Raw genomic sequence first — 56,210 nt, forward strand, 5'->3', positions numbered from 1 at the left:
CGCCACCGGTACCCGGGCGGGCATTCCACAGGCCGCGGCCTACAGCGCGGCCAAGGCGGCCATGGTCGGCATGAACATGAGCCTGGCGCTGGAGGTGGCCGGGCAGGGCATCACGGTCAACGCCGTGGCGCCCGGCTGGATCGAGACCGCCTCCAGCCTGCCGGAAGAATTGCAGGCCGCGACCCGGGTGCCCGTGGGCCGCGCCGGTCGTCCCGCCGAGGTCGCCGCGGCGGTGGCCTTCCTGGCTTCGCCCGGGGCCAGCTACATCACCGGGGAATACCTGGTGGTGGACGGTGGCAACAGCCGCATCGAAAACAAGGGGGCCTGACATGCAGCCGGTCGTACTGATCAGCGGGGTACTGGGGGGCATCGGCCAGGCGGTGCGCGCGCATTTTCTGCAGGCCGGCTGGCGGGTCTTCGGCACCGATCTGGATGGCGCGGCCCTGGCGGCGCTCGAGGCCGATGGGGGCCTCGCCGGCCAGCACGCCGCCGACCTGCGCCAGGCCAGCGCCAGCCGGGAGGTGGTCGCCAGCGCCCTGGACCGCCTTGGTCGGCTCGATGCCCTGGTCAATTGCGCCGGTGTCTGGCGCGAAGGCCCGGCCGAGACCTTCAGCGAGGAAGACTTCGACCTGGTGCTGGACGTCAATCTCAAGGCCAGCTTCTTTCTCTGCGCCGCGGCCATTCCCGCACTGCGAGACACCCGGGGCGCCATCGTCAACCTGAGCAGCGATGCCGGTCGCCAGGGCAATCGCAATGCCGCCGTCTACTGCGCCAGCAAGGGCGCGGTGACGCTGATGACCAAGGCCCTGGCCCTGGATCTGGCGCCCAGCGGGGTGCGCTGCAACAGCATCTCGCCCGGCGATGTGGCGACGCCCATGCTGAGCTTTCAGGCCGAGCGCTATGGCGACGGCGATCCCGCCGCCTATCTGCAGGACCTGTTGGCCAAGTATCCGCAAGGTGAAGCGGCGCGCTTCATCCAGCCCGAGGAGGTCGCCGAGCTGGCCTTTTTCCTGTGCCAACCCGCCGCCCGCTCCATCACCGGCGCGGACCTGGCCATCGATTGCGGCGTCTCGGCCGGGCACTGAGCCCGGGCCGATCCGCCCTCCACCCAAGAGGAATCCGACATGACCACCAGTGGTATCAGCGAAGCCGCCGTGCAGACCTTCGTCGCGGCCGAACGCGAGCGCTTCCTGGCGCGCAATTCCAAGTCCCTCGCCCTGGCCGAGCGGGCCCGGCACTCGCTGTTTGGCGGGGTGCCCATGCACTGGATGAACGACTGGTCGATGCCCAGCGCGCTGTTCGTCAGCCATGCCCAGGGCTCGCGCTTCCATGACGTCGACGGCCATGAATACATCGACTTCTGCCTGGGCGACACCGGCAGCATGTTCGGCCATTCGCCGGCGCCCATCGCCCGGGCCCTGGCCGAGCAGGGCGCGCGCGGACTCACCACCATGCTGCCCGGCGAGGATGCCGTGGTCGCCGGGGAATTGCTCGCCGAGCGCTTCGGCCTGCCGTTCTGGCAGGTGGCGACCACCGCCACCGATGCCAACCGCTATGTCATCCGCTGGGCGCGCGCCATCACCAATCGCAAGATGCTGCTGGTGTTCGACGGCTGCTACCACGGCACCGTCGACGACGTCATGGTGCGCCATCAGGAGGGCCGTACCGTGCACCGCGGCGGCCTGATCGGCCAGGCGCACAACCTGGCCGAGACCAGTCGGGCGGTGCCCTTCAACGACCTCGCGGCGCTGGAGGCGGCGCTGGCGAAAGGCGACGTCGCCGCACTGATCTGCGAACCGGCCATGACCAACATCGGCATGGTGCTGCCCGCCCCGGGATTCATGGAGCAGGTCCGCGCCCTGACCCGGCAGTACGGCACCCTGCTGATCATCGACGAGACCCATACCCTGTCCACCGGCCCTGGCGGCTGCACCCGCGCCTGGAATCTCCAGCCGGACTTCATCACCTTCGGCAAGCCCATCGCCGGGGGCGTGCCCTGTTCGGCCTATGGCTGCAGCCACGAGATGGCCCAGGCCATGCGCCTGGCGCAGCAGCACGCCAGCGAGACCAGCCACGGCCATGGGCACAGCGGCATGGGCACCACGCTGTCGGCCAATGCCCTGGCCATGCGCTGCCTGCGCGTCAGCCTGGAAGAAGTCATGACCCCGGCCGCCTATGCGCGGATGCTGCCGCTGGCGGCGCGACTGGCCGCCGGCCTGCGCGAGGTGATCGCCCGCCATGGCCTGGCCTGGTCGGTGACCGAACTGGGCGCCCGCTGCGAATTCCAGTTCTGCGCCACGCCGCCCACCACCGGCGCCGAGGCGGAAGCCGCCTTCCACGACAGCCTGCAGCAGGCGCTGCACCTGTACCTGATCAACCGGGGCATCCTCATCACCCCCTTCCACAACATGACCCTGTGCTGCCCGGATCTCGAAGCGGCGGACGTCGACCGCCTGCTGGCCACCCTCGACCAGGGCCTCGGCGAACTCCTGGCGCTGCCCGGCGCCCGGGAGTGCCAGCCATGAACTTCGCCGACGCCCAGGAAGCCCGCGACTTCCTCGCCGCCCACCCCGAGGTGCGCAGCATCGAACTCATGCTGATCGATGCCAATGGCGTGCCGCGCGGCAAGCTGCTGCACCGTGACGAACTGCTGGCCATCTACGAGGAGGGCCGGCCGCTGCCCAGCTCCATCCTGGCGCTGACCCTGCAGGGGGAAGACGTCGAAGCCACCGGCCTGGTCTGGGAGGTCGCCGATGTCGACTGCTGGACCTATCCGCTGCCCGGCAGCCTGACCCTGCAACCCTGGCGCAGCACCCCGACCGGTCAGGTGCAGGTGAGCATGCACCCGACCCAGGGGCTGCCGGCCGCCCCCGCCGATCCCCGGCATGCCCTGGTGCGGGTGATCGAGCGGCTGCAGGCCGACGGCTTCCAGCCGGTGATGGCGGTGGAGCTGGAGTTCTATCTGCTCGACCGCACCCGTGACGCCCAGGGCCGGCCGCAACCGGCGCTGCAGATGAATGGCGTGCGACCCGGCTCGCCGCAGGTCTATGGGGTCTACGAACTGGAGCAGCTGCAGCCCTTTCTCGATGACCTCTACGCCGCCTGCGAGGTACAGGGCCTGCCGGTGCGCACGGCCATCTCCGAATACGCCCCCGGCCAGCTCGAACTGACCCTGCTGCACCGCGGCGATGCTCTCCAGGCCATCGACGAGGGCATTCGCTACAAGCGCCTGGTCAAGGGCGTGGCCAACCGTCATGGCCTGCAGGCCTGCTTCATGGCCAAACCGTTCGGCGACCAGGCCGGCAGCGGCCTGCACCTGCACGTCAGCCTCGCCGACGCCGCGGGCAACAACCTCTATGCCAGCGAGGATCCGCAGGGCACGCCGCTGCTACGCCACTCCATCGGCGGCATGCAGCACCGGATGCTGGATGCCCTGGCGATCTTTTGTCCCAACGCCAACTCCTACCGCCGCTTCCAAGCCAACAGCTATGCGCCGCTGGCCAAGAGCTGGGGGGTCAACAACCGCAGCGTGTCCCTGCGCGTACCTGGCGGTCCGGCCAGCAGTCGCCACATCGAGCACCGCATCTGCGGCGCCGATGCCAATCCCTATCTGGCGGCCGCGGCCATCCTCGCCGCCATCCATGAAGGCATCCGTGACGAGCGCGACCCGGGGCCGGCCACTGTCGGCAACGGCTACGAGCAGGCCACCGACTTCCTGCCCACCGACTGGCTGACCGCGCTGCAGGCGCTGGAGCGCTCCAGCTGGATCCGGGAGGCATTGGGGGAGCGCTTCGTCGAGGTGTACCTGGCCATCAAGCGCGCGGAATACCGGCAATTCATGGCCGAGGTGGGTGAGCAGGACTGGCGCTGGTACCTGACTCACGCCTGACCCCGCGCTTCAGGGCGCCAGGCTGGCCTGCCAGCGCCTATCCCGGGTCGAGGGCCGCCGGTGCAGCCGCTCGTCCAGCAGCGCCGCGGCCCTGGCCTGTTCACCCCCGCGCAGCAGGGCGACCAGCAGGGTGTCTTCGATGACCTCGCGCTGGGCGCCACTGCCGCCAATACGAGCGACGTCCCCGCGTAGCGGCTCCAGCAGCCGGGCACAACCCGGGTAGTCTTCTTCGGTAAAAGCCAGCAGGGCGCGGCAGAGCAGGGGGACCACCGGCCCGGCGGCCAGGGCGCCGTCGCGCAGACGACTTTCCAGCCCCGCAATACGGGCTTCCAGCGCCAGCCGATCCCCAGTCGCCGCAGCGATCAGCGCCATATGGACGTCGGCGAAGGCCAGCCCCGGTTGCTGGAACAGCCCCTCCGCACTGGCGGCGGTAGCCTGCCAGAGCTCGGCGGGCACCTCATGGCCATAGAGTCCCAGGCGCCAGAGAAAGGAGGCGTTGTCGCTGACCCGATTGAGCGGGCCGGCGGTGGACGCCGCCGGCGCCACGAAGCGCTGATAGAGGTCCAGCGCGCCCTGGCTGTCACCCTGTTCCAGGGCCACCAGGGCGCCGTGCCAGGCGATATGACCGTACAGGGTGCCGTGGCGCGGATACTCGGGCAGCCAGCCGGCGATCAGGGCCTGCGCGGTCTGGCTGTCGCCGGATTCGTGCAGGACATGGGTCAGGGCATGGGCCGCATTGACGTTGTGGCGGCGCAGCTCGAGCGCCCGCTCGGTGAGCACTCGGCCACGGGCCACGTCGCCATTCTCGCCGTGGGACCAGCCACGGTAGGTGAGGAACCACCAGTCGTCCGCGGCGAAATGGCGGGCATGGCGCTCGCAGAGGTCGACTCGCGCCTGGTCATGATCGGCGCGCCCGGAAAACGCCAGCAAGCCAAAGGCCCCCAGCGGCAGGCCGAGGATCAGGATGTCGCGTGGCCAGCGCTCGGCATGCTCCAGCGCGCCCTGCAGCGCCTGGGCAGCTTCCCCGGCGATCAGCCGCCGCAGGACCTCTACATGGCTGCGCTCGCGCTCCGTGCCATGCCGCTCGACCAGCCGCTGCGCCCGCGCGATGGTCTCCCGGGCCGCACCGGCCTGGTTATCGATCAGCTGCAGCCGCGCCCGCGCTGCCAGTGCCAGGGCGAAGTCGGGATCGGCCGCGATCGCCTCGTCCAGCGCCTCGGCCGCCCCGGGCCAGAGCGACAGCAGCAGGTCCACGCCGGCTCGATAGCGCTCGGCGGCGTGGGCGGAAGGGGTGGACAGGGGAAGGTCGTAGCGGTCGGTGTAGAGGCCAGACATTGGGGTCGTTTTCTATCATCCAGGTGGAGAGTACTGCCTCGGCTCACCCGCAAAGGGTGTGCTGTCGAGGCTAGGCACCCTAGATAGCAGCCAGGGCCCAGGACGCATAGCGCCCATTGTTCAGGCCAGCATGAACAGGCCTCATGGACGGCCGCGCGCAAGGGGTGTCATGAGGGCAGCGGCGGTTCGGATTGATGCCGCCACATTAGGACGGACGGGCGCCTCGAAACAGTGGATTGTGTTTCGCCTCCAGCGCAAAACGACACAACTGCAGAATCCCGCACGCGGATACTGAGAGCACTTCACATCGCTCAGCGCAGGAGATTCGTCCATGTCCTTCCGCCCCTTCAAAGCCATGACCTTCGATGTCGTCGGCACGCTCATCGATTTCGAAGCCGGCATCCTCAACCACGTGCGCAAGGTCAGTGGCGAGGCCGGCAAGGCGCACAGCGACGACGATATCCTCCAGGCGTACCGCTGTGCCCGCGCCCGCAAGGAGGCAGGCTGGTTTCCGGACGACCTCGAACGCTGCTACCACCTCATGGCCGCGCAGCTCGGGCTGCCGGACAGCGAGGCGCACGCCAAGGGTCTGGCCCAGTCGGTGAGGGAGTGGCCGGCCTTTGCGGATTCGGTAGAGGCGCTCAAGCGCCTGCGCAAGCACTTCAAGCTGGTAGCCATGACCAATGCCCAGCGCTGGGCGCTGGACTTCATGGCCAAGACCCTGGATAGCCCCTTCGATTACGAGTTCACCATCGACGACTCGCGCTACGAGAAACCCGATCCCCAGTACTTTGCCTTCGTCCGGGGCGCCCTGTCTGCCGACGGTATTCTGTTCGAGGACATCATCCACACCGCCCAGAGTCAGTATCACGATATTGGCGTCGCCATGCGCCTGGGTTACCCGACCTGCTGGATCGAGCGGCGCTTCGACAAGCAGGGCTCCGGCGGCACTCTTGAATCCGAGCGCACCGAGCCGACCCATCACTTCCGCTCGCTGGCGCAACTGGCGGACGCCGTTGACGCAGAGCTGTCGAGCCGCTCGGCCTGATCTGCTCTCCCGCATGGCCGGCGCTGACGGCCATGCAGGCACGATGTCCCTTTCTCTCCTGACAGAGGCTGCGATGATTCCCGACTCCCTCTGGAACGCCACGGCGGTACCCGCGCCGAACCTTTCGTCGCTGCAAGGCGATCACCGCTGCGATGTCGCTATCGTGGGGGGTGGCTTCACCGGCCTGGCAGCGGCGCACCACCTCGTGCAGGCCGGTCAGGCGCCGGTGGTGCTGGAGGCGAACAGCCTGGCCTGGGGCGCCAGTGGTCGCAATGGCGGCGTGGTATCGCCCAAGTTTCGCGCCAGCTTCGCCGGGATGATGGCTCGGCACGGTCGTGACGCGGCCCTGCAGATGTACCGACTGGGTTATGCCGCCATCGATGCCCTGACGGAAAATATCGAACGCCTGAGCCTGCACGAGGCCCAGTTGCAGCTGGGTGGACATATCGCCGCCGCCCATACCGAGCATGCCCTGGCAGGGCTGCGGAGCACCGCCGACTGGATCAGCCGCGAAACCGGCGGTGCGTCCTCGGTGATGATCTCCCGGGAGCAGGTCCATGAACTGACCGGCTCGACGCTCTATCACGGCGGGCTGTTGACGCCGAAAGCCGGTGGTCTCCATCCGCTCAACTATGCCCGAGGTCTGGCGCGGACGCTGCTCGAGCGCGAAGGCCGGCTGTTCGATCACAGCCCGGTCACCCGGGTACAGCGAGAGGGCGGCGCATTTCGCCTGAGCACTCCAGCCGGCAGTCTGCTGGCCCGACAGGTCATCTACGCCACCAACGGCTACTCCAGTCAGACGCCGGCGACCGCCAGCCTGCACCGCCGGCTGATTCCCTTTCGCAGCGCCATCATCGCCACCGAACCGCTGGCGCCTGAGGTACTCGCCCAGGTCCTGCCGGGCGGCCAGGTTTGCGGTGATACCAAGCGGATGCTGCGCTGGTTTCGCCGGGCGGGTGACCGCGTGATCTTTGGCGGGCGTGGTGCCTTCGGCAACAACGACTCGGCAGCCGCCTTCCGCGACCTGGAGCGCAGTCTGGGAACGGTGTTTCCATCGCTCGCCAATATCCGCATCGACCATCGCTGGTCCGGTCTGGTCGCCATGACCCTGGACTACCTACCCCATGCCGGCCGCCTGGACGACGGTCAGTTCTATGCCGTTGGCTACAACGGCGGAGGGGTTGCGCTCTCGACCTATCTGGGCCAGCAGGTCGCCGCACTGAGCCTGGGGGAAAAGCCCGAATTCGGCCTGATGGTGGCCGAGGGTTTTCGCGCAATTCCCCTGCACACCTTTCGCGCGCCGGGCGTCCGCCTGGCAGCCGGGTGGCAGCAATTTCTCGACGTGATCGGACGCTGATCGCCCGTCGCTGCGGGTAGCACAGAATCTGTGCATGACCCGCTGCAGAACAGCATGAAGCGATGTGGTCAGGATGCAAAAGAGCATTTCCGCGAGCAGGCCCTATGGTCAGATGACAGCGTCACCGGCTCACGGCCCCTAGGCCGCAGGAGGAATCATGCAGGGCTTCAACGAAGGCTTCGAGTCCGTCACCATCGAGCGGGTATGCAAGCACTACGGCACCCTTAGGGCACTGGACAACGTCGACCTCAAGGTCGAGGCGGGCGAATTCATGTCATTGCTCGGCCCATCCGGTTCCGGCAAGACCACCTTGCTCAGCATCCTCGGCGGCTTTAATCGCGTGAGTTCCGGCCGAATCCTCTTCGGTGACCGCGACGTGACCCTGATGCCGCCGCACCGCCGTGACATCGGCGTGGTGTTCCAGAACTACGCGCTGTTCCCGCACATGAACGTGCTGGAAAACGTCGCCTTTCCGCTCAAGGCGCGTGGCGAGAAGGCGGCCAGTGCCCGCGAGCGGTCGCTACGCGCCCTGGCCACGGTCGAATTGAAAGGCTACGAAGACCGCGATATCGCCGCGCTATCCGGTGGTCAGCGCCAGCGGGTGGCACTGGCCCGAGCCATCGTCTTCGAGCCCAGGCTGATCCTCATGGACGAACCCTTGTCCGCGCTGGACAAGCAGCTGCGGGACGTCATGCAGATCGAATTGCGGGCCCTGCACAAGCGCCTGGGTGCCACCATGGTCTATGTCACCCACGACCAGCGTGAAGCCCTGACCATGAGCGATCGCATCGCCGTGATGAAGGGCGGCCGGCTAATTCAGGTGGACACTCCACGACGCCTGCACGATCATCCGGGCGACGATTTCGTCGCCAGCTTCATCGGCGAAAGCACCCTGGTGCCGCTGGCCCGGGGTAACGGCGGCGAATTGCTGTTGGGTCAGACGCCCCTGCGTACTGCACGTCCCGTTCCGCCCTCCGGAGATCTCTTCCTGGCCGTCCAGGCCGAGAAACTGCTGCTGGACAGCGAGACGGCGGGTGGCGACTGGAACCGACTGCATGGTCAAGTGACCGACATCGTCTTCCAGGGCGAGAGCCTGAAGATCTTCGTCGAACTCGAAGGCAAGCAGCGCATCAGCTTCCGCCAGTCCAGCCACCACGAAGGCAATCTGCGCCTGCCGCAGATCGGCGCTCCGCTGTCGCTGCGCCTGCATCCGGAAGACACCATCGTGGTACCCCGGGCAGCCTGAACCCGTCGTGGCCCGCCGCTATCCAGGCCCAGACCCTCCGTTTGGGCCTGTTCTTTGCTGGGCGGATGCGGCTTTAAGGTTTGGTCTGCCGGACAGGGTCAGGCGGGAGATGGAAACCAAGTAAGTGGACGTGGAGGCCAAAGGTGGAGCGCGGCTACCGAGGCCCTGTTGAATAGCCCGTTAGACCCGCAGCGTAGACGGTCGCAGCACGCGGCCTCCCGTCGGTTTGGAGGCCGCGTCTCTTGGCTACGCCCGTTCCTTGCCGCCACGCCCGGCGATCAGCACCATTAGCAGGGTAATGGCGATCAGCAGGGTACTGATCGCGGCGATGGTCGGATCGATCTCGTCGCGCAGTGCGGTGAACATCCGCTTGGTGAGAGTCTCGTTGCTGCCACCGGAGATGAATAGCGCCACTACGGTTTCATCGAGCGAGGTGATGAAGGCGAACAGCGCTGCCGATACCACGCTGGGCTTGATCTGCGGCAGCGTCACCGCCATGAAGGCGCGGAATCGGTTCATGCCCAGGCTGCGCGCGACCAGTTCCTGGGTCATATCGAAATTGCGCAGCCCGGCCAGTACGGCAATGATTACATAGGGCAACGCCAGCATGATGTGCGCCAGGACCAGCCCGGACAGCGTGCTGATGATGCCCACTCGCGCATAGACGAAGAACACCCCCGCGGCGATCAGGATGATGGGCACCATCATGGGCAGCAGCAGGATCAGCTGCAGTGTCCGCATGATCCGCAGCGACGAATTGTTGATGGCGTAGGCGGCGGCGATGCCGATCGGCAGGCTGATGAGCGTGGTGGCCAGGGCGGTGATAAAGCTCACTTTGGCCGCCGACATCCATTCCAGGCTATCGAAGAAGGCCTGGTACCAGGTCAGCGAATAGGCCTTGGGTGGAAACTGCAGAAAGCGCGCCTCGGAAAACGACATCGGCACGACGATCAGGATCGGTAGCACCAGATAAAGCAGGATCAGCGCTACCAGCAGGGTGAACAGCAGGCGCGAGGGCTTGAGCGCTTGGCGAATGTTCATTAGCGCACCCCCAGCACACGTTCGATGGGAATCACCTTGTTCACCGCCCAGAAGATCAGGAACACCACGGCCAGCAGCGTGAGGCCGACGGCGCTGGCGGCGCCCCAGGCGTGATAGAGCTCGACGTTGCGCTGGACCAGCATGGACACCAGGACGGTGCGTCCGCCGCCGAGCAGTTCCGGAGTGATGAAGAAGCCGAGGCAGATGACGAAGACCAGGATCGAGCCAGCCATCACCCCCGGGGCGGCCATGGGCAGGAATACCCGGCGGAAGGTGTAGAAGGGCCGAGCGCCCAGGCTGTCGGACGCCAGCAGCAGGTCGTTGGGGATTTTCTTCATCACCGAGTACAGCGGCAGCACCATGAAGGGCAGCATGACGTGCAGGGTGCCGACCACGGTGCCGGTCGCATTGTGCACCAGCTCCAGGGGCCGGCTGATGAAGCCCAGGTCGATGAGCGTCTGATTGACCACGCCGCGACGCTGCAGGAGCACCAGCCAGGCATAGGAGCGGACCAGCACGCTGGTCCAGAACGGCAGGATCACGCACAGCAGAATCACACTCGACAGCAGGCCGCGGGTACGGGCTGCGGCATAGGCGATGGGAAAGCCCAGCAGGATGGACAGGACGGTCACGACGACGCTGATCTGCAGTGTCGTGCCAAAGGTGTCCCAGTAAATGGCTTCGGTGAAGATGCGGGTGTAGTTGGCCAGGGACAGGCCGTCTTCACCCTGTACGGATTGCAGGCCCAGCCAGAGCAGCGGCAGGACCAGCAACACGACCACCATCAGCAGGGCGGGCATCAGCAGCAGCACCATCGTCAGATGCTCGCGGCGCTCCTCCCGGGTTATCGCCGGGCTGGTGAACAGCGCCTGCGGCGGTGCTGGCACGGCGTTGCCAGGCAGCGGCTGGATCGTCGTCAATTGGGTCATGGCGTGGCCCTCCGCTCACTTGGCCTGGACGAAGGACAGCCAGCGTTCTTCGGCCTTCACGCCCTCCGCCGAAGCCCACCATTTCGCCGAGAGCACCGCCTGCTTGGCCAGGTTTTCCGGCGAGGAGGGCAGCACGGCCTGCCGGGCTGCCGGGATGGTGCCGGTCGTGAACGCCTCCGGATTGAGTGGGCCGTAGTCGATGATCATCGGCAAGGCCGCCTGCAGCTTGGCGCTGATGGCCTCATTGACGAACTTCATCGCTGCGTCCCGGTGCCTGGTGCCTTTCAGGACGCAGAGGGAGTTGGTCTCCAGGATGCCGTCGTTGTAGGTGAAGGCGACCGGCGCTCCGGCGGCTTGCACGGCCGAGGCACGACCGTTCCAGATCTGCACCATGTCCACCTCGCCATCGCTGATGAGCTGCGCCGACTGGCCACCCGAGGTCCACCAGGTGGTGATGTGCGGCTTGATCTCTTCCAGCTTTTTAAAGGCGCGATCGACATCGAGCGGATAGAGCTTGTCGGCCGGTACGCCATCGGCGCGCAGGGCGATCTCCAGGGTGGGGCGCGGTAGATTGCGCAAAGCGCGGGCGCCGGGAAAATCCTTGGTGTTCCAGAAATCCGCCCAGGTCTTGGGCGCGCTTTTCTCGTCGAAGGCATCGGTCCGGTAGGCCAGCACCGTGGAATAGCTGATATAGCCGGCCATGTAGTCGTCTTTCAGCTCGGCGGGCAGTTTGGCGAGATTCGGGATGAGCTGGGGATCCAGCTTCTCGAACAGGCCTTCGGCCTGACCGCGGACGCAGTCGCCGGTAGGCAGATCGACCACGTCCCAGCTGACGCGCCCGCTTTCGACCTGGGTCTTGATGATCGGATAGGCCTTGGGCGAGCTGTCCTGCTTCAACGTCAGGCCCAGATTGCGCGCGGCCGGCTCCAGAATGGCCTTGGCCTGGGCGTCCTGATAGGCCCCGCCCTGGGAAACGAAGGTGATCTCTTCCGCGCCGCTTGCGGTCGCAAGACTTGCCAGCCCGAGGGCGACAGCCAGCGCGGTGACCTGTGTGCTGAGGTGAGACATGGTCCATCTCCCATAGAGGCAGAGCTTGAGAATGGCGGAACCTTTGTTATCCCCTGACCGCACTGCGGGCGTTCTCGCCTCAGGTCACTGTAATGATTCTGTTAAATACGAATGCGCTGAAATCCCGGGCGCGGGAACGCAATCTCCCGTTTTGCGGGAGGCAGGCGACATGTATTGCTAGGAGAGCAACACCACCTCTGTTAATTGCGGAAGCGACCTGGCAGCTAGGAGACTGGAACAGCAGATGTCGCTAACCACTCCGGCTGGACGGTTCCTCTCTTGCTGCGGCGCTAAGGACCCAGCGCCCCGATCAGCGCGTGGCGGAAGGCATTGACCGCCGGCGGCAATTCACGGCCCGCCATGCTCTGCAACTCGATCCGGCGCGCCGCCAGGCCGTCATCTCGCAGCGGCAAGGCCAGCAGTTGCCCTTCGCGTAGCCGGCTGCGCAGGCTCAGTTCGCTGGACAGCGCCACGCCGCCGCCCAGGGCGGCGAAGCGATAGAGCGCCTGCATGTTGTTGCTTACCAGCACCGGCTCGAAGGAGAGTCCCTGGACGCCGCAGCAGATGTCGAACAGCTGGCGCACCGTGGTATCGGGCATCGGTAGCGCCAACGGATAGGGCTGCAGATCGGCCAAACTCAGGCCGGTACGGCCGGCCAACGGGTGGTCGGGCGCCACCACGGCTTCGATGGCGCCACTCAGGTTGGCGTCGACGCGGATATCCGGCTCGGGCCTCAGGCTGAAGGTCAGCCCCAGGTCGGCATCGCCTTCCTGGACGCGGCGGGTCACCACGGCGGGGGCGCAGACCTCCAGGGAAAAGTGGATGCCGGCGTAGCCTTGGCGAAAGGCGGCGATCACCTCGGGCAGAAAGTCCAGCGAAAAGCCTTCGGTGGTGGCCAGGCGCACCTGGCCGCGGCGCAGGTCGGCCAGGCCGCGCAGTTCGGCGGCCACCTGCTCGCTGGCCAGCTGCGCCTTGCGCGCATGCACCGCCAGGCGTTCGCCGGCGGCGCTGGGCACCACCCCGCGAGCACGGCGTTCGAGCAGCGGCGTCTCCAGTTCGCGTTCCAGCTTGGCGATCTGGCGACTGACGGCACTGGCCGCGACATTGAGCCGTTGGGAGGCTTCGCTGATGGAGCCGCAACGCACCACCTCGAGGAAATAGCGCAGGGCGGTGGACTGGATTCCGTAGGGCTGCATGGAGCCTCCTTTGCCGAAAAGGCATGGCTTGCATCTAAATATTCTGCTTGTGGCATGGGATGGCAAGACCTAGAGTCGGGTCAAGAGACCAATAACAGGCTTCAGCAAGAACTCCTTCCCCGCGCTTCGCGGACCTGCCTTTGACCAACCACCGCCCCGGAGACAGACGGCATGGGACTCAAAGGTTTCGCTTGTGGCATCGCGTTTTCCCTCTTCCTGGCCCAGGGCCAGGCCTTCGCCGGCAAGGCCAACGACACCCTGGTCTACGCCTCCGACACCGAACCCGAAAACGTCAGCCCCTATCACAACGATGCCCGTGAAGGCGTGATCCTCGCCCACCTGGCCTGGGACACCCTGATCTACCGCGACCCCCAGACCGGCGAATACAAGCCGATGCTGGCCACCCACTGGCAGCAGGTCGATCCGCTGACCCTCGACTTCGATCTGCGTCAGGGCGTGACCTTCCACAACGGCGATCCCTTCACCGCCGATGACGTGGTCTTCACCTTCAACTACGTGGCCTCGCCCGAGGGCAAGGTGGTCACCCAGCAGAACGTCAACTGGATCAAGAGCGCCGAGAAGCTGGGCGAATACAAGGTCCGCCTGCACCTCAAGCAGCCATTCCCGGCAGCGCTGGAATACCTGGCCAATCCCTTGCCCATCTATCCCGGCAAGTATTTCCAGCAGGTGGGCCTGGCGGGCTTCGCGCAGAAGCCGGTGGGTACCGGGCCCTATCGCATCGTCGCGGTCACCAGCGGCCAGGGCGTCACGCTGGAACGCAATCCGGACTATTTCAAGGACAGCCCCCAGGGGCAGCCACGCATCGGCCATATCCAGTTCCGCGTCATCCCCGACGCCGAGACCCGACTCGCCGAACTCATGACCGGCGGCATCGACTGGGCCTGGCGCGTGGCGCCGGACCAAGCCGAGCAACTCAAGGCCGCGCCCAATCTCACCGTGGAGAGCGGGGCCAGCATGAGGATCGGCTTCCTCAGCATGGATGCCCAGGGCGCCTCCAGCCCGGATTCGCCCTTTGCCAAGGCCGAGGTGCGCCAGGCGGTCAACTACGCGATCAACCGCAAAGCCATCGCCAGTCAGCTCATGGGGGGCGGCAGCCAGCCGCTACAGGTGGCCTGCTATCCGGAGCAATTCGGTTGCGACGCCAAGGCGGTGCTGGGCTATCCCTACGACCCGGCCAAGGCCAAGGCGCTGCTCAAGGCCGCCGGCTACCCCAACGGCTTCAGCACCGAGATCTTCGCCTACCGCGACCGCGACGTGGTCGAGGCGCTGATCGGCGACCTGCGCGCGGTGGGCATCGACGCCAAGCTGCGCTATCTGAAATACGCCGCGCTGCGTGACCAGCAGCGTGCCGGCAAGGTGCCCATGGCCTTTCTCGCCTGGGGCTCCTTCTCCATCGCCGATGCCTCGGCGGCCACCGGCGTCTATTTCAAGGGCAATGCCGACGACGTGGCCAAGGATCCCCAGGTGATCGACTGGCTCAAGGTGGCCGACACCGCCATGGACCCGGCCGTGCGCAAGGAGAACTACCGCAAGGCGCTGCAGCGGATCGCCGAGCAGGCCTACTGGGCGCCGGTGTTCAACTATTCCATCAACTATGCCTTCACCTCGGACCTGGCCTTCCAGCCCTATCCGGACGAATTGCCGCGATTCGCCCTGGCCCACTGGAACTGATCCGTCCCGGCGCCCCGCACGGGGGCGTCTCTCGCCGAGGAGCCGAGCATGTCCGCATACCTCCTGCGCCGCCTGGGTATCGCCCTGGCCGTGGCCTTTACCGTTTCCCTCATCAGCTTCTTCCTGCTGCACCTGTCCGGCGACCTGGCCACCGCCATCGCCGGCCCCGAAGCCACCGCCGAACAGATCGAGGTGGTGCGTCATCAACACGGACTCGATAAACCCCTGGCGACGCAGTACGTCGAGTGGGTCGGGCAGTTGCTGCGGCTGGACCTGGGGCAGTCGTTCTTCTTCCAGGAGTCGGTGCGGGATCTCATCGCCAGCCGCCTGCCCATCACCCTGACCCTGGGCGCCATCGCGTTGCTGGTGGCACTGCTCATCGCCATCCCGCTCGGGGTGCTGGCCGCGGTCAAGCGCGACACCTGGATCGACCGCCTGGCGCTGACCCTGGCGACCTTTGGCCAGGCGATGCCCAGCTTCTGGTTCGCCCTGGTGCTGATCGTCGTCTTCGCCGTGACCCTCAAGTGGCTGCCGGTGTCCGGCAATACCAGCTGGCAGCACTTCATCCTGCCGGCGATCGCCCTGGGCTACTACGCCACCCCCTCGCTGATGCGCCTGACCCGCGCCGGGATGCTCGACGTGCTGGGCGCCGACTACATCCGCACCGCCCGGGCCAAGGGCCTGAGTCCGGCACGGGTGCTGTTCAAGCACGCCCTGCGCAATGCGCTGATCCCGGTGGTGGCCCTGGCCGCGGTGGAGTTCGGCTTCATGCTGGGCGGCTCGGTGGTGATCGAGGCGGTGTTCTCCCTGCAGGGCATTGGCCAGCTGGCCTGGGACGCCATCGCCCGCAACGACTTCCCGGTGGTGCAGGCCATCGTTCTCTTGATCGCGTTGATCTACATCGTGCTGACGCTGCTGGCCGATCTGCTCAACGCCTTGCTCGACCCGCGCATTCGCGTGCGCTAGGAGGCCCCATGACCGTCGCCAATCCCTTCGTGCTCGACGACTATCTGCCCCCGCGTCCGACCCTGGGTCGCCAGCTGCGCCGCTGGTTCGGCCACCGCGGCTTCGCCCTCGGCGCCGTGCTGCTCGTCATCATCGTGTTCGCCGCCCTGGCCGCGCCCTGGCTGGCGCCCCACGACCCCTATGCCCAGGACGTGATGCAGCGGATGAAGCCACCGGTATGGATGGCCAAGGGCACCTGGGCCCATCCGCTGGGCACCGATAAGCTCGGCCGCGACTACCTGTCCCGCCTGCTCTATGGCGCACGCATCTCGCTGTTCATCGGCCTGGCCGCGGCGCTCATTTCCGGCGCCATCGGCACCCTGCTCGGGGTATTGGCCGGCTACTACGGCGGCAAGGTCGATGCCCTGGTGAGCTACCTGGTGACCACTCGCCTGGCCCTGCCGGTGGTGATGGTGGCCCTGGCCGCCGCCTCCCTGGTGGGCGGCTCGCTGAAGGTGGTGGTGATCCTGCTCGGCTGCCTGCTGTGGGATCGCTTCGCCGTGGTGGTGCGCGCCGCGGTGCAGCAGATCCGCGACGCCGAATACGTCGCCGCTGCCCAGGCCCTGGGCTGTTCGCCCTGGCGGGTCATCGTCGGCGAGATCCTGCCCAACCTGCTGGGGGCGCTGATCGTAGTGATCACCCTGGAGATGGCCCACGCCATCCTGCTGGAGGCGACCCTGTCCTTTCTCGGCGTGGGCGTGCAGCCGCCGTTGCCGTCCTGGGGCCTGATGATCGCCGAAGGCAAGCCCTACATGTTCTTTTCGCCCTGGGTGATCGCCATCCCCGGCGTCGCCCTGATGCTGCTGGTGCTGGCCATCAACCTGGTCGGCGACGGCATCCGGGATCTGGCCGCGCCCAGCGGGCGCAACTAAGCGGAGGACTGACCATGGCACTGCTCGACGTTAAAGACCTGCGCATCGACATTCCCCTGGGGGACGACACCCTGCACGCCGTGCGCGGCCTGGACCTGCAGGTGGAGCGGGGCGAGATGCTCTGCCTGGTGGGCGAATCCGGCTGCGGCAAGTCGCTCACCTCCCTGGCGCTGATGGACCTCCTGCCGCGCCAGGCCCGGCGCCAGGCGGCGCGCCTGACGCTGGGCGAGCACGACCTGCTGACCCTGGGTGAAAGGGGCATGCGCGACCTGCGCGGCAATCGCCTGGCGATGATCTTCCAGGAGCCCATGACCGCCCTCAATCCGGCCTACAGCATTGGCGACCAGCTCGCCGAGGTGCTGCGCCGCCACCGCAAGCTGGACCGCAAGGCCGCCTGGGCCCGGGCCGAGGCGATGCTGGAGAAGGTCGGCATCAGCAACGCCGGCGAGCGCCTGCGGCAGTATCCGCACCAGCTCAGCGGCGGCTTGCGCCAGCGGGTGGTCATCGCCATGGCGCTGCTCTGCGAGCCGGACCTCATCATCGCCGACGAACCCACCACGGCGCTGGACGTCACCATCCAGGCGCAGATCCTGCACCTGCTGCGCGACCTGCAGCGGGAATTCGGTACGGCCATTGTCTTCATCACCCACGACCTGGGCCTGGTAGCGCGCATCGCCGACCGGGTGGCCGTGATGTATGCCGGCCAGATCGTCGAGCAGGCACCGGCCGCCGAACTCTTCGCCGCGCCGCGACACCCCTATACCCGTGGCCTGCTGGCGAGCATCCCGGTACCGGGCCGGACCCGTCCCGGGCAGCCGCTGGGCGCCATTCCCGGCCTGGTACCCAGCCTGGTCGGCGAGCAGCACGGCTGCGCCTTTCGCAACAGATGCCCGCAGGCGGTGGCGGCCTGCGCCGACAGCGTGCCCTTGCTGGAGGAGGGCGCGCACCTGGCGCGTTGTCATTTCGCCCTGCCCAGCGAACCCCTGCGCCGGGTCGGAGGTGTGCGATGAGCCGCGAGATCGCCCTGGAGCTGTGCGACATCCGCCGCGAATTCACCCTGGGTCGCGGCCTGTTCCGCCCGCCCGCCACCCTCAAGGCGGTGGATGGCATCTCGCTGCGACTCTATCGCGGCGAGACCCTGGGGCTGGTGGGGGAGTCGGGGTGCGGCAAGAGTACCCTGGCCAAACTGCTGCTGGGGCTGCTGGCGCCCACCAGCGGCGACATCCTGGTCGGCGGCGAGCACCTGCGCGGGGTGGACCGCAAGCGCATGGCCCGGCACATCCAGCCGATCTTCCAGGACCCTTATTCGTCGCTCAATCCGCGCAAGACGGTGCGCCAGATCGTGGCGCAGCCGCTCCAGGTGCATGGCCTGGGCACGCCCGCCGAGCAGCAACGCCGGGTCGCGGAGATGCTCGACGTGGTGGGCTTGCCGCGCCGCGCGGCCGACAGCCATCCCGGTCAGCTCAGTGGCGGCCAGCGCCAGCGGGTGGCCATCGCCCGCGCCCTGGTGATGCGCCCGGACGTGCTGATCTGCGACGAACCCACTTCGGCGCTGGACGTCTCGGTGCAGGCGCAGATCCTCAATCTGCTGCTGGAACTCAAGCGTGAATTCGGCCTGACCTATCTGCTCATCAGCCACAACCTGGCGGTGGTGGAACACCTGGCCGACCGGGTGGCGGTGATGTACCTCGGCAAGATCGTCGAGGAGCGGGAGCGGGCGGCGCTGTTCGCCCAGCCGGCGCATCCCTATACCCGAGCGCTGCTGGACGCGGTGCTCACCCCCGATCCGGCGCTGGGGCTCCCGGCGCTGGGCCTGGGCGGCAGCTTTCCCAATCCCATCTCGCCGCCCAGCGGCTGCGCCTTCCATCCCCGCTGCCCGCGCTGCTTCGGCCCCTGCGCCGAGCGCTATCCGGAACGCGAAACCATCCCCGGCGGCAGCAAGCGCTGCCACCTGCCCGAACCCGCCTGACCCCGGAGTCCGCCATGACCAGCCGTACCCATGCCCTTGAGCTTGCCGCCGCGCACTTCGACAGCGGCGCCTTCCGTGCCCGGCTCGCCACCGCCGTGGCCCATCCCACCGAAAGCCAGGAACCCGAGCGCCAGGCGGAGCTGGGCCGCTACCTGGATGACTTCATCGCCCCCTACGTGGCCAGTCTCGGCTTCACCAGTCGCCGGCTGGACAACCCGGTCGCCGGCAAGGGGCCCTTGCTGATCGCCGAGCGGATCGAGGACCCGACGCTGCCGACCCTGCTCAGCTATGGCCACGGCGACGTGGTGCGCGGCGATGCCAGCCGCTGGCGCGAAGGCATCGCGCCCTGGACGCTGGTGGAGCAGGGCGAGCGCTGGTACGGCCGCGGTACCGCCGACAACAAGGGCCAGCACCTGCTCAACCTGGCGGCGCTGGAGCAGGTGATCGCCGCGCGCGGCGGACGCCTGGGCTACAACGTCAAGTTGCTGCTGGAAATGGGCGAGGAGATCGGCTCGGTCGGCCTGCGCACCTTCTGCCAGGAGCAGCGCCAGGCCCTGGCCGCTGACCTGTTCATCGCCTCCGACGGTCCGCGGGTCTCGGCATCCAGGCCCACGCTATTCCTGGGTGCCCGGGGCACCTTCAACTTCGACCTGCATCTGGACCTGCGCGAAGGCGGCCATCACTCCGGCAACTGGGGCGGGCTGCTGGCCAATCCCGGGATCATCCTCGCCCATGCCCTGGCCAGCCTGGTGGATGCCCAGGGCCAGATCCAGGTCGCGGGGCTCAAGCCCACCGAGCTGCCCGCACCGGTGCGCCGTGCCCTGGCCGACATCGAGGTGGGCGGCGCGCCGGGCGATCCGGCCATCGATCCCCACTGGGGCGAGCCCGGGCTGACCCCGGCCGAACGTGTCTACGGCTGGAACACCTTCGAACTGCTGGCCTTCACCACCGGCAATCCCGAGGCACCGGTCAATGCCATTCCTGGTACTGCCCGTGCCCACTGCCAGATCCGCTTCGTCGCCGGCTGCGACTGTACGACCTTCATTCCGCTGATCGAGGCGCACCTGGCCAAGCGGGGTTTCGCCGCCGTGCGGGTCACCCGGGCCAAGGACGAGATCCTCCACGCCTCGCGGCTGGACCCGGAGAATCCCTGGGTGGACTGGGCCCTGACGTCCCTGACCCACACCCTGGGCGAAAAGCCCGCCTTGCTGCCCAATTTCGGCGGTGGCTTGCCCAATGACATCTTTGCCGACATCCTCGAACTGCCCACCCTCTGGGTACCCCATTCCTATCCCGCCTGCTCCCAGCACGCGCCCAACGAGCATCTCCTGGCCCCGGTCGTGCGGCAGGGGCTGCAACTCATGGCCGGGCTGTTCTGGGACCTGGGCGATCGCTGGAGCCGCAGCTGATGTCCCTTGCCAAGACCACCGCCCTGGAGTGGCTCGCCACCCAGCGCGAGCCGATGACCCGCCTGCTGCAACGCCTGGTCGATACCGATTCCAACAGCTACGACAAGGCCGGCGTGGATGCCGTCGGTGCCGTGCTGACCGCCGCCCTGGCCGAGGATGGCATCGAGGTCGCCCGGACGCCGGTGACCGACTTCGGTGACATCCTCGCCGCCCAGGTGGGGCCTGCCACGGGCGCCGCGGTGCTGCTGCTGGGCCATCGCGACACCGTCTTTCCGCCGGGCACCGTGGCCAGCCGCGGCTTCACCCAGGATGCCCGCCAGGCCTACGGCCCCGGTGTCGCGGACATGAAGGGTGGCCTGGTGGCGAGTTGCTTCGCCTTGCGCGCGCTCAAGCGTGCCGGCGAGCTGCCATTCCCGGTACGGGTGCTCTACACCGGTGACGAAGAGATCGGCTCCGGCACGGCGCGCCCTCATCTGGAAGCCGCGGCGCGCGCGGCCCGGGCGGTACTGAACTGCGAGCCCGGACGGGTCAGCGGCAACGTGGTCAAGGCGCGCAAGGGGGGCGCCAGCCTCACCATTAAGGTCAGCGGGCGGGCGGCTCATTCCGGGGTCAACCACGCCGAAGGCGCCAGCGCTATCCAGGCCCTGGCGCTCAAGGTTATCAAGTTGCATGCCCTGACCGACTACGGGCGCGGCATCACCACCAACGTCGGCCTCATCGAGGGCGGCACGTCCAGCAACACTGTCGCGCCCAGCGCCACCGCGCGGCTGGACGTGCGCTTCGTGGCCCTGGCCGACTGGCCCGAACTGCAGGCGCGCATCGAGGCCATCGTCGCCGAAGAAGAGCTGCCGGGAACCCGGGCCAGCGTCACCATCACCGGCCTGTTCCTGCCCATGGAACAGCACCTGAGCCGTGACCTGCTGGCGCTCTACCAGCGCGAGGCGCAGGCAATCGGCTTCAGCGTGGAGGGGGAGTTCACCGGTGGTTGCGCCGATTCCGGCTTTACCGCAAGCCTGGGTGTGCCCACCCTCTGTGGCCTGGGCCCGGTCGGTGGCAAGGTGCATACCGATGCCGAATTCCTGGTGCTCGACACCCTGGTTCCGCGCACCCAGGCGCTGGTCGCCACCATCCTCGCCCTCGCCGTAAAGGTCTGATGACAAGCCGCTTCAGTTCTTGGCAATGTTTAGGGCTGCTCGGATCAGTTGAAGGGAGAAAGAGCTGGGGAAAGATCAATGCTGCTGCTTGGGCATAAATGAAAAGGTCGTAGCATTCCAAAGCGGAGCCAATCCAACCACTCGCGGTGGCCTTCCTGGCCTGTTTGGAAGGGTGCTGTTCTGTCTCGGTTGCCGTGGTCAACTGAATGCTCCAGTTATTGTTTTTATAGATGGGGCAGGGCGGCGAAAACAGCCGTGGTATCCGTAAGGCAGCTCATGACTAGACGCCATGCCAAAGACTTAGATAGGGCCGATTTCCATGATCGAGCCGCTCTTCGCGGCTGCTGAGATAGCCTCGGTGATGATGAGATTTCGCAGGCCGTCGCGCACAGAAACCAGTGGCGATTCCGTGCCTCGTATGACGTTGCAGAAGTGCTCAAGCTGGATCTCAAGCGGGTCGTGGCGCTCAACACCAGCAATGCCTGTTTGGAAGGGCTTCCACCAGGATCGGTCTTCGATCCTTGCGTAGTATTTGAGACGCATAGTGGGCACTGACAACGAGCCGTTTTTCCCGCTGATGACGTAGCAGTCCTCATCTTCGTAGGATGGATAGCTCGCGTTTTCCTGCGACGTTTGTTCCCAGCTGCGAGCGCATCCAGAACTGTCGGAAAGCAGGAAGGAACCGAGCGCTCCACTCTCAAAGCGCAGGCCGATACACACGGTATCTTCGACGGGAAACCCGCGCGCTGCGCTGGACTGCATCGCCTGAACGGCAACAATCTCGCCGCACAGCGAACGCAAGTTGCCTATTTCATGGATCATATTGATCAGAATGGGGCCGCCGCCTTCCTGGCGCCGCCAGATGGCTGCGTCGAAATAGTCATCTGGTTTGTAGAATAAAGCGCTACCTTGGACAGCAACGATGTCTCCCAGGATGTCGTCGCGTATGACCTCTCGCGCCTTGGCAAGGATGGGGCTATGCGCCCGATGATGACCTACTAGCAGCCTGGCACCCGTTGCGTCGGCGACCGCGAGTAACCGCTTACCTTCCGCAACGCTATGCGCCACCGGCTTCTCGATCAGCGCGGCAACACCCGCTTCAATGCATTGCAGGGTCTGTTCGACGTGTAGAGCGTTAGGTGTTGCAAGAATCACGCCGTCAGGCTTGTCTTCGGCGAGGCAGGCAGAAAGATCTGCATAGTGCGTGACGCCTAGTGAATCCAGGTATTGGGCATCGATTTCAAGCGGATCGACAACCGCTGCCAGTTCACAAGAAGGACTCGCCTTGATGAGTTCGATATGGCGGCGACCGATGAGGCCGGCACCGGCTACCGCAATTCTGATCTTGGACATGCTTTGATCTTCGCGAGCGTTATTGTTGTAAATCGCGACGCAATTGGGGGCGCGATTCGATCTGCTAGGATCAAGGCTACTATCAACTCCAAATGCTATAATTGTCCGTCATGGAAAATCAGAATTCTCCACTAGTGAACAATGATCCCTTCCTGAGGGATCTGCTCCTGTTCTCCGTGATCGCCAAACGCGGCAGTTTTAGCGCCGCAGGCACAGAGCTTGGGATCTCTCCCGCTCACGTCAGCAAGCGTGTTCTGGCGCTGGAGGAGACGCTGAGCTGCAAGCTTTTCAACCGGACAACCAGGCGGGTTTCGATCACCAGGGATGGCGAGACGATGCTTGTCTGGGCACAGACGATCATGGAAAACGTCAATGGAATGCTTGAAACGTCGCTGGGTGACCGCGTCGAACCCAGAGGCACGCTGCGTATCAGCACGAGCCAACGGATGGGGCGCTTTCACATCGCACCTGTTCTGGCCTTGCTCAGGAAACGCTACCCCAAGTTGGAGGTTTGGCTTGAGCTGGTTGACCGTCGAACTGACTTGGTTGCAGAGCAATTCGACATCGATATCCGAGTGGGTGAAATCAACGAGCAGAACCTGATTGTTCACAAGATTGCAGACAGCCAACGGATTCTCTGTGCAGCTCCGAGCTATCTGGAAGAACGAGGCTGCCCAACCGCGCTAAGCGACCTTCAACGCCACGATTGTCTATTGTTTCGTGGCAGGGATCAGAGTTTCGGTGTATGGCGGCTGGAGGGGCCAAATGGCCTTGAGTCGGTAAAGGTGACAGGGCCAATGGCATCCAATCACAGTGATGTCGTTCGGGAGTGGGCCCATGAAGGATTCGGCATCATCATGGCATCGACCTGGGACGTGGCGCCGAGCATTAGAAATGGCACGCTTGTCCGTGTCCTACCTGAACATTACCAGCCGGCTGACGTATCCGCCGTCACCACGATTCGGGCTTCCGGGTCGATGAAGATCAGAGTCTGCCTGGAGTTCTTGAGTGATCACCTGAGTTCCGGCCCGTACGCACTCTTGGCTGAGACCACGGCCAACGGGTTGTCAGGGCCCGGCACTGATACCAACAGCACGCAGGCAACTGTGTACTGAACGGGCGCCGCTCGGTACCCGTCCCTCCCTAGGCGCCACCCGCCTAATCAGATGGGCAACAATCCATCGGTCTTGATCTCGTTCAGCACGAAAAAGGTGCGCACCTGGCGCACGCCGGGCAGGGCGATCAGCCGCTCGCTGTGCAGGCGATTGAAAGCCGCAATGTCCTTGACCCTGAGCTTGATGAAGTAGTCCACGTCGCCGGCCACCAGGTAGCACTCCAGCACCGGGGGCAGGGCGCGGGCGGCCGCCTCGAAGGCCTGGAAGGATTCGGGGGTCGACCTGTCCAGCACCACGCCCACCAGCACTGCGGTCTCCCGTTGCACCGCCTTGGGGTCCACATGGGCCCTGACACCGGTGATGACTCCGCTCTCGAACAGCTTGCGCGTGTGGTTCCAGCAGGCGCTCGGGCTCAGGGAAACCTGGCGCGCCAGCTCGGCATTGCTGAGCCGTCCGTCCTGTTGCAGAGCGCGCAGGATCTTGCGTTCGACCGAGGTGAGTTCCGCAGCTTCGCTCATCGAAAGATTCTCCTTGAAAAGTGGTCTCTGGAAGAACGTCTATGGGAGGAAATCGAGGTAGCCAAAAGGAAAGCAGATTTCGTACCGCTCATTCGAAAGCACCTTTTTCAACGTTTTCCCTAGCATTGAAAGCGTTCTCTCACCACTGGAGTCGCTGCTATGTCCCTGGATCTCGAAAAGCGTTTTCCCCGCGTCAAGCTCGGTTATTTCCCGTCGCCCCTGCACAAGCTGGAGCGCATGTCGAAGGACCTCGGTATCGAACTCTGGGCCAAGCGTGACGACGTCTCCTCCGGTCTCGCCTATGGCGGCAACAAGGTGCGCAAGCTGGAATGGCTGGCCGCCGATGCCCTGGCGCAGGGCTGCGATACCCTGGTGTCCATCGGCAACATCCAGTCCAACCACACGCGCCAGGTCGCCGCCGTCGCCGCGGTGCTGGGCATGAAGTGCCGGCTGGTCCAGGAGGAATGGACCAAGTGGGAAGACCCGGTCTACGACAAGGTCGGCAACATCCTGCTGTCGCGGCTGATGGGCGCCCAGACGCTGTTGGAAGGCGAGGGCTATTCCACCGCGGTGAAAGCCACCTGGGAACGCGCCCTGGACGAGGTGAGGCGTGAAGGCGGCAAGCCCTACGCCATTCCCGCCGGCGCCTCGGACCATCCCCTGGGGGGCCTCGGCTATGCCCATTTCGCCGACGAGCTGGCGGCGCAGGAGCGCGACCAGGGCCTCTTCTTCGATACCGTAGTCACGGCCACCTGTACCGGTTCGACCCAGGGCGGCATGGTGGTGGGCTTTCGCGCCCAGGAGCGCGAGCGTCGCCTCATCGGTATCGACACGGCGGCGGACGCCGGGATGACCCGCGCCGCGGTGACCAAGATCGCGCGCAACACCGCGGAGATGATTGGCCTGGACAAGGAGATTCGCGACGAGGACGTCATCATCGAGCCGCGTTTCTGCGGCCCCGACTACGGCTTGCCGGATGGCCCCACCGTCGAGGCCATCCGCTACACCGCGCAGATGGAGGGGATGCTCACCGACCCGGTCTACGAGGGTAAATCCATGGCCGGTCTGATCGCCATGGCGCGCAGTGGCGAGATCGCCAAGGGCAGCCGGGTGCTCTATGTTCACCTCGGGGGCGCACCGGCGCTCAACGCCTATCACAACGCCTTCGCCTGAGCCCAGGCCACGACCGGCTACGAGGAGGTCCAGCATGACGAGCCAACCCTGGACAGCGGTAGACGACCTCCGACCGGCCGTGGCGCTGGTCATCCTGCATGGCGATCTCGACCCCGCCGTGACGGCTGAATTGCGCAGCGGCTTGCCCGGTTGCAGCGACCTCCCGGTGCTGCAACTGGAGGACGCCGTCGGGTTGCACGAGGAGTGGCTGGCGAAGGGTCCACGCAGCCGGATCGTGGGGTTGTTGTCCCGGCTGGGCGGTGACTGCCTGCTGCTGGCGGTCGAGCCGGAAGGCTTTAACGAGCTGGAATGGCTGGGATCGGTCGCCGGGCAACGCCTGCAACGGTTCACCAGCGGCACCCCCACGCGCGAGCTGGTCGCCCGCCTACAGCAGCTCAGACGCGAGCGCCTGCTGGCGGTGTTGCCGCTTTAAGGGTGGCCGTCAGGCCAGCCGCTCGACCTGTTCGGCGATCAGCGCCCTGATCGCCCGCAGGCAGCGCAACTCGCCGGCGAACACTGCCCGCAACTCCGGTCGCGTGGCGGCCAGAACCTGATTCTCCCGCTCGGTCTGTTCCAGCAACTGCTGAGCCTGGGAGGGCAGGCGCTGGCGCAGGCGTTGCAACTGGGCCGCAGCCGGCGAGCGCTTGATACCCAGCACCTCGGCGGCATCCAGCAATCGCTCGCGGTCGATGGCCGCCAGCCGGTTTTCACCCAGGATTGGCCAGGCGAGGGTGATTGCGTCCGGCCAGCGCTGCTGGTCGAAGGCGCGACTCTCGTATACGGCCGTACAGAGCAGGTCATAGCAGGGCGCCAGGGCGAGTCCCCGCGGTGAGACCAGAAAGCCCAGATTCTTCAGATGGGTATCGGTATTGCCCACCAGCACGTTGAACGCCAGCCAATTGAACAGCCGCGTCCGGGTCACGGCGGGCGCCTCGCACAGCCGTGCCAGCTCGGCCAACCGCTCCACGCTGCCCGCCTGGTACTTGAAATGACGATCCAGCCCCAGCACCTGGCAGGCGTCGATGCCATGGCGTCGCTGCCAGCCGCCCGGGGTGCGGACGCGGTCGAAGCGCTCGATCAGATAGACCGGCTCGGGCACGTAGCGGCGCTCGACGGCAGGAACGATCAGCCCGGCCATACCCGCCAGGCGCATGGTGAACCACTCGTTGATCACCGAATGGGCGAAGGCTTCGTGGGGATGGTCCGGCTTGAGGATATGGGTCGAGGGCAGGGCGCCCACGGGTTCCTGCAGCCCCTGCTCATCAAGGATCACCGCCAGCTTGTGCTGGGCGCCGGCCAGCGACATGCGCTTGTGCGCCTCGTGGGTCAGTGGCAGCTGCGGCATGGCCTTGATCCGTCGGGAGAGGTCGGCGTCGCTCAGGGGGCGGCGATCCCCCGGTGGCAGGCGCTGGCCTTCGGCGAGCAGGGTAAGGGAGCCGGCGGACTCGGCGCCGTACCAGCTGAGCAGGGCGAAGGCATCGGCGGCCTCCAGACGCGCATCCTGGGCGAGCAGTTGCCGCTGGCCTTCCTCGGGTAGCAGGTTGTCGAAGTACCACTGCACCGGTCGCTGCGAACTGCCATCGATCAGCGGCTCTGGCTGCAAGGGCAATTGCGGACAGAGTCCGAAGGCCTGCCAACCGGATTCGTACTGGAATGACCAGATACCGTTCTCGTCAGCCAGCCGACCCACCAGCTGGTCGTCGATCCAGGCCAGGAGTTCACGCCTCATGGTGTCCGGGTATCCGGCTGGGCTTCCACCTCGGGGGGCAGATCCACGATCAGGCGCACGCCCAGGCCTTCCAGTACCTGAAACAGCTTGCCCCACTGGACGGTTTCGCCGCCGCGCTCGACCTTGCCGAGAAAGTTTTCACTGACGCCGAGGCTACCGGCGGCGTCGTCCTGGCGCAGGGCCTGGGCCTTGCGCGCCTGGCGGACGAGGGCACCGAGGTCGGCGGCATTTTTGAGTAGCACCTGCATGATTTATCCTCACGAGTGTGAGGATCAGGCTAACGCCAAAGGGATAGCCGGTACAATCCTCAAGGTCGTGAGGATTTTAGCTATTCAGACGGTTATACGGATCGAATCCTTTCGCTCGTGAGGATTTATCCCTGCAATCATCGCCGCGCACCCAGCTGCTGGGGCGCCAGGAAGGCGCTGTGGAAGTAGCTGCGAAAGGCCTGCATGGCCGGCGTCAGCGGATGCTCCCTATGCCAGGCCAGCCCCACGCTCATGGGCGTAATGGGCTCCACCAGGGTGCGGGTCTCCAGCCGCTTGCCCTCCAGCGACCAGGGCCGATAGACCAGATCGGAAAGAATGGCGACACCGCTGCCGTTGGCCACCATGCTGCGCACGGCCTCCACCGAGCTGGTACGCAACCGCACCTGGGGCTCATGACCGGCCTGGCGCCAATAGCGCATGGCGCTCTGTTCGGCCTCGTCGACGGTGAGCAGGACATAGGGCTCGCGGGCGACATCCGCCAGGCTGACGTTGGGTCGATCGCGCAAGGGATGGCCACTGGGCAGCCAGAGCCGGCGTTCGGAATTGAAGAGCGTCTCGGAGACGATGTCCTCGTGGGTCAGGTTGGCGGTCAGCACCACCGCCATGTCGATGCGCTTGTCCAGCAGCGCCTCTTCGATGGCCTGGCGCTCCTGCTCGTGTACCGCCACCGTCACCTCGGGATAGAGCTGTGCCAGGCGTTGCAGGTGGTGGGGGAGGAAGTAGCCGATCACCGTATAGCTGGCGGCAATGCGCAACTCGCCGCTGGCGCGGTGATCGGGCAGGGCGCTGCTGAGGGCGTCGTCGACGCCGCGAAGAATGCCATAGGCATGGTTGAGGAAATGCCGACCGGCATCGGTCAGCGCCATCCCTTGCGCCGAACGGACGAACAGACTGGTGCTCAGCAGGCCCTCCAGTTCCTGGATGGCGCTGGTCACCGCCGACTGGGAAATGTTCAGGTGGATGGCCGCCTGGGAGATCTGCCCCAGTTCTGCCGTCGCGGTGAAATAACGGAGTTGGCGCAGGGTGAGGGCCATGGCGACTGTCCTGAGGTATCGATTTTTCCGAACACTGGGCTTTGGATAATAAATCTTCCCAAGGGGGCAGGGCAGTCCTAAGGTCGAGGACAACGCACCGCTGCCAGGGAATACCGCAATGATCGAGGTGGATTTCAATTCCGACATGGGCGAGGGCTTTGGCGCCTGGACGCTGGGCGACGGCGTGGACGACCAGCTGCTCGACCTGGTCAGCTCGGCCAATATCGCCACCGGCTTCCATGCCGGCGATCCCGGCCTCATGCAGCGCACCGTGCAGCAGGCCAAGGCCCGCAACGTGGCCATCGGCGCCCATCCGGGCTATCGCGACCTGGTGGGGTTCGGCCGTCGGCCCCTGCAGATGCCCGCCGACGAACTGGTGGCCGATATCGTCTATCAGCTGGGCGCCCTGCGTGAATTCGCCCGGCTGCATGGCCTGCGGCTGCAGCACCTCAAGCCCCATGGTGCGCTGTTCATGCACCTGGCCCGGGACGAGGCGGCGGCCCGGCTGTTGGTGGAGACGCTGCAACGCCTCGAACCCGGGCTGCTGCTCTATTGCCTGCCCGATTCCGCCACGTGGCGAATCGGTCGCGAGCTGGGCCAGCCCCTGGTGCGTGAGTTCTATGCCGACCGGGACTACGACGCCAGCGGCTCCATCGTCCTGGTCCGGCGCATGGGCGCGCTGGATCCCCAGGCGGTGGCCGAACGGGTGCTCAAAGCCTGCCAGCAGGGACGGGTCGCCACGGTGGAGGGGGGCGAGGTCGAGGTGGCTTTCGAATCCATCTGCCTGCACAGCGACACCCCCGGGGCGCTGGGCCTGGCCCAGGCCATCCGCCAGCGCCTGGAGGCCGCCGGCATCGCCATCCGCGCCCCGGGCGCCGGCTAGTTTTCCATGCGGACACCGGCGCCAAGACGCCGGGTCCTCCTGCCCTTAGCTACGCCTGCCTTTCCGACAACATTGCCTAGAAGAGGAATCGTCATGGCCGAACATTCGGTGCTCTCGCCCCTGCCCGGAACGTTCTATCGCAAACCCACGCCCGATGCGGCGCCCTATGTGGATGTCGGGGAAACCGTCACCGCCGGCACCGTGATCGGCCTGATCGAGGTGATGAAGCAATTCTCCGAGGTTCACGCCGAGGTCGCCGGGACCCTGACGGCCTTCGCCGTCGAGGACGGGGATCCGGTCGAGCCGGGTCAGTTGCTGGCCACCCTGAACGGAGCCGCCTCGTGAATACGACAGGGGGCGGCATCCGCCGTCTGCTGGTGGCCAATCGCGGCGAGATCGCCGTCCGGATCCTGCGCGCCGCCAAGGCGCTGGACATCGAGACGGTACTGGCCTGCAGCGAGGCTGACCGGGATTCGCTGGCGGCGCGCCAGGCCGATGCCGTGGTGGTGATCGGCCCGGCGCGGGCGGATCGCAGCTACCTCAATATAGAGGCTCTGCTCACGGCCTTGCGAGACAGCGGCGCCGATGCGGTGCATCCCGGCTATGGCTTCCTGGCCGAGAACGCCGCCTTTGCCGATGCGGTGGAGGAGGCCGGTACCATCTTTGTCGGCCCTTCGGGTGACATCATCCGCCGCATGGGCGACAAGGCCGAGGCGCGGCGCACTGCGCTGGCGGCCGGCGTCCCGGTGGTACCGGGCTCTGCCGGCGAACCGGCCGATATAGAGGCCGCCATAGCGGCAGCCGCGACGGTGGGCTATCCGCTGCTGATCAAGGCATCGGCCGGAGGAGGAGGCCGGGGCATCCGCCTGGCGCGCGACGCCGCCGAGCTGGCGCGGGAGTTTCCCATCGCCCAGCGTGAAGCCCAGACCGCCTTTGGCAGCGGCGCCCTCTATCTGGAGCGCTTCATTGAGCGCGCTCGGCATATAGAGGTGCAGATCCTTGGCGATGGCCAGCGCGCCGTGCATCTGTTCGAGCGCGAATGCTCGCTGCAGCGGCGCCGGCAGAAGCTCCTGGAAGAGGCGCCATCGCCGGTCCTGAGCGCCGCCCAGCGCGAGACCCTCTGCGCCAGCGCGGTACGCCTGGCCGAAAGCCTCGGCTATCGTGGCGCCGGCACCCTGGAATACCTGTTCGACGAAGCCCGCGGCGAGTTCTTCTTCATCGAGATGAACACCCGCATCCAGGTGGAGCATCCGGTCTCCGAGATGGTCACCGGCATCGATCTGGTCCAGGCCATGTTGCGCATCGCCGGAGGTAAACCCCTGGGGCTGCGCCAGGAAGACATCCATCTGCAGGGCGCCGCCATCGAGCTGAGACTCAACGCCGAAGATCCGGCGCGCAATTTCTTTCCCAGCCCCGGGACCGTCGAGCAGCTCGCCTGGCCGCAGGGTCCGGGCATCCGCGTCGACAGTCATCTCTATGCGGGCTACCGAGTGCCGCCTTATTACGACTCGCTGCTGGCCAAGCTCATCGCCCATGGCGCCGATCGCGGCGAGGCCCTGGCCCGTGCTCGCCAGGCGCTGGACCAGTTGCGTCTGACCGGCATGGCTACTACCGCCAGTCTGCATCGCCGCCTGCTGGACGAACCTTGGGTGATCGAAGCCCGCTTCGACACCGGTACCCTGGAACACTGGTTGGCCGAGGAGATTCCCGCATGACGACTGCGATCCGCTATAGCTTCGGCGGCGACGAGCACCTGTTCGTCGAATTGTCCGAAAGCATGTCCCTGGAGGCGTTTTTCCGTGGCCTGGCCATGACCCGCGCGGTGCAGGTGCTGCAATTGCCCGGCATCCACGACATCTGCCTGGCCAATGCCTCCTTCCAGATCCGCTTCGATCCCGATGTCCTGCCGCCCGACCGGCTGCTGGCCGCCGTCCAGGGCGTGGAAGACCAGGCGGTGGCCGAGCGCCAACTGGCCACGCGGCTGATCGAGATCCCGGTGCTCTACAACGACCCCTGGACCCACGAGACGCTGATGCGCTTTCGCGATCGCCACCAGGATCCGACCGCTACCGATCTGGAATACGCCGCGCGCATCAACGGCCTGGCCGATGTCGAGGCCTTCATCGAGGCCCACAGCGGCGCGCCCTGGTTCGTCTCCATGGTGGGCTTCGTCGCCGGATTGCCGTTCATGTTCCAGATGGTCGAGGCCGAGCGGCAGCTGCAGGTACCCAAGTACCTACGACCCCGCACCGACACGCCCAAGCAGACCCTCGGCCACGGCGGCTGCTTCGGCTGCATCTACTCGGTACGAGGCGCCGGCGGCTACCAGATGTTCGGCGTGACGCCGGCGCCCATCTACGAGCCGGCCCAGCGCCTCGATTACCTGCAGGACCACATGGTGTTCTTCCGGCCCGGCGACATCGTCCGTTTCCGCGCCATCGACCGCGCCGAATACGACCGGATGCTGGCCGAGGTAGAGGAGGGTAGCTTCACCCTGAATATCCGTCCGGTGGACTTTTCCCTGGACGCCTTTCTCGATGATCCCCGTGGCTATCCGCGCACCCTGATGGAGGAGCCGGCATGATCAAGGTACTCAAACCCGGCCTGGCCACCTCGATCCAGGATCTTGGTCGCGAAGGCTACTACCACCTGGGCATCCCGCCGTCCGGGGCCATGGACAGCTATGCCTTGCGCGCGGCCAATCTGCTGGTGGGCAACGCACCCGGCGCCGCCGCCCTGGAATGCACCTTGCTCGGCCCGGAGCTGCACTTTACCGAAGACGCCCTGGTTGCCCTGAGCGGCGCGCGCATGACGCCACGCCTGGACGGCGCCGAAATGCCACTGGACGAAGCCTTCAGCGTGCGCGCCGGCCAGGTGCTCAAGTTCGATTACCTCAAGGCCGGCGCCCGTGGCTATCTGGCCGTGGCGGGCGGTTTCGCCGTGCCCGAGGTGCTGGGCAGTCGCTCGACGTACACCCTGGGCGGCCTCGGTGGCTTCCAGGGCCGAAGGCTCGCCGCGGGTGACGAACTGACTGTCGGAACCCCGGCGACAGGCGCCAAGCCTGGCGTCCGGTTGCCAGTCGACCTGGTGTCGGCTTGCGGTGGCGAGGTGACCCTGCGGGTCGTGCCGGGTCTCTATCATCACCGCCTGACTGCGGACGCCGCCGAGGCGTTCTTCGCCGATACCTGGACGGTGGGCTTCGAAGCCGATCGAATCGGCTACAGATTCAAGGGCGGCCGGCCGTTGCAATTCACGCCGCGCGAACAACCCTTTGGCGCCGGCTCGGATCCGTCCAATATCGTCGACAGCTGTTATCCCATCGGCTCGATCCAGGTACCGGCCGGCCTCGAACCCATCGTCCTGCACCGAGACGCCGTGTCGGGTGGCGGCTACGCCATGATCGGCACGGTCATCAGCAGCGACCTGGATCTGATCGGCCAGCTGCAGCCCAACCAGAAGGCGCGATTCGTGGCGGTAACCCTGGAGGACGCGTTGGCCGCACGGCGTGTGTACAAGGAGCGTCTGCAGCGACTGGAGCAGCTGTTGGCGAGCTAGGGACTCGTTGGCAGCCAGTGATCATTCGAGAGATCCTGAAGGCGTCGTTCGTAACGGACGCGTTTTCAGGATCGTCATGCAAGAAGATCCTGATCGCTGATCAACAGGGCCAGGGTAGGGAAGTCAGAGTCTAAGCAGGTGGCCGGATCAGGGATAAGGTCAAAGACTGGAGGGGATGGCAAAGGGCAGTTGTCAGTCTAGGTCCATATCCAATTTAACATAATATACATTATGCGAAGTTATGGTTATGGAGCGCTGCACCGAGTGTCTGCCTTTTCACGCTGGCGGCTTTTTGAAATCCGCTACCGCCTTGCCAGTTTGCCAGACATGACGGCTTCAGGAATTCAGATCGCCGCTTACCGCACACCTGCACCGCAAAATCCCCAACGGCCGTTTGTACAAGCTGGCGCCGGCAGCTTTAATCGGATGGCGTCCGTTCCCGGAGCTCTTTCCCGGTGGTCGCGCCGCCGCCTGTGTCATCACGTGCGAATGTCCTGGGTTTCCAACAAGTATTCCATCCCGAGGAGTTTTGAATGGCTTATCAAGCCGCTTCCGATCGCTATGACCGTATTCCTTACCGCCGCGTGGGTCGCAGCGGTCTTGTGCTGCCGGCGTTGTCGCTGGGCCTCTGGCACAACTTCGGCGATACCACGCCGCTGGATCGTCAGCGCGCCTTGCTGCGCACCGCCTTCGATCTGGGCATCAATCACTTCGACCTGGCCAACAATTACGGGCCGCCCTATGGCAGCGCCGAGATCAATTTCGGTCGATTGCTGCGTGAAGACTTTGCCGCCTATCGCGACGAACTCATCATCTCCAGCAAGGCCGGCTGGGACATGTGGCCCGGACCCTATGGCCAAGGTGGCGGCTCGCGCAAATACGTGCTGGCCAGCCTGGACCAGAGCCTCAAGCGCCTGGGCCTGGATTACGTCGACATCTTCTATTCGCACCGTTTCGACGAACACACGCCACTGGAAGAAACCGCCAGCGCCTTGGCCACCGCGGTCCAGCAAGGCAAGGCACTCTATATCGGCATCAGCTCCTATTCGGGGACCAAGACCCGGGAAATGGCCAAGTTGCTGGCCGACTGGAAGATCCCGCTGCTGATCCACCAGCCGGCCTACAACCTGCTCAATCGCTGGATCGAAAAGGATCTGCTGGATGCGACCGAGGAAATCGGCAGTGGCGTGATCGCCTTTACGCCACTGGCCCAGGGGTTGCTGACAGACAAATACCTCAATGGCGTTCCGGCCGAAGCCCGGGTCAATCAGCCCGGTGGCCAGTCCCTGCAGCAAGGCCATCTGTCCGCCGAGAACCTGGCCCGGGTCCGCGCCCTGGATGCCATCGCCAAGCGCCGCGGCCAGAGCCTGGCGCAGCTGGCCCTGGCCTGGACCTTGCGCGATCCGCGCATCACCAGTGCCCTGATCGGTGCCAGTCGGCCCGAACAGATCGTGGAAAACGTGGCGGCCCTGGACAACCTGAGCTTTACCGCCGAGGAACTGGCCGAGATCGACACTCACGCGGTCGAAGGTGACATCAACCTCTGGGCCAAGCCGTCCAGCGCGGAATAAGGCTGTGTTCGGCGTATCTGGCGCTCCGGGGCCAGGTACGCCTCTCTCTATAAAAGCCCGACCGGTCCAGGGCACAACCACCCTCGCCCGCCCTCACCCATTCGGCTGTTGACGCCGGATTCCGATCTGCTCCTGGCGATACTGACTGGGCGTCTGTCCGGTCTCGTTGCGGAAATGCCGGTTGAAATTGGACAGATTGGAATAGCCGACCTCGAAACAGATGGCGGCGATGGACAATTCCGCCTGCAGCAGCAGCCGACAGGCCCGCTGGATGCGCAGCTTGCGCGCCAGTTCGATGAAACCGTGGCCGGTGACCTTCTTGAAGAAACGCGAAAAACCCGCCTCGCTCATGCCGACGCGCCTGGCGATCACCGGCAGCCGGATATCCTCGGTCAGTTCGCTCAGCAGATAGTCGAAGGCCTGATGCACTCGGGCGGAACTGCGGGCATCCAGCGCCGGCGCATAACAGGCACTGGCCAGGACGAGCCTTTCGGTTTCCGGCGCCCGGGACAGCAAGCCCAGCAAGGCGAACAGCCTGAGCAGCCGCTCGGCGCCCCGGGCCTGGCCCATCGCCTCGATCAAGGCCGCCGCCTGCCGGGCCGTGTCGCCGCTGAACTCCAGCCCGCGGCGGGCCTGCTCCAACAACGGCAGATAATCGCCCAGCTCCGGCGCCACGGCGCTCAGCGAGCGCAACAGTTCGCCATTGAACTGGATGACCACGTCACGGCCGGCGATCACCTCGCCGGGCGGTAGATCGCCGATCCAATCGTGCGGCAGATCCGGCCCGATCATGGCCACATGACCTGCGGCAAAGGGTCCGACATAGTCGCCGGCCAGTAGCCGGCCGCTGCCTTGGCGGATCAGGTGGATCTCGTATTCGGGGTGATGATTCCAGCGGGCCAAGGCGTAGGGATAGTCGTGCTCGTACCAGCGAAAGCTCTGGTCGGGCGCGGCAAGGATCACTTCCAGCTCTGCCGGTCGCGCCTCGAGGAAGGCGGTCGCCTTCATGATGTACCTCTGCTTGTTCTTGTAGGTCCGCACCGGCTGCCCTGGCTATCGATGCTTTTTTGACCTTGGTGCGCTCGGCGATCCAGGTCAAAAATGTATCGGCAACTGGTCAATGCCAGGTTAGCCAGCGGCTTGGCCCTGCTGTTGTAATGCTCTCCAGCTGCGCTGTCGAGATCAGATTTATATCGGCGGCTAGCCATCCATAACAACAACAAGCTGCCCATCATGGCAGTCGCGGAGAGAAGAAGATGAAGCGCCCTATCGCCTTGCTGCTGTTGGCCGGTCTCGGGTTGACCGGTGTTGCCCAGGCCGTCGAATCGGTCACCGTTGCCACCGTCAACAACAGCGACATGGTGCGCATGCAGCGGCTGTCCCAGGTGTTCGAAAAACAGCATCCCGATATCAAGCTCAACTGGGTGGTGCTCGAAGAAAACGTGCTGCGGCAGCGGCTGACCACCGACATCACCACCGGGGGTGGCCAATTCGACGTCCTGACCATCGGCACCTACGAAACCCCGCTCTGGGGGGCCAAGAACTGGCTGGAGCCGCTCGACAACCTGCCTGCCAGCTACGACGTCGAAGACATCTTTCCAGCGGTCCGCCAGGGGCTGTCGGTCAACAACCATCTCTATGCCCTGCCGTTCTATGGCGAAAGCACCGTCACCTACTACCGCAAGGACCTGTTCAAGGCCGCCGGCCTGCAGATGCCCGACAAGCCGACCTGGTCGCAACTCGCAGCGTTCGCCAGCCAGCTCAACCAACCGGACAAGGAGCAATACGGTCTCTGCCTGAGAGGCAAGGCCGGCTGGGGGGAAAACGTCGCGCTGCTCAGCCTGATGGGCAACGCCTTCGGCGCGCGCTGGTTCGACGAGCAATGGCACCCCGAACTGACCAGTCCCGAGTGGACGGCAGCGGCCAACTTCTACGTCGACAACATGAAGAAGTACGGCCCGCCCGGGGCTTCCAGCAACGGCTTCAACGAAAACCTGGCGCTGTTCAACAGCGGCAAGTGCGCGCTCTGGGTAGATGCCAGCGTCGCCGGCTCCTTCACCACCGACAAGACCCAGAGCAAGGTGACCGATGAGGTCGGCTTCGCCGCCTCGCCCCACGAGGTCACCGACAAGGGCTCGTCCTGGCTGTATGCCTGGTCGCTGGCGATCCCGGCGAGCGCCAAGCACAAGGAGGCGGCCAAGACCTTCATCACCTGGGCGACTTCCAAGGAATACATCCAGCTGGTGGCCGACCAGGACGGCATCTCCAACGTCCCGCCGGGCACTCGCCAGTCCACCTACAGCCAGGCCTACCTGAGCGCTGCGCCCTTCGCCAAGATCACCCTGGAGATGATGCAGCACGCCGACCCGGCCCATCCCTCGGCCAAGCCGGTGCCCTATGTCGGCATCCAGTACGTGACCATTCCCGAGTTCCAGGCCATCGGCACCTCGGTCGGCAAGCTGTTCTCCGCCGCCCTCACCGGCCAGATGAGCGTCGAACAGGCGCTCAACGCGGCCCAGACCTCGACGACCCGCGAGATGAAACGCGCGGGCTATCTCAAGTAACGTCCCTTTATCCAGGACATGACCGCGCACTGCACCGCGCGGTCAGTCTCTCGATCGGAGCCAAGACCATGAACAGACTGGAAGGAAAGAGCGCCCTGATCACCGGCGCCGCACGCGGTATCGGCAAGGCCTTCGCCCAGGCCTACCTCAGGGAAGGCGCGACGGTGGCCATTGCCGACATCAATATCGAAAGAGCCCGCGAAACGGCCGAGGAACTGGGCGAGCGCGCCTACGCCCTGGCCATGGACGTCACCGACCAGGCCTCCATCGACACGGCCATCGCTCAGGTGGTCGCTACCGCCGGCAAGCTCGACATCCTGGTCAACAACGCCGCCCTGTTCGACCTGGCACCCATCGTCGAGATCTCGCGGGAAAGCTATGACCGGCTGTTCGCCATCAACGTGGCCGGTCCCCTGTTCACCCTGCAGGCCGCTGCCCGGCAGATGATCGCCCAGGGTCATGGCGGCAAGATCATCAACATGGCCAGTCAGGCCGGGCGCCGAGGCGAAGCCCTGGTTGCGGTCTATTGCGCGACCAAGGCGGCGGTGATCAGCCTGACCCAGTCGGCCGGCCTCGACCTCATCAAGCACCGCATCAACGTCAACGCCATCGCCCCGGGCGTGGTCGATGGCGAGCATTGGGAAGGCGTGGACGCCCTCTTCGCCCATTACGAGCAACGACCGCTGGGCGAGAAAAAGCGCCTGGTCGGCGAAGCCGTGCCCTACGGCCGGATGGGAACCGCCGAGGACCTGGTCGGCATGGCGCTGTTCCTGGCGTCCAGTGACAGCGACTTCGTGGTGGCCCAGACCTACAACGTCGACGGCGGCAACTGGATGAGCTGATCGCCGCGCGGTCAGCTCAGGTCGTGCAGTTCCTTGACGATCGCCGGCCCGATCTGCAGGTCGGCAAAGCTGACCTCCAGGCCCTCGCGCTGCGGCGAACAGCAATAGGGCCCGACTTGCAGGGCCGCGCCCTCTTCGCTCGCGAAGCGGCACAGCCGCAACAGCGGCCAGGTCTGGCCATCCAGGGAATACTGGAGGCGCAGCACCTCGGCATGCAGTGTCATGCGCAGCCAGAATCCCCTGACCGCATCCGGCATCGGCCCGAGGGCCCAGTCGGAATGCCCCAGGGTGAGGACGCTGCCTAGGTGGGCGATGCCATCGTTGATCTCGAGCCCGGTCTTGCACCAGCGCTCGCTGCCCTGCCGCACCATCAGGCCGGCCTGGTCGTACAGCTCGGTAAAGGTCCCGGTGATCCGCACCTGCACGGTGAAATCCGTGCCGGCTGCATAACCCCGGAAATGTCCGCTGTCACGTTCGAAGCCGTACTGGGTCTTCTGCCAGAAGTCGGTCTCGCGATCGGTGCTGATGTGCAGCAGGCCGTCCGTATCGGACCAGCGCGTCGGTTCGTTCAGCCAATGGGCAGGCAGGGTCTTCGCAAGGGTCATGACAGGTATCCGCGGCGGCTGGGCTGCGCTCACGATAGATCACGGACGCCAGATGCGCCAAAGCCAGACGGTAAATCGCGCTGCGAGGGTCGCGAACAGAGCGCTGAGCGCTGTGCCAGGCGCCATTCCCTGCCCTCCAGCGACTTTTTTGCAGGCATGAAAAAAGGGAGCCCTGAGGCTCCCCTGTTCAAGTACGTCTGCTGTCCTCTTGTTTTTGTTGTCGGACGTCGACGTCATCGATCTTTAGTACGCCCCACCAACGAGGTGGGAAGTGAACAGATTACTTTGGTTGCTCTGGAGCGTTCCAAAATGATCGGTTCGCGAGCCTTGGCCGTCTTGTTCTTGTTGTGGGCGGTTAGCGGCGCATCTTGTTGTTCTTGTGCCAGTTATAAAGCACTCGCCGTGCCAACATTCATAAGTCTTTGAAAATGCTAGTTTTCATTGATTAGAGGCTGGCGTGCGGGCAACTGTTGCGGAGGATTTCGTTACCTTTTCACTCGGCCATGAAGGATCTGGTTACGACATCCACCCGCTCGGTAACGTCATCCAGGCTCAGCGACTGTAGGTCGAGCGCTTGAGCGTCGCCTCGTTGTTGCGCTGGGCGGCGGGCCGTTCCGGGTTGTCGGTGGGCAGGTACAGCAACCGCGTGGCCAGCACCTCGCGCCGCGGCTTGATGTCGGGTCGCAGTGCCCCGCGCTGAGTCCGGTCGAAATCGCGCAGGTCGACGACCTGCATGCCGTCCTGCGCCGGTACCACGAACACCGGCAGGTTGGCGTGGATCATGGCGTCATAGCGACTCTCCTCGCCGAACCAGAGCATCGCCCGCGGATGCGGCGCGATCTTCTTGTGGCGAACCAGGATGTCATCGTCCGCCATCCGGTTGAGTGCCTGGTGTTCCTGCCATTCCGGGGTGCGATCCAGGGCTATCCGCTCCCGGTCGGCACGGGCCATGGCCAGGGTCTTGAGTTGCTCGCGCACCTTGCCCACCTTGACCCGCTCTCCTCCCGCGGTATGCCCGGCCCAGGTAAAGGTCAGCTGCCGGACCGGATCGGGAAAGCCATGCACCTTGCGGATCAGCTGCTTGGTATTGAAGGCGCCACCCAGGGCCTTGCGCATGATGCGGGGTCGCGCCTCGGGTGCCAGCTCCAGCTCCAGGCGTGTCTGCTCGATCGCTGCGCTGAAGGCGGCCTTGCAGGTATTGATGGCCAGGATCTCCTCCATCAGCGGCTCGGCCAGGGCGATGTAACCGGGCAATCGACTGACCGTACCCGGTGCCTGGCCGGGTTGTAGGTGGAAGGCCAGCAACGCATCGCGGGTGAGTTCCACCGCAGCGCTGCCCTCCAAGGACTCCGCCGCGATGTGGTCGGGCACCCGCTGCTGGGCCAGCAAAGGCAGCCGCCAGACCCGGGCGGCTATCACCTTGCTGGGCCAGCGCTCATTGAAGATGGCAATGCTCCGCTTGAGGTCTTCGAACGCGCTCTTGATGTCTTCGTGCATGGCCAACTCCAACCTGATAACTACCAGATTGTAGCATTTACAAGAACTTGGGCCTCTTCTTGATAGCTGTGCAGAGGATCATCATTAAATGTATCTACGCTATAGGGGTGGTATTGTTATTCAAAGGTTGCAGCCTCTGGGTAAATTGCGGACGGCCGTCCTGGTCCCTGAGCGTGACCTGCAATTCGGCGGTCTTGCCGTCGATCTCCATCTCCCCGAAGAATTGGAAGTTGCTCAGCGGTGAGGTGTTGGCCTGGGGCGGCGCCTTCTGGAACACTACTTCTGGCCCGAAGGTGGCATCCAGCGGGTTGGGACCGAAGCTGCCGGCGTTCAGCGGCCCCGCCACGAATTCCCAGAAGGGTTCGAAATCCTGGAAGGCCGCCCTGTCCGGGTGATAGTGATGGGCGGCGCAGTAGTGCACGTCCGCGGTAAGCCAGACGGTGTTGCGGATCCCCTGCCGGGCGATGAAGCGCAGCAGGTCGGCCGTTTCCAGCTCGCGCCCCTTGGGGGCTCCGGGATCGCCGTTGGCGATCGCCTCCCAGCGCGCCTGGCCCTGCGCGTCCTTGCCGTCCGGCACCTGCAGCCCGATGGGCATATCGGCCGCGACCACCTTCCAGGTCGCCCTGGACGCCTGCAGCTCCTTCTTCAGCCAATCGAGTTGCTCCTGCCCCAGAAAGGCGCCCTGGCCGCCCTCCTCGCTACCCAGGTTGCTGTCGTTGCCGGCGCGATAGCTGCGCATGTCCAGCACGAAGACATCCAGCAGGGGGCCATAGGCGATCCGTCGATAGATGCGCCCTGCCCCGTCGGCCGAGACACCCCGCATGGGCGCGTATTCCAGGAACGCCTGGCGCGCCCGACCGCTCAGGACATTTATGTCCTTGACCTGATAGCGATCGTCCAGCGTCTTGCTCGGCGACCAGTTGTTGGTAATGTCCTGTAGGATGACACCCCTACCCCTTCCTTCCAGTGATCACCATGCCTCAAGCCTTCTCCTACGTCCGTTTCAGCAATGCCCAGCAGGCCCAAGGCGATAGCCTACGCAGGCAGACAGACAAGGCCAGACGGTACGCTGAGGCTCATGGACTCACTCTTGCCACAGCCGCAGAACATCAGTTCTTCGATCAGGGAAAGTCAGCGTACAAGGCAAAGCATCTGGACGACGAAGGTCAGTTAAGACGGTTCTTGTCCCTGGTGGAGAGTGGCGCTATCCCCGCTGGTAGCTTCTTGCTGATCGAAAGCTTAGACCGCCTCTCACGAGAAAGGGTAAGGGATGCCCTGCCAAGATTCTTGGATTTGCTCAATCGTGGGATCAGAATAGTAACGCTCTCAGACAATAGATTGTATGACCAAGATTATGATGATCTTGATTTGATTGTCAGCATCATTTCAATGTCCAGAGCACATGAAGAGAGTGCAATGAAGTCGCAGCGTCTCAAAGCTGCTTGGAACACAAAGAAAAGTGATGCATTAAACGAGAGAAAGCCAATAGGTGGTAACTGCCCTGCTTGGCTTGAGTACGATGGAAGACAATATCAAATCATCGAAGAAAAGGCAGAGATTGTAAGACGTATCTATTCTCTCTGCATTCAAGGGTACGGGTACACCAACATCATCAAGCTGTTGAATTCCGAAGGCATCCCTCTCCTCGACAGCAGTAACAGGAATAAAGCAGGTTCTTGGGCGGTTAGCTCAATCTGGAGAATTCTGAGTAACAAGGCAACGATAGGAACGTTTCTATTCAAGGGAGATGAAATCCCTAACTACTTTCCGACCGTAATTGACGAACAGACGTTCTACGAAGCCAGAGCAGCGATTGAGCAACGTAAGCGTACAGCCTCAAGTAATCCAGGCAAGAATATGAACATCTGGCAGAAAGTCGCCTACTGCGCTCTCTGCAAGGCTCCAATGCACTACGTTAAGAAGCGGGAGAATAACGAGTACCTTCGTTGCAGTGCGTATGCCAAAGGTAATTGTACCCAGCAGCCTATCTCTACAAAATCAACAGAAGTGGTGTTCAAGGAACTACTCCCTAAGCTGGACTCTCTGTCCCTAGTGCAAACCAACACCAATGCCCTCACCAAAGAACTCACTATTAATCGTGGTAAGCAAGGTGAGATTAAAGCCCGTATAGAGGCCATACAAGCGCAGATGTTGGATATCAGCACTACCCTACCTCCTACAGTGTTAAAGATGCTCACAGCGCTTGATACGGAGCTACAGACCTATATTCAAAGGGAAGGTGAGATAGTGAATAGTCTGTCAATGGAAAAGCTCATTGATAAGGATGAATTCTTCAAACGTCTTGATTTGGTTTCCTTTGCAGGTAGATCAAAAGCTAACAGTCTGCTCAAGAGCCTAAACATAAAAGTGTTTATGTCTAAGAATAAGATGTTCGTACAGTACGACGTGGAGCGAGACGCCTCCCCTATCCTCTCAGTCTTTGAACACAAGGGAGAGCTTATCTGGTGGGGTAAGGAGGAAATTACTAAGGGAGTGGCAGAAGCTCAGGGTGATGGTGCTACTGAATCCCTGGTACGGACGATGGTGAAGATGACGGGATTGGATGAGGAGAAGATAGTGGAAATGACCCAACAATTTATTGATCAAAAATTAACCAATAACCGTTAAATAACGTAATAATATAACACTAAGATTGCATTACTAATCACTGCCTAGGCAGCAATCATGCACCTCTCAGGACGGTTAAGGTGGGAAATGTGGTCCTCTCCCCCAATATAGTTATTATTGTTAAGCATTGAGAGCCCTCGAACTCAAATAGTTTTACATCAGATAAATCAAATATTAATAAAATCTATCATTTTTAGCATTATCATTGCCAATATCTATAATAGGTAGTTATCCACAGGTTGCCGTCACCCATAACATTTCTTGTACGGTCGTACGTAGTTTGTTAAAATGGATGCATGACAAATCTGGAGGATGAAAAATGAAGGTGATTGGCTACATTCGAGTGTCGACGAAAAGTCAGGGTGAGTCCGGCCTAGGTCTTAAAGCTCAGACTGAATACCTTGAACGTGCTGCTCAGCAGAACGGATGGGAGCTGGTCACTACCTACATCGATAGCGGGGTGAGTGGCTCTATCGCCCTGGAAGATCGTCCTGAAGGTGGTAAAGCTTTCCAGCATGCAAAGGTTGAAGGCCTTGAGATTGTTGTTGCCAAGCTTGATCGTCTGAGCCGGGACGTTGAGCACATTGCTGGCCTGATGAAGAGAGTGAAGTTTCGTGTCTGCACCATGCCCCACGCCACTCCCTTTGAACTGCACCTGTTTGCGGCACTCGCTGAACAAGAACGTGCGTTCATTCGTGCCCGTACAAAGGAAGCCCTGGCAAGTCTACAAAGCAATGCTGACGGTGGTGATGAGGAAGCTCTACAGAAGGTTGCCAATCGTGCCGAGTACCTATCCTATGGCCGTACAGCAGCCAATCGTGAGAAGGCTCAGGCAGCTATCAGTCAACGTGTCTCTAGCTTCCATGCCAGCATCGAGCCACACCTACAAGCATGCCTATACAAAGGTGTCAGTACACTTGCGGGAGTCGCTGATTGTCTGAATGCCAAGCGTGTGACCACCAGCCGTGGCGGTGAGTGGAGTCCGATTCAGGTTAGTCGAGCAATGAAGGCATTGAACCTGTCTTTCTGACATGCAATCTATAACGAGCTATAAGGGGCTCTAAGGCCCCTTTGTTGTATCTGGCTACTCGTCTACACCCTACCCCTCAGCGTTGCACTGAGAGGCTTGTAGGTGCCCTATACGCCATATTTGTCGAATATCCTGCTTTCTACTGCTCAGGCCACGCTTCTGACTTAACGCTAGGACTATCGATCAGAAGAATTCTGAGATTCCAATTCCTTGACACGCGCATTCAGTCTCTTCACTTCTGATTCCAACCACTGCTTGTAAGATTCTGGCGGTAGTGAGGAAATGAATTGTTGATGTAGGTCGTTGCTGTCGGACGAGGCTTGTACGGGCCTAGGTTTATCATTACCAGATTTATCACCTCCCAGGTATCCAGCAGCAGTTAGAATCCTATGGAGCGTAGGCCTTGAGAATGGCTTCGTGTCTGCGTATTTGGTGTATGGCGGTTTCCCTGCATCCAACCAACCTTGGAGAATCTCATCATCTTCTTCGGGGCTGTACCGGTGACCTTTCTCTTTAGCCATAAAATATTTCTCCAATGTTGTGACTTTCAGTGTGTCGAGAATCGTCCTACCTACAGTAGCAGGGAGTTTAGTGGTTAGGTGTGCAGGATTGAGAGTAGATAAGATATTTCTATTTGTTTCTAATATCCACTCCCCTCCTATACCGTCTGTCGGGAATATAGCAGGTGTTGTGCAACAGTTTCAAGCTCTAACCCGCATGAATACTGAATTGTTGTATAAAGGGGTGTTTGGGTATATGTATAAAGTTCTTGATAGATTTCAATAACTAATGATACAATAATTTAAGGATGGTAGAAAAGTTTGCCCCGCCCGGCTGGTTTGGGTGTGCAATATTTTAATTGACAAATTAGACTTCTACACGTATACTATAGCTTATGAAGACGGCATTGGTTAAATATTTAATCTTGTCGCATTTGTATAATGTAATGTCTCATATCTGGCTGCGTATATAGCACCTCATTGATATAATTAAAGAATCAAGCACGAATAGAACACGATTAAGTTTCGTGTTTTGTCGTGTCTGCTACAAAAGTTTCCAGGGCTAACCATTCCCTTAAAAGTGGTTCGTGGGAGTAATCACTCTCCCCGCCAGAAACAACTTACATGCTCTAGCATTCAGAAATAGCGGCGGGTTCTTTCATTCCTTGCCGTGGGCGTCTCTTGCTGCCCAACCTCCCTGTTTGCAATCAGATATTGTTGTTTAGAAGCGTCTGGCAGGTGATGACAGTTTTTAGCATACTGGACATCACCATCTAATACTCCAGCCTCCTCTCCAGGCACTCGGCAATCCAGTGTAATGTCCTGATTGCCCTTTTTATTGAATACGCCCTTGCTGGTTTACATCAACAGCGAGGGCTTCTATTGCCTAACGATCCTTATTCTTACAATTCCAAAATAGGAAACAAAATGAAAATTATCAAACAATGCTGCTGGTGTCAGGCTGATATGGAGACCACCAGGGCAAGCAAGAAACTCTGTTCTTCACGGTGTCATGTTCAGTTCCATAGATGGCGTCAAAAAGTAGCACCGGGAGCAGGTCCATCAGAAGGATTTGAATTACTTAAATTAAAGCAAGAGGAAAAACAAAATGGCAAATGAAACTAGCTACAGTGATCACATGCGCAACCAAGGATTGATGCGTAAGAACTTCTGGATGGCACCACAGGATTGGCAACTGCTGGATGAGCTACTACGCCAGCATCCACACTACTCACACCCAGGTGATCTGGTATCAGACCTACTGAATGATAAGAAGAAGAAAGGGAGTAAACGATGAAGACCTTGCCACGTAAACAGAACAAGCAATCCCAGCTACAGATGAATGCTTCACTTACCAAGGGGCATGTGGACTACGTCCTGACCTTAGCACAAGAAAAGAAGATTTCATTTAGTCAGGCGCTGAACCTGATTATTGATGAGAGGCTAAATGCGGAGCTTATGAGTCTGCTGAGCCGGAGTGGTTAGAGCCAAGGGTCTCAGGAACCCCAGCGAAGGGTTTTCAAAACCCCTGGCCAAGGGTCTCAGGAACCCCATAATAATACTGATAATAATAATACTGATATATAAACATTAAAGCATAAAGGAGATTAGAAACCCATGACTTAAAGAGAAAAGAACTCATTCCTTCTTAGTTCGGCTAAAGCCTCACACGCAGGCCTGATATTAAGAGCTGGTGCAATCTTGTTCGTCTTCGACTCACGCTTAGCGCCATAACAACACAAGAGCAAGAACATATATTCTTTTTATATTTCATTCTGTTTGGTGTTAGGGACAGCGTCCCTGTAGCTCTGGTGCTGATTGAGTGTTAGGCGTTCTTGGACTTTATACATTGTTGTTGTGCTGAGATCGAAGATCTATAGGAATATAAATAGCCACGGGTTTTCAAAACCCCTGGGTCTTATCATCTGCAGAGGATTATGAATGTGGATAACGGTATTCGTGTCAGGCTGAATGATTTAGCCACGAGAGAATTACTGAAGCTGATGGAAGTGTTTGAGCTGGAATCCCCTACTCACACTGTTAATTTTCTAATTACCAAAATGTATCATCAAACTCTAAATAGTCGTGCCCAGGAGGCTCAATTTAATGCAAACTCAAATCTTCGCCAAAACTGAATCTGAACTTCTTCCATACCTACCCGCTTACAAAGCTATCCTATCTGCTACCGGATACATCGGTGTTAATGTGGATAAGGAATCTGGCGCAATCGAAGAAGGTATCGTCAAGCCTTTCTCTGCTGAACAAAAGCTAGTTTGGCTATACGCACTCGATCGTTATCGTTTCTTCTCCAAGGAAGGTAAGGAATGGTTTGATAATCAGTCAGAGATTGCAGAGGCTTGCAACGTGAGTGAGTCCTGCGTCAAAAAGTTCTTTCGTTCTCTACGTGAAGCTAATGTTATCAAAAGCAAAGGAACTCGTATCGGTGGGCATAATAGCAACAGCTATATCATCCTGAGAGACCTAGTGTTGGTACAGCCTGATAAGGCGGCTTCTAAGCCCTCTGTAAGCATGCAGGTTGAACGATCAGAACAAGTTGATAGTCAGGTAGCTCCTACACCTAAACAGCCTGTAAAGGACGTAGAGAAGGTTGTAGAAGAGAATGATAGCTTTGAGTCTTTGATGGAGTCTGTCAATGACAACTATAGTAGCTATCAAGCACCAGTAGAACAGAGACCTGTTTACCCATTTGCTACTGCTCCGGCAGTCGCTTTCAACGTTCGAGGCGAAGCTACAGAAGAGATGATAGCTTGGTGTGATAAGAACGGTGTATCTATTCGAGGATTGGATGGAAGGACTGTCTTTAAACTCAAAGGCAAAAACTATACTAAGAGCAACGAAGGGTATAAAGAATATACCCCTGCTCCATACGTATCTACCGCCGCTAAGACACTCGCTGAGGCCTCTGGAATGGAATACATGTTAAACCAGTTCTGCAACGACGAAATCGACGTCCCGTTTTAGCCTGTAGCTTCACCTTCTCGCTATAGATACAAGGCGTTTCACTCTCTAACCTGCTAACGCCTTTTTCACCTATCAAAACATTGAAGAATTAGCACCATTCTAACGGTGTTATGGACCTAGGCGTCCTATTGCCTAACAAAACTAAACTTAACTATATCGGAGTACAAATATGCACGTTCAACACGACAACTTCAAAAAAGACTTTTCCTTCCGCTTCAACACTGAGAGCTTCAAATTCGATCACTCTGAGTGCCAGCGACTAATCGAAGAAGCCCAGTCGCTCTACAACAATGACGCCATTCACTACAAAAAAGTCTTGGTATCAGCTCCTACTCTGGCTTCTTTCTCCAAAGCTGCTGCCACCCTGGCCGCTGATGGGTTTACGGTGCTGGAAAATGAAAAGGCTCACTCAGCTTCCTTTGGGCACTACGCAATTCGTTTCGTCAAATCTCATTCCTTGCAGAACGAAGACCGGGAATGGATCAAGAATCAGGTACAGGAACTTTATCTCGCCAAGGTTGAAGATAATTTCAAGGCTGAAAAATACCGCCTGGTTCAAGAAGCTGTAAACGAGGCCCGCCAAAAGGATGCGGAAGAGATTGCCAAGAAGGAACGCACGCGTCTGGAGAAGATTGAGAAAGAAGCCGTTGCCACTTTGGAAAAGCAACTACAGGAGGCTAACTAATGAGCAATCCACAGGTACATATGCGTGGTATTGAGCGGGCTTTCGCCAAGACTCCAGAACAACGGTTAGAAACTTTAATGGCAAGCCCCTATTGGGAGCTTAATCAAAAATACGCTGCTCGCACTGAGATCCGAAATGCTAAACGTCATCTTAAATACTTGGAAGAGAAAATTGCCACCAGGGATAAATTAATCGCTGAGACGCAAGCGCAGACAAAGGCTGCTAAAGATGAGATAGCTCGCATTGACGCTGAGACTAAAGCAATTCAATCAGAGATTAAAAAGCTTGAACATGAAAAGCTGATGAAGACCCTTCGCGCTAACGCGGCTATCAAAGAGTTCACTGCCTCTCTCAAAGGTTCTCCCACTGCCCCTGTTGCCGCCCCTGTAGCTCCTGCTCCTACGCGGAGTGCAGCCGACGCCCTACAAGAGCTAATCAATAAGCGCTATCGACTCAAGTAGCACTATACGGCCAGGGAAGGCTATCCAAGGAAAACAATAAATGGCATTTTATCAATGGCTGGTGCTATCTGTTCCAAGCAACACACGAATCAACGAAATCTTATCATCGACATTCTCAAGCTTCGTCATAGACGACTGGGGAGCTGACAGCGATGTTAATGGCAGCAGGGTCTATTCGATTCAAGCAATCTTAGAGTCTCAATCCCCGCTATTAAACAACTTCCAAAAGTCTTTCAGTTGGTACAAATGGTGTTGGTGTAATTCAGCAGTGGCAGTCGGCAGCGGCTACAGTGGAAGTCATTCAACATTAGAGTCTTTCAATAAATTTAAAACATCTTACGGCTTGCAATTCAGTAGAGGCCGTACTATTTCGCAATTACAAGGATAATAAATATGAGCGCCACTGAAATAAGCAGCTTCTACTCTTCCATCGGATTTCGCCTTAACAAAACTCAGTTCCGCCAGGCTGAGCAAGCGATGGCAAAGATGGAAGCGATGATGCTAAAGCTCAAAAGTCAATTTGATAAGAGCTTTCAGTTTTCTCCCAAGATCAAATTCAATTCTCTCGCCTTCCAACGCGACATTCAGAAGAGCTTGAATCAAGTGGCTAAGCTCACTGAATTCAAGATGGAACGGTTCAACATCGACAATGTGAAGCTAAATCGAAGCCTTGCCTCTGCTATCAGGCGTGCTGAATGGTCAGCCCAGTCATTGAAGATAAAGACGGTGGTAGAGCGTTCCCCCGTCAGTCAGGCAGCCCGCCAAGTGGCTCGTATCCCTGGTGTTCACGCTGGGGGGATACAACCTGTAGAAGCTAACAGCGCCGCTGGTGGTGCTGTGTTGGCCGCTGTACCTCGATGGCTAGCACCTGCTGCTGTGGGATATGCAGGCGTCAGGGCAACATCGGCCTTGTTCAATGCTAATGCTCAGCAGCTCAGTAACCGCAACCTGATCGCTAACGTGGTCGGCACCAGCCCTAACCCCAAGATCAATGCCGAGCGCTCAGAAGCCGCAAATCAGTACGTCTGGAATGAGAGCAATCGCCTAGGTCTACGTGCTACGGATCAGGTGAATGGCTACGCCTCGATGCTCGCTGGTGGTCACGCTGCTGGCCTGAAGTACGCCCAATCTCAGGACGCCTGGACACAGCTCAACGAGCACGCCGTCACGATGCACCTCAGTAACGAACGCATGAAGGGCCTTCAGACCTCAATTATTCAGATGATCTCCAAGGGGCGCGTCCAGTCGGAAGAACTTTTTGGCCAAGCAGCGGAACACGATCCAACGATGCCCGCACTATTCGCCCAGGCAAATGCGGAGCTGAAGAAATCCGGCAAGACAGGCCAAGCAGCAATGGTCCAGCTTCGAGCCGATATGGAGAAAGGTCTAGTAGGCACTGACGTGGTGCTCAAGGCGCTACAGATCGGCAGCAACCAAGCGAAGGATGCCCTGGCTCGTAGTACGCAAACGTCTCAAGCTGAGCTTAACCGGGTGCAGAACACGATAGACAGCACGATCAATGATGCAAGCCTTCAGGGGTTGGAAGACAATTTCCAGGCAGCTTTGAACGCCGTCAACACATTCGCTAAAGACCTACAGCCAGCAGCGCTAAGCCTGGTTAAAAGCTTCGGTGAGGCCTACAAGTCGACGTCTGACTTTGCACTGTGGATGCGTGGCATCGCTAAAGGCAACATCACACCGGAGAAGGCTTTAGCGACGGTGAAGGAGAAGCTACCTGACGCTGCCCAAAACTACGCTGATCATCACCCAGGGCTTCAAGGGATTAACTGGCTTTGGGAGAACCACCCTGTTCTAAAGCGAGTAAAGGATGGTGCAGCCAGCTTGTACGATCAAATTATGGGACCCGAGCAAGGCACTCCTGGCAACAGGTGGGTTCCAGACTTCAAAGCGTACCAGCCACCCAAGCTAAGTTACCAGACTCCCTTCAATGAGTTTCAGATGCCAGCGGCATTGCCTTGGACACCTCCTGTTCAATTCGGCGAGAACCCGATTGTGAATACTCCGAGTACTGCCGATTTAATGCAGAGCATGCAGCAGAATTACCAGTCTCATAACACTACCAACGTAGACAATCATCTTGTTATTGAGAACGGTGCCATCCAAATTAACGGCACCAATCTTTCCGTCGATGAGCTTGGCAGTGAACTGGAGATTCGGATGGGTGATATTGCACGCAGGATGCAAGAAAACGCCTGGTCCGACACGATGATTCAGTACCCCCATATCGGACGTTAACCGTTCACCAATACTCCCTAACCACAACAACAATACGGCCCCTTGATTGGGGCTTTTTTATGAGAAATATAATGCAGTATTTCATTTTAAATAAAAATAGTAATCTTATCCAAGGTTTTATCTCTTCAAGCTTTCCTCCTGCAAAAAATGAACAATATAAGTTTATTCTTGCAAGCGATAAAACTCTTGATCTGTATTTCAAATGGGTAAAGAAGAATCCAGAGTCTTATCCTGACATCTGCGATCTTGCATCCAAATCTAAATATCTTTCAGAAGAGTTTAATCCCAATGGCAGGAAGACATTCCCAACCTTCCCAAAAGAGGATTGGGAGCCTTCTCCTCCAGCAGCTAACGCACGTGAAGCAGCAATTGCTTCCTGGCTGGACCTTCACCCTAAGGCTGATGAGCACGATCTAAGCGAGCAGTTCAACACGGGTCTGGTAGCAGCTAAGGCTTATATCCAGAAGTATCGTATAGCGTCGTAGAGCCTTCCGTGAGGGCTAAAACATGCGGCCCCTGGCATAGGTATAGGGCCGCTACTTTTCGTGCTCTACAGGCCCTGTAAACACTGTATTTAAAACACTAAATTAACGTTATCCGAGGTATCAAATGCGAGTTTTCGTAAACTACGTTTTTAAAGATAAGCGCACCAGTATTGAACTGCCCACCAAGCTCGTTCAACTCTTCAATCAGAAGTATCCAAACCAAAGTATAGGCCCATTTCTTACTCAACTGCTAAAGGCTGAGAAAGCTAACCGTATCGGCTCAAGTCTTGTCATTAGTCGTCTTGTGGAGGAGCTACTATGAAGATCACCTTCCAGCACGTCACCACTTTCACTAACGTCGCCTTGATCGGTGCTATCTGCTGGTCAATGAGTCAGAGCACGACATGGCAACGAGAGTTCAAAGAAAGCATCAACCAGCTAACCCTTGAGACGCAGCGTAACCTTACCGCTATGCAAAGCAGGCTGGAGAACAAGATTAACAATCTGAATGAGAGTTTAGACCAGTACCAGATCAATACTGGTAGAAGTTTGCGGAATCTTGAACAGCGTGTTGAAAGTCTTGAACGCAAGCCAACTGTAATTTTCAACGGCCAGCAGGGCTTCCGCACTCAGCAGCAATCACAACAAAACACTAATCAGTAGCACGCCCGCTTATATATTTTATAGAACAGTATCATGCTCAAACGTAGATATACCAAGGGTTCCAGCAGTTTTGCCTTAATAAAATTAAAGGAAATTAGAAATGTTAGACGACTTAAAGAATCAACTCGCTGTCACTATCAAGGCTTATCAATCTGAAGGCAAACCAGTACCAGACCAATTGTGGGAACAAGGCATTTATATCTTTGAGATTGAGAATGCTCTTAGAGAGAATGACGAAGTTAAGTTTGAATACTATATGGAGCAGCTATTAGGTGGTGGTACGCTAATCGCCTAAGCAGCAAGGGGTGTACTATTCCATGACTCTGTGGTCTCGTGGTCGTCCCACTGCCACACCTGGGGCACCTCGGCGTTGAATCTCTTGAGGTGGGTGTCCATCAGGTTGTAGCGATAGTTGCCGCGGAATTCGTCCAGGGTTTCCGCCACCTTGCTCTTGGCTTCGGTGGTGATATTGCGCCAGATGCGTCCCTCTTCCACCGTCAGCTGGGCCGGGACCGGGCCGTCGGCATAGATGGTGTCGCCACTGTGCAGGAAGAAGTCCGGCCGCCGCTCGCGCATGGCGTTGTAGATGCGCATGCCGCCGATGTCGGGATTGATGCCAAAGCCCTGCCCCACGGTGTCCCCGCCCCAGACGAAGCGAATATCGCCGCGCTGGCTGGGCGCCGAACGCAGGTGGCCGATGACGGGTTCGCTGAGCGCGCCGCTGTCCACGTCTTCGAAGCGCACGCGGTAGAAGATGTGCTGATCGGCCGGCAGCCCGGCCAGGTCGATGCGGGCCGTGTAGTCCTGGGCCGCCATGGTGACGGGGCCTGCCGCCTTGCGCAGGGAGCGAAAGCTTTCCTGGGTATCCCACTCCACCAGCAGCCGCGCCGGACGATCCGTCCGACTCCAGATCAGCGCCTGCCCGCCGGTGACATCCCCCGCCTGGACCCCATCGGGTATTCCCGGGCGCCCTGCCGGTGCGGCCCAGGTTCGCTGGCCCAGGGCGGGCAACAGTAGCGTGGCACCCAGGCCTTGCAGAACGCGACGACGATCGGGACGGATAAGGGACATGGCAAGGGCCTCTGGCGAAAAAGGCTAGGACTACCCCGCCTTGATGACCCGTTCGTGACAATAGGGGTATCAGGTGAAAGGCATCGCCCCTATAGGGGTGGTATTAAAGAACGGGCGCTTTGGCCTGGGCGGCCTGAAATGGCATCATGGCGCCCCCATTACGATCCGCCGTTGTGGCCGTCGCGAAGTTGCTTGGAGCCCCCATGTCCGCCAGACCCTACATCACCGTCACCCCGCCCAACGTCGCGCTGCATGGACGGGTCGCCCCACCCGGTTCCAAGTCCATCACCAACCGCGCCCTGCTGCTGGCAGCGCTGGCCAAGGGCACCAGCCGCCTGACCGGCGCCCTCAAGAGCGATGACACCCGGCACATGTCCGAGGCGCTGCGGCAGATGGGTGTCACCGTCGACGAACCCGACGCCACCACCTTCGTAGTGACCAGCTCCGGGCGCCTGCAGCAACCGGAAGCACCGCTGTTTCTCGGCAATGCCGGCACGGCGGTGCGCTTCCTGACCGCGGCGGTGGCCACCGTCGACGGCGCCGTCACCCTGACCGGTGACACCTATATGCAGAAGCGGCCGATCGGTCCCCTGCTGGAGACCCTGAGCGCCAATGGCATCCAGGTAGAGGCGCCGAGCGGCTGTCCGCCGGTGACCGTTACCGGCCAGGGCCGGCTCACCGCGCGCCGCTTCGAGGTGGATGCCGGCCTGTCCAGCCAGTACGTCTCCGCCCTGCTGATGCTGGCCGCGCTGGGCAGCGAACCGGTGGACGTCGCCCTGCGTGGCAGCGACATCGGTGCCCGTGGCTATGTCGACTTGACCGTCGAGGCGATGCGCGCCTTTGGTGCCCAGGTCGAGCAGCTGGACGCCGCCACCTGGCGGGTCGCCCCGACCGGCTACGTCGCACGAGACTACTTCATCGAGCCGGACGCCTCCGCCGCCACCTATCTCTGGGCGGCCCAGGCCCTCACCGGCGGGACCATCGACCTGGGGGTGGCCGACGACGCCTTCACCCAGCCCGATGCCAAGGCTCACGACCACATCGCCGCCTTCCCCCGGCTGCCGGCGGTCATCGACGGTTCGCAGATGCAGGATGCCATCCCTACCCTGGCGGTCCTGGCAGCCTTCAACGAGACCCCCGTACGCTTCGTGGGCCTGGCCAATCTGCGCGTGAAGGAATGCGACCGGGTGGCGGCGCTGCACGATGGCCTCAACGCCATTCGCGCCGGTCTCGCCAGCGTCGAGGGTGACGACCTGCTGGTGGCGGCCGACCCTGCCCTGGCCGGTACCCGGACCGATGCCGTGATCGAGACCCACGCCGACCACCGCATCGCCATGTGCTTCGCCCTGGCCGGCCTGAAGGTGGCAGGCATCCGCATTCTGGACCCCGAATGCGTCGGCAAGACCTATCCTGAGTACTGGAATGCCCTGCGCAGTTTGAACGTCCAGCTGAGCGAGGGTATCGAAGCCTAGGTAACGCCCGTCACACGCCCGCTCGCTGAATGGAATCCCCGCATGTCGACCTCTCTGCTCGAACAGCAGGCGCTTCTGCAGTTGACCTCCCACGCCCTGGTCATCACCGACCGCGACGGGTGCATCGAGCGCTGGAACCGCGGGGCCGAGCTGCTGTGTGGCTGGCCGGCCAGCGAAGCCCGGGGCCAGCGCTTCGCTGAATTGCTGACGTCGGGCCGGGACGCCGCCTTCCTGACCACCGCCCTGCATCAGGCGCTGGTCGACGAGCACGGCCGGGGCGCCGGCTGGATCACGGTGCAGGGCGGCACGCCACGCTGGGTGGAGATCGCCACTACCGCCGTGAAGGACGCCGACGCCCCGCTCGGCTTCGTGCATGTCCTGCAGGACAGGACCGATCAGCTGATAGCCGAGGAGCGGGTGCGACTGGCCCAGGAGGTCGGGCGCGTCGGTACCTTCGAGCTGTTGCCCGGCGAGGCCCGACTGCTGGTGTCCTCCGGATTCTGCCAGCTGTGGGGATTGCCGGTCCGCCGCAGCTATCCCCTGGAAGAGCTGGTCCAGCAGTTGCATCCCGACGACGTCTCCAGCCTGCGAACCCTGACCGCGGCGCCGGACGACGACGCCCTCGACTATCTCGAATACCGCATCCGCCGTGCCGATACGGGCGAGGAGCGCTGGCTCGGTCGGCGCGGCCAGCTGATGACCAGCCAGGGCGGCGGCCGCTACCTGGGCGTCTGCTACGACATCACCGAGCGCAAGCTCAACGAAGCCGCCATCACCGAGCGCGATCTCTGGTTGCAGGAGCTGTACCACGGCATGCGCGAGGGCTTCTACATGGCCCAGGCGATTCGCGATGCCGCTGGCCGGATGGAGGATTTCCGCTTCCTGGAGGTCAATCCGGTCTTCGCCACCCTCACCGGCATTCCCCTGGATCAGGTCCTGGGACGGACGCTGCGCGAATCCCTGCCGCAGCTGGAAGCCGATCTGCTCCCCGCCTATGTCGACTTCATGAACGGCGATGCCGAATTCACCCAGTTCGACATCCTGCTGCACCTGCAGCATGAGCACTGGTACGAGGTGCGCGCGCACAAGCTGCCGGGCGACCGTTTCGCGGTGCTGTTCATTGACATCAGCAATCATCGCCGCCAGGCTCAGGAGCTGGCCCGCAACGAGGCGCAGCTGCGCGCCATCATCAACTCCATCGACCAGATGGTCTGGGCCACCCGCCCCGATGGCCACCACTTCTATTTCAATGACCGCTGGTACGAATTCACCGGGGTGCCGGAAGGCTCCACGGAGGGCGAAGGCTGGGCCAACGTCTTCCACCCGGACGACCAGGAGCGTACCTGGAAGGTCTGGCACCACAGTCTCAGCACCGGCGAGCCCTATCACATCGAATACCGCCGGCGGCATCGCTCCGGGCGGTATCGCTGGGTGCTCGGCCGGGCGCAACCGGTGCGTGACGCCAAGGGCCGCATCGAGCAATGGTTCGGCACCTGCACCGATATCCAGAGCATCGTCGATGCGCGGGAGGTCCTCACCCGTTCGCGCCAGGAGCTGGAACAGCAGATCGAACTGCGCACCCGCGAGCGTGACCGGATGTGGCGCATCAGCCATGATCTCATGGTGATCTGCCGCCCCGATGGCGAGGTGAAGACGGTGAACAGCGCCGCCACCCGCCTGCTGGGACGACGCGAAACCGACCTGGCGACCGTCCAGCTCACCGAACTGATCCATCCGGACGACCAGCGCCAGGTCTTCGATACCCTGCGCTGCCTGGGCCGCCAGCAGGGCTCGGCCAATCTCCGGGCGCGGCTGCGTGCCCGCGATGGCAGCTATCGCATCCTCGACTGGACCGCCAGCGCCGAAGACGAGCTGATCTACGCCGTGGGCCGCGACGTCACCGAGCAGCAGGAGCTGCAGGAGCAGTTGCGCCAGGCGCAGAAAATGGAAGCCGTGGGTCAGCTCACCGGCGGCATCGCCCACGACTTCAACAACCTGCTGACTGGCATCATGGGCAGTCTCGACATGCTGCAGCGGCACCAGAAGGCCGGTCGCCAGG

53 protein-coding genes and 3 pseudogenes (2 of these 56 only partly in view) are annotated in these 56,210 nt (G+C 61.8%); 40 read left to right on the forward strand and 16 right to left on the reverse strand.

Annotated elements, in window-relative coordinates; translation table 11 throughout:
• The 4 genes in view from EC839_RS17190 to EC839_RS17205 are tightly spaced (at most 39 nt apart) and all read left to right on the forward strand, a layout consistent with a single transcriptional unit that may run on beyond the window.
• On the forward strand, positions 1-328 hold the final stretch of the coding sequence (locus EC839_RS17190) for an SDR family NAD(P)-dependent oxidoreductase (protein ID WP_007161760.1). 449 nt of this gene lie to the left of the window's left edge; only the last 328 of its 777 coding nucleotides appear in the window; its start codon lies beyond the left edge, outside the window; it ends in the stop codon at positions 326-328.
• 1 nt (position 329) lies between these two features.
• On the forward strand, positions 330-1,085 hold the full coding sequence (locus EC839_RS17195) for an SDR family NAD(P)-dependent oxidoreductase (protein WP_007161759.1): 756 nt from the start codon (positions 330-332) through the stop codon (positions 1,083-1,085).
• Positions 1,086-1,124: 39 nt separating this feature from the next.
• The gene (locus tag EC839_RS17200) at positions 1,125-2,525 is read left to right on the forward strand and encodes an aspartate aminotransferase family protein (protein WP_007161758.1); all 1,401 of its coding nucleotides are present in this window, start codon (positions 1,125-1,127) and stop codon (positions 2,523-2,525) included.
• Complete coding sequence (locus EC839_RS17205) at positions 2,522-3,889, forward strand: glutamine synthetase family protein (RefSeq protein WP_132832919.1); 1,368 nt, start codon at positions 2,522-2,524, stop codon at positions 3,887-3,889. Before EC839_RS17200 ends, EC839_RS17205 begins: the two co-directional genes overlap by 4 nt.
• A 9-nt stretch (positions 3,890-3,898) precedes the next feature.
• On the opposite strand, the gene EC839_RS17210 is transcribed toward EC839_RS17205, so the two are convergent.
• Entirely contained in the window at positions 3,899-5,224 is a 1,326-nt protein-coding gene (locus tag EC839_RS17210; RefSeq protein ID WP_007161756.1) for a tetratricopeptide repeat protein, read from the reverse strand.
• Between the two features lie 331 nt (positions 5,225-5,555).
• Between EC839_RS17210 and EC839_RS17215 the strand changes: the two genes are divergently transcribed.
• The 3 genes from EC839_RS17215 (at position 5,556) to EC839_RS17225 (ending at position 8,875) form a co-directional block, all read left to right on the forward strand.
• Positions 5,556-6,272, forward strand: a complete 717-nt coding sequence (locus EC839_RS17215) for an HAD-IA family hydrolase (RefSeq protein ID WP_007161755.1) — start codon at positions 5,556-5,558, stop codon at positions 6,270-6,272.
• 73 nt (positions 6,273-6,345) lie between these two features.
• Positions 6,346-7,629, forward strand: coding sequence for an FAD-binding oxidoreductase (locus EC839_RS17220; protein ID WP_007161754.1), 1,284 nt, complete (start codon positions 6,346-6,348; stop codon positions 7,627-7,629).
• Between the two features lie 157 nt (positions 7,630-7,786).
• Positions 7,787-8,875, forward strand: a complete 1,089-nt coding sequence (locus tag EC839_RS17225; protein WP_007161753.1) for an ABC transporter ATP-binding protein — start codon at positions 7,787-7,789, stop codon at positions 8,873-8,875.
• A 246-nt stretch (positions 8,876-9,121) separates the two neighbouring features.
• Here EC839_RS17225 and EC839_RS17230 read toward each other — a convergent pair whose 3' ends face one another.
• The 4 genes from EC839_RS17230 to EC839_RS17245 form a co-directional block, all read right to left on the reverse strand.
• On the reverse strand, positions 9,122-9,916 hold the full coding sequence (locus EC839_RS17230) for an ABC transporter permease (RefSeq protein WP_007161752.1): 795 nt from the start codon (positions 9,914-9,916) through the stop codon (positions 9,122-9,124).
• A complete protein-coding gene (locus EC839_RS17235) occupies positions 9,916-10,845 on the reverse strand; it encodes an ABC transporter permease (protein WP_007161751.1) in 930 nt (309 codons plus the stop codon). Before EC839_RS17235 ends, EC839_RS17230 begins: the two co-directional genes overlap by 1 nt.
• Positions 10,846-10,860: 15 nt before the next feature.
• A complete protein-coding gene (locus EC839_RS17240; RefSeq protein WP_007161750.1) occupies positions 10,861-11,913 on the reverse strand; it encodes an ABC transporter substrate-binding protein in 1,053 nt (350 codons plus the stop codon).
• A 290-nt stretch (positions 11,914-12,203) separates the two neighbouring features.
• Positions 12,204-13,109, reverse strand: a complete 906-nt coding sequence (locus tag EC839_RS17245; RefSeq protein WP_007161749.1) for a LysR family transcriptional regulator — start codon at positions 13,107-13,109, stop codon at positions 12,204-12,206.
• A gap of 171 nt (positions 13,110-13,280) precedes the next feature.
• On the opposite strand from EC839_RS17245, the gene EC839_RS17250 reads away from it, so the two are divergent.
• The 7 genes from EC839_RS17250 to EC839_RS17280 are packed head-to-tail and all read left to right on the forward strand — an operon-like array spanning position 13,281 to position 21,210.
• Positions 13,281-14,801, forward strand: a complete 1,521-nt coding sequence (locus tag EC839_RS17250; RefSeq protein ID WP_007161748.1) for an ABC transporter substrate-binding protein — start codon at positions 13,281-13,283, stop codon at positions 14,799-14,801.
• Positions 14,802-14,849: 48 nt separating this feature from the next.
• Complete coding sequence (locus tag EC839_RS17255) at positions 14,850-15,767, forward strand: ABC transporter permease (protein ID WP_007161747.1); 918 nt, start codon at positions 14,850-14,852, stop codon at positions 15,765-15,767.
• An 8-nt stretch (positions 15,768-15,775) separates the two neighbouring features.
• Positions 15,776-16,678 carry an ABC transporter permease gene (locus EC839_RS17260; protein ID WP_007161746.1) on the forward strand — a complete coding sequence of 301 codons (903 nt, stop codon included), beginning with the start codon at positions 15,776-15,778 and terminating at the stop codon, positions 16,676-16,678.
• Between the two features lie 14 nt (positions 16,679-16,692).
• The gene (locus EC839_RS17265) at positions 16,693-17,688 is read left to right on the forward strand and encodes an ABC transporter ATP-binding protein (protein ID WP_007161745.1); all 996 of its coding nucleotides are present in this window, start codon (positions 16,693-16,695) and stop codon (positions 17,686-17,688) included.
• The gene (locus EC839_RS17270) at positions 17,685-18,647 is read left to right on the forward strand and encodes an ABC transporter ATP-binding protein (RefSeq protein WP_007161744.1); all 963 of its coding nucleotides are present in this window, start codon (positions 17,685-17,687) and stop codon (positions 18,645-18,647) included. Before EC839_RS17265 ends, EC839_RS17270 begins: the two co-directional genes overlap by 4 nt.
• A gap of 14 nt (positions 18,648-18,661) precedes the next feature.
• Positions 18,662-20,056: a M20 family metallopeptidase gene (locus EC839_RS17275; RefSeq protein ID WP_007161743.1), complete on the forward strand. Its 1,395-nt coding sequence runs from the start codon at positions 18,662-18,664 to the stop codon at positions 20,054-20,056.
• The gene (locus EC839_RS17280; RefSeq protein ID WP_007161742.1) at positions 20,056-21,210 is read left to right on the forward strand and encodes a M20 family metallopeptidase; all 1,155 of its coding nucleotides are present in this window, start codon (positions 20,056-20,058) and stop codon (positions 21,208-21,210) included. Before EC839_RS17275 ends, EC839_RS17280 begins: the two co-directional genes overlap by 1 nt.
• 40 nt (positions 21,211-21,250) lie before the next feature.
• Here the strand turns inward: EC839_RS17280 and EC839_RS17285 are convergent.
• Both EC839_RS17285 and EC839_RS17290 read right to left on the reverse strand, forming a co-directional pair.
• Positions 21,251-21,412: pseudogene (locus EC839_RS17285) on the reverse strand (MFS transporter); the annotation flags it as partial.
• 98 nt (positions 21,413-21,510) lie between these two features.
• Positions 21,511-22,563 (reverse strand): Gfo/Idh/MocA family protein, encoded by a 1,053-nt coding sequence (locus EC839_RS17290; protein ID WP_007161741.1) that lies wholly within the window; start codon positions 22,561-22,563, stop codon positions 21,511-21,513.
• Between the two features lie 110 nt (positions 22,564-22,673).
• Here EC839_RS17290 and EC839_RS17295 point away from each other — a divergent pair, with 110 nt between their 5' ends.
• On the forward strand, positions 22,674-23,678 hold the full coding sequence (locus tag EC839_RS17295; protein ID WP_037007809.1) for a LysR family transcriptional regulator: 1,005 nt from the start codon (positions 22,674-22,676) through the stop codon (positions 23,676-23,678).
• A 47-nt stretch (positions 23,679-23,725) separates the two neighbouring features.
• Here EC839_RS17295 and EC839_RS17300 read toward each other — a convergent pair whose 3' ends face one another.
• A complete protein-coding gene (locus tag EC839_RS17300; RefSeq protein WP_007161739.1) occupies positions 23,726-24,196 on the reverse strand; it encodes an Lrp/AsnC family transcriptional regulator in 471 nt (156 codons plus the stop codon).
• A 159-nt stretch (positions 24,197-24,355) separates the two neighbouring features.
• Here EC839_RS17300 and EC839_RS17305 point away from each other — a divergent pair, with 159 nt between their 5' ends.
• A complete protein-coding gene (locus tag EC839_RS17305) occupies positions 24,356-25,369 on the forward strand; it encodes a 1-aminocyclopropane-1-carboxylate deaminase (protein ID WP_007161738.1) in 1,014 nt (337 codons plus the stop codon).
• Between the two features lie 34 nt (positions 25,370-25,403).
• Complete coding sequence (locus EC839_RS17310; protein WP_007161737.1) at positions 25,404-25,802, forward strand: hypothetical protein; 399 nt, start codon at positions 25,404-25,406, stop codon at positions 25,800-25,802.
• Positions 25,803-25,811: 9 nt separating this feature from the next.
• Here the strand turns inward: EC839_RS17310 and EC839_RS17315 are convergent, their stop codons facing one another.
• The 3 genes from EC839_RS17315 to EC839_RS17325 all read right to left on the reverse strand — a co-directional run bounded on the left by EC839_RS17315 (position 25,812) and on the right by EC839_RS17325 (position 28,401).
• The gene (locus tag EC839_RS17315; protein ID WP_007161736.1) at positions 25,812-27,098 is read right to left on the reverse strand and encodes a HipA domain-containing protein; all 1,287 of its coding nucleotides are present in this window, start codon (positions 27,096-27,098) and stop codon (positions 25,812-25,814) included.
• A complete protein-coding gene (locus EC839_RS17320; protein WP_007161735.1) occupies positions 27,095-27,346 on the reverse strand; it encodes a helix-turn-helix domain-containing protein in 252 nt (83 codons plus the stop codon). The genes EC839_RS17315 and EC839_RS17320 overlap by 4 nt, the downstream gene beginning before the upstream one ends.
• A gap of 137 nt (positions 27,347-27,483) precedes the next feature.
• Positions 27,484-28,401 carry a LysR family transcriptional regulator gene (locus EC839_RS17325; protein ID WP_007161734.1) on the reverse strand — a complete coding sequence of 306 codons (918 nt, stop codon included), beginning with the start codon at positions 28,399-28,401 and terminating at the stop codon, positions 27,484-27,486.
• A gap of 118 nt (positions 28,402-28,519) precedes the next feature.
• Here EC839_RS17325 and EC839_RS17330 point away from each other — a divergent pair, with 118 nt between their 5' ends.
• The 6 genes from EC839_RS17330 (at position 28,520) to mgrA (ending at position 34,410) form a co-directional block, all read left to right on the forward strand.
• A complete protein-coding gene (locus EC839_RS17330) occupies positions 28,520-29,284 on the forward strand; it encodes a 5-oxoprolinase subunit PxpA (RefSeq protein WP_007161733.1) in 765 nt (254 codons plus the stop codon).
• Between the two features lie 93 nt (positions 29,285-29,377).
• The gene (locus EC839_RS17335) at positions 29,378-29,629 is read left to right on the forward strand and encodes an acetyl-CoA carboxylase (protein WP_007161732.1); all 252 of its coding nucleotides are present in this window, start codon (positions 29,378-29,380) and stop codon (positions 29,627-29,629) included.
• A complete protein-coding gene (locus tag EC839_RS17340; RefSeq protein ID WP_007161731.1) occupies positions 29,626-30,999 on the forward strand; it encodes an acetyl-CoA carboxylase biotin carboxylase subunit in 1,374 nt (457 codons plus the stop codon). Before EC839_RS17335 ends, EC839_RS17340 begins: the two co-directional genes overlap by 4 nt.
• Positions 30,996-31,868 carry an allophanate hydrolase subunit 1 gene (locus tag EC839_RS17345; protein ID WP_007161730.1) on the forward strand — a complete coding sequence of 291 codons (873 nt, stop codon included), beginning with the start codon at positions 30,996-30,998 and terminating at the stop codon, positions 31,866-31,868. The genes EC839_RS17340 and EC839_RS17345 overlap by 4 nt, the downstream gene beginning before the upstream one ends.
• Positions 31,865-32,839, forward strand: coding sequence for a biotin-dependent carboxyltransferase family protein (locus EC839_RS17350; RefSeq protein ID WP_007161729.1), 975 nt, complete (start codon positions 31,865-31,867; stop codon positions 32,837-32,839). Before EC839_RS17345 ends, EC839_RS17350 begins: the two co-directional genes overlap by 4 nt.
• A gap of 533 nt (positions 32,840-33,372) precedes the next feature.
• The gene (gene mgrA / locus EC839_RS17355) at positions 33,373-34,410 is read left to right on the forward strand and encodes an L-glyceraldehyde 3-phosphate reductase (RefSeq protein ID WP_007161728.1); all 1,038 of its coding nucleotides are present in this window, start codon (positions 33,373-33,375) and stop codon (positions 34,408-34,410) included.
• A 93-nt stretch (positions 34,411-34,503) separates the two neighbouring features.
• Here the strand turns inward: mgrA and EC839_RS17360 are convergent, their stop codons facing one another.
• Positions 34,504-35,418, reverse strand: coding sequence for an AraC family transcriptional regulator (locus EC839_RS17360; RefSeq protein WP_007161727.1), 915 nt, complete (start codon positions 35,416-35,418; stop codon positions 34,504-34,506).
• A 248-nt stretch (positions 35,419-35,666) separates the two neighbouring features.
• Here EC839_RS17360 and EC839_RS17365 point away from each other — a divergent pair, with 248 nt between their 5' ends.
• Positions 35,667-36,974: a sugar ABC transporter substrate-binding protein gene (locus EC839_RS17365; protein WP_132832920.1), complete on the forward strand. Its 1,308-nt coding sequence runs from the start codon at positions 35,667-35,669 to the stop codon at positions 36,972-36,974.
• Between the two features lie 68 nt (positions 36,975-37,042).
• Positions 37,043-37,816 (forward strand): L-iditol 2-dehydrogenase, encoded by a 774-nt coding sequence (locus EC839_RS17370; protein ID WP_007161725.1) that lies wholly within the window; start codon positions 37,043-37,045, stop codon positions 37,814-37,816.
• An 11-nt stretch (positions 37,817-37,827) separates the two neighbouring features.
• On the opposite strand, the gene EC839_RS17375 is transcribed toward EC839_RS17370, so the two are convergent.
• The 3 genes and pseudogenes from EC839_RS17375 to EC839_RS17385 form a co-directional block, all read right to left on the reverse strand.
• A complete protein-coding gene (locus EC839_RS17375) occupies positions 37,828-38,421 on the reverse strand; it encodes a DUF1349 domain-containing protein (RefSeq protein ID WP_007161724.1) in 594 nt (197 codons plus the stop codon).
• Positions 38,422-38,973: 552 nt separating this feature from the next.
• On the reverse strand, positions 38,974-39,918 hold the full coding sequence (locus EC839_RS17380) for a DNA replication terminus site-binding protein (RefSeq protein WP_007161723.1): 945 nt from the start codon (positions 39,916-39,918) through the stop codon (positions 38,974-38,976).
• Between the two features lie 94 nt (positions 39,919-40,012).
• Positions 40,013-40,852: pseudogene (locus tag EC839_RS17385) on the reverse strand (alkaline phosphatase); the annotation flags it as partial.
• 41 nt (positions 40,853-40,893) lie between these two features.
• Here EC839_RS17385 and EC839_RS17390 point away from each other — a divergent pair.
• The 13 genes from EC839_RS17390 (at position 40,894) to EC839_RS17450 (ending at position 51,903) form a co-directional block, all read left to right on the forward strand.
• Entirely contained in the window at positions 40,894-42,546 is a 1,653-nt protein-coding gene (locus tag EC839_RS17390) for a recombinase family protein (protein WP_132832921.1), read from the forward strand.
• Between the two features lie 319 nt (positions 42,547-42,865).
• Entirely contained in the window at positions 42,866-43,576 is a 711-nt protein-coding gene (locus EC839_RS17395; RefSeq protein ID WP_132832922.1) for a recombinase family protein, read from the forward strand.
• A gap of 1,427 nt (positions 43,577-45,003) precedes the next feature.
• Positions 45,004-45,195: a hypothetical protein gene (locus EC839_RS17400; protein WP_132832923.1), complete on the forward strand. Its 192-nt coding sequence runs from the start codon at positions 45,004-45,006 to the stop codon at positions 45,193-45,195.
• Positions 45,185-45,373, forward strand: a complete 189-nt coding sequence (locus tag EC839_RS17405) for a hypothetical protein (protein WP_132832924.1) — start codon at positions 45,185-45,187, stop codon at positions 45,371-45,373. The genes EC839_RS17400 and EC839_RS17405 overlap by 11 nt, the downstream gene beginning before the upstream one ends.
• Positions 45,370-45,561: a hypothetical protein gene (locus tag EC839_RS17410; protein ID WP_132832925.1), complete on the forward strand. Its 192-nt coding sequence runs from the start codon at positions 45,370-45,372 to the stop codon at positions 45,559-45,561. The genes EC839_RS17405 and EC839_RS17410 overlap by 4 nt, the downstream gene beginning before the upstream one ends.
• Before the next feature lie 621 nt (positions 45,562-46,182).
• Positions 46,183-47,058 carry a hypothetical protein gene (locus tag EC839_RS17415; RefSeq protein WP_132832926.1) on the forward strand — a complete coding sequence of 292 codons (876 nt, stop codon included), beginning with the start codon at positions 46,183-46,185 and terminating at the stop codon, positions 47,056-47,058.
• A 169-nt stretch (positions 47,059-47,227) separates the two neighbouring features.
• Positions 47,228-47,743, forward strand: coding sequence for a hypothetical protein (locus EC839_RS17420; RefSeq protein WP_132832927.1), 516 nt, complete (start codon positions 47,228-47,230; stop codon positions 47,741-47,743).
• On the forward strand, positions 47,743-48,204 hold the full coding sequence (locus tag EC839_RS17425; RefSeq protein WP_132832928.1) for a hypothetical protein: 462 nt from the start codon (positions 47,743-47,745) through the stop codon (positions 48,202-48,204). The genes EC839_RS17420 and EC839_RS17425 overlap by 1 nt, the downstream gene beginning before the upstream one ends.
• Positions 48,205-48,244: 40 nt before the next feature.
• Entirely contained in the window at positions 48,245-48,592 is a 348-nt protein-coding gene (locus EC839_RS17430; RefSeq protein ID WP_132832929.1) for a hypothetical protein, read from the forward strand.
• A 5-nt stretch (positions 48,593-48,597) separates the two neighbouring features.
• Positions 48,598-50,460, forward strand: coding sequence for a tape measure protein (locus EC839_RS17435; protein ID WP_132832930.1), 1,863 nt, complete (start codon positions 48,598-48,600; stop codon positions 50,458-50,460).
• Between the two features lie 71 nt (positions 50,461-50,531).
• The gene (locus tag EC839_RS17440; RefSeq protein WP_132832931.1) at positions 50,532-50,945 is read left to right on the forward strand and encodes a hypothetical protein; all 414 of its coding nucleotides are present in this window, start codon (positions 50,532-50,534) and stop codon (positions 50,943-50,945) included.
• A gap of 318 nt (positions 50,946-51,263) precedes the next feature.
• A complete protein-coding gene (locus tag EC839_RS17445; RefSeq protein WP_132832932.1) occupies positions 51,264-51,608 on the forward strand; it encodes a hypothetical protein in 345 nt (114 codons plus the stop codon).
• Between the two features lie 100 nt (positions 51,609-51,708).
• Entirely contained in the window at positions 51,709-51,903 is a 195-nt protein-coding gene (locus EC839_RS17450) for a hypothetical protein (RefSeq protein WP_132832933.1), read from the forward strand.
• A gap of 17 nt (positions 51,904-51,920) precedes the next feature.
• Here the strand turns inward: EC839_RS17450 and EC839_RS17455 are convergent.
• Positions 51,921-52,679 (reverse strand): annotated as a pseudogene (locus EC839_RS17455) (alkaline phosphatase); the annotation flags it as partial.
• A gap of 203 nt (positions 52,680-52,882) precedes the next feature.
• Between EC839_RS17455 and aroA the strand changes: the two are divergent.
• Together aroA and EC839_RS17465 are read left to right on the forward strand one after the other, a co-directional pair.
• On the forward strand, positions 52,883-54,151 hold the full coding sequence (aroA, locus tag EC839_RS17460) for a 3-phosphoshikimate 1-carboxyvinyltransferase (protein ID WP_007161721.1): 1,269 nt from the start codon (positions 52,883-52,885) through the stop codon (positions 54,149-54,151).
• A 42-nt stretch (positions 54,152-54,193) separates the two neighbouring features.
• A protein-coding gene (locus EC839_RS17465) for a hybrid sensor histidine kinase/response regulator (protein ID WP_007161720.1) crosses the window boundary here: on the forward strand, positions 54,194-56,210 show its 5' portion. The gene runs 1,055 nt beyond the window's last position; the window shows 2,017 of its 3,072 coding nt (coding positions 1-2,017); its start codon is at positions 54,194-54,196; the stop codon falls past the right edge of the window.

The sequence above is a fragment of the Pseudomonas sp. JUb52 genome, assembly GCF_004341115.1.
GTDB lineage: Bacteria > Pseudomonadota > Gammaproteobacteria > Pseudomonadales > Pseudomonadaceae > Chryseomonas > Chryseomonas oryzihabitans.

Excerpts from the sequence above, each read along its gene's own strand:
- EC839_RS17405 (WP_132832924.1), top strand. The coding sequence starts at position 45,185 with ATGGCAAATGAAACTAGCTACAGTGATCACATGCGCAACCAAGGATTG.
- EC839_RS17450 (WP_132832933.1), top strand. The coding sequence starts at position 51,709 with ATGTTAGACGACTTAAAGAATCAACTCGCTGTCACTATCAAGGCTTAT.
- EC839_RS17440 (WP_132832931.1), top strand. The coding sequence starts at position 50,532 with ATGCAGTATTTCATTTTAAATAAAAATAGTAATCTTATCCAAGGTTTT.
- EC839_RS17205 (WP_132832919.1), top strand. The coding sequence starts at position 2,522 with ATGAACTTCGCCGACGCCCAGGAAGCCCGCGACTTCCTCGCCGCCCAC.
- EC839_RS17230 (WP_007161752.1), bottom strand. The coding sequence starts at position 9,916 with ATGAACATTCGCCAAGCGCTCAAGCCCTCGCGCCTGCTGTTCACCCTG.
- EC839_RS17265 (WP_007161745.1), top strand. The coding sequence starts at position 16,693 with ATGGCACTGCTCGACGTTAAAGACCTGCGCATCGACATTCCCCTGGGG.
- EC839_RS17360 (WP_007161727.1), bottom strand. The coding sequence starts at position 35,418 with ATGAAGGCGACCGCCTTCCTCGAGGCGCGACCGGCAGAGCTGGAAGTG.
- EC839_RS17390 (WP_132832921.1), top strand. The coding sequence starts at position 40,894 with ATGCCTCAAGCCTTCTCCTACGTCCGTTTCAGCAATGCCCAGCAGGCC.
- EC839_RS17280 (WP_007161742.1), top strand. The coding sequence starts at position 20,056 with ATGTCCCTTGCCAAGACCACCGCCCTGGAGTGGCTCGCCACCCAGCGC.
- aroA (WP_007161721.1), top strand. The coding sequence starts at position 52,883 with ATGTCCGCCAGACCCTACATCACCGTCACCCCGCCCAACGTCGCGCTG.
- EC839_RS17315 (WP_007161736.1), bottom strand. The coding sequence starts at position 27,098 with ATGAGGCGTGAACTCCTGGCCTGGATCGACGACCAGCTGGTGGGTCGG.
- EC839_RS17435 (WP_132832930.1), top strand. The coding sequence starts at position 48,598 with ATGAGCGCCACTGAAATAAGCAGCTTCTACTCTTCCATCGGATTTCGC.
- EC839_RS17215 (WP_007161755.1), top strand. The coding sequence starts at position 5,556 with ATGTCCTTCCGCCCCTTCAAAGCCATGACCTTCGATGTCGTCGGCACG.
- EC839_RS17300 (WP_007161739.1), bottom strand. The coding sequence starts at position 24,196 with ATGAGCGAAGCTGCGGAACTCACCTCGGTCGAACGCAAGATCCTGCGC.
- EC839_RS17210 (WP_007161756.1), bottom strand. The coding sequence starts at position 5,224 with ATGTCTGGCCTCTACACCGACCGCTACGACCTTCCCCTGTCCACCCCT.
- EC839_RS17415 (WP_132832926.1), top strand. The coding sequence starts at position 46,183 with ATGCAAACTCAAATCTTCGCCAAAACTGAATCTGAACTTCTTCCATAC.
- EC839_RS17410 (WP_132832925.1), top strand. The coding sequence starts at position 45,370 with ATGAAGACCTTGCCACGTAAACAGAACAAGCAATCCCAGCTACAGATG.
- EC839_RS17325 (WP_007161734.1), bottom strand. The coding sequence starts at position 28,401 with ATGGCCCTCACCCTGCGCCAACTCCGTTATTTCACCGCGACGGCAGAA.
- EC839_RS17260 (WP_007161746.1), top strand. The coding sequence starts at position 15,776 with ATGACCGTCGCCAATCCCTTCGTGCTCGACGACTATCTGCCCCCGCGT.
- EC839_RS17420 (WP_132832927.1), top strand. The coding sequence starts at position 47,228 with ATGCACGTTCAACACGACAACTTCAAAAAAGACTTTTCCTTCCGCTTC.
- mgrA (WP_007161728.1), top strand. The coding sequence starts at position 33,373 with ATGGCTTATCAAGCCGCTTCCGATCGCTATGACCGTATTCCTTACCGC.
- EC839_RS17225 (WP_007161753.1), top strand. The coding sequence starts at position 7,787 with ATGCAGGGCTTCAACGAAGGCTTCGAGTCCGTCACCATCGAGCGGGTA.
- EC839_RS17375 (WP_007161724.1), bottom strand. The coding sequence starts at position 38,421 with ATGACCCTTGCGAAGACCCTGCCTGCCCATTGGCTGAACGAACCGACG.
- EC839_RS17195 (WP_007161759.1), top strand. The coding sequence starts at position 330 with ATGCAGCCGGTCGTACTGATCAGCGGGGTACTGGGGGGCATCGGCCAG.
- EC839_RS17365 (WP_132832920.1), top strand. The coding sequence starts at position 35,667 with ATGAAGCGCCCTATCGCCTTGCTGCTGTTGGCCGGTCTCGGGTTGACC.
- EC839_RS17305 (WP_007161738.1), top strand. The coding sequence starts at position 24,356 with ATGTCCCTGGATCTCGAAAAGCGTTTTCCCCGCGTCAAGCTCGGTTAT.
- EC839_RS17345 (WP_007161730.1), top strand. The coding sequence starts at position 30,996 with ATGACGACTGCGATCCGCTATAGCTTCGGCGGCGACGAGCACCTGTTC.
- EC839_RS17370 (WP_007161725.1), top strand. The coding sequence starts at position 37,043 with ATGAACAGACTGGAAGGAAAGAGCGCCCTGATCACCGGCGCCGCACGC.
- EC839_RS17425 (WP_132832928.1), top strand. The coding sequence starts at position 47,743 with ATGAGCAATCCACAGGTACATATGCGTGGTATTGAGCGGGCTTTCGCC.
- EC839_RS17320 (WP_007161735.1), bottom strand. The coding sequence starts at position 27,346 with ATGCAGGTGCTACTCAAAAATGCCGCCGACCTCGGTGCCCTCGTCCGC.
- EC839_RS17445 (WP_132832932.1), top strand. The coding sequence starts at position 51,264 with ATGAAGATCACCTTCCAGCACGTCACCACTTTCACTAACGTCGCCTTG.
- EC839_RS17275 (WP_007161743.1), top strand. The coding sequence starts at position 18,662 with ATGACCAGCCGTACCCATGCCCTTGAGCTTGCCGCCGCGCACTTCGAC.
- EC839_RS17220 (WP_007161754.1), top strand. The coding sequence starts at position 6,346 with ATGATTCCCGACTCCCTCTGGAACGCCACGGCGGTACCCGCGCCGAAC.
- EC839_RS17310 (WP_007161737.1), top strand. The coding sequence starts at position 25,404 with ATGACGAGCCAACCCTGGACAGCGGTAGACGACCTCCGACCGGCCGTG.
- EC839_RS17200 (WP_007161758.1), top strand. The coding sequence starts at position 1,125 with ATGACCACCAGTGGTATCAGCGAAGCCGCCGTGCAGACCTTCGTCGCG.
- EC839_RS17395 (WP_132832922.1), top strand. The coding sequence starts at position 42,866 with ATGAAGGTGATTGGCTACATTCGAGTGTCGACGAAAAGTCAGGGTGAG.
- EC839_RS17380 (WP_007161723.1), bottom strand. The coding sequence starts at position 39,918 with ATGCACGAAGACATCAAGAGCGCGTTCGAAGACCTCAAGCGGAGCATT.
- EC839_RS17240 (WP_007161750.1), bottom strand. The coding sequence starts at position 11,913 with ATGTCTCACCTCAGCACACAGGTCACCGCGCTGGCTGTCGCCCTCGGG.
- EC839_RS17400 (WP_132832923.1), top strand. The coding sequence starts at position 45,004 with ATGAAAATTATCAAACAATGCTGCTGGTGTCAGGCTGATATGGAGACC.
- EC839_RS17295 (WP_037007809.1), top strand. The coding sequence starts at position 22,674 with ATGGAAAATCAGAATTCTCCACTAGTGAACAATGATCCCTTCCTGAGG.
- EC839_RS17335 (WP_007161732.1), top strand. The coding sequence starts at position 29,378 with ATGGCCGAACATTCGGTGCTCTCGCCCCTGCCCGGAACGTTCTATCGC.
- EC839_RS17235 (WP_007161751.1), bottom strand. The coding sequence starts at position 10,845 with ATGACCCAATTGACGACGATCCAGCCGCTGCCTGGCAACGCCGTGCCA.
- EC839_RS17245 (WP_007161749.1), bottom strand. The coding sequence starts at position 13,109 with ATGCAGCCCTACGGAATCCAGTCCACCGCCCTGCGCTATTTCCTCGAG.
- EC839_RS17255 (WP_007161747.1), top strand. The coding sequence starts at position 14,850 with ATGTCCGCATACCTCCTGCGCCGCCTGGGTATCGCCCTGGCCGTGGCC.
- EC839_RS17250 (WP_007161748.1), top strand. The coding sequence starts at position 13,281 with ATGGGACTCAAAGGTTTCGCTTGTGGCATCGCGTTTTCCCTCTTCCTG.
- EC839_RS17430 (WP_132832929.1), top strand. The coding sequence starts at position 48,245 with ATGGCATTTTATCAATGGCTGGTGCTATCTGTTCCAAGCAACACACGA.
- EC839_RS17330 (WP_007161733.1), top strand. The coding sequence starts at position 28,520 with ATGATCGAGGTGGATTTCAATTCCGACATGGGCGAGGGCTTTGGCGCC.
- EC839_RS17290 (WP_007161741.1), bottom strand. The coding sequence starts at position 22,563 with ATGTCCAAGATCAGAATTGCGGTAGCCGGTGCCGGCCTCATCGGTCGC.
- EC839_RS17270 (WP_007161744.1), top strand. The coding sequence starts at position 17,685 with ATGAGCCGCGAGATCGCCCTGGAGCTGTGCGACATCCGCCGCGAATTC.
- EC839_RS17350 (WP_007161729.1), top strand. The coding sequence starts at position 31,865 with ATGATCAAGGTACTCAAACCCGGCCTGGCCACCTCGATCCAGGATCTT.